Source organism: Streptomyces sp. TRM70350 (assembly GCF_019219825.1).
Classification (GTDB): Bacteria; Actinomycetota; Actinomycetes; order Streptomycetales; family Streptomycetaceae; genus Streptomyces.
This window is the reverse complement of record NZ_JAHUXH010000037.1, coordinates 1-57,671: the sequence shown is the minus strand read 5'-3', so window position 1 is coordinate 57,671 and position 57,671 is coordinate 1. Positions and strand designations below refer to the sequence as shown.

Sequence of the window (57,671 nt, the reverse complement as noted above, 5' to 3'; positions counted from 1 at the left end):
CCTTGAGGCGTTCCTTGGGGATGCCGCGCCCGCGCGTCACGTTCTCCAGGAACGGGACGACATCGTCCGGCCCCTCCGGGCCGCCGAACGAGAGCAGGAGCAGGGCGTCGTAGGGGGTGGCATCGAGCGCGTCTGGCATGACTCCGATCCTGCCACCCGGCACTGACAGTGCGGTAACGGTGGGGTGCCGCACGTGTTCCCGGCCATCTCGCGAGTGCATGAGGGCCCCCCAACTCGTAAGCTGTATAAGCCATCTTCGCGCCTTACTGATCCGTACCGAGCCGTGCCGCGCCTTACGGCAGCGGTATCGGCCCCCCTCCATCCTTCCGAGATCCTTCCGAGCCGCCCGGAGACCCAGTGCCCAGCCCCTACCGCGCCCTGTTCGCCGCCCCCGGCTCCAAGGGCTTCTCCGCCGCGGGATTCCTCGGCCGGATGCCGCTGTCGATGATGGGCATCGGTGTGGTCACGATGGTCTCCCAGCTCACCGGGCGGTACGGGCTGGCGGGAGCGCTGTCGGCCACCATCGCGCTGGCGGCGGCGGTGGCGGGCCCGCAGGTCTCGCGGCTGGTCGACCAGTACGGGCAGCGGCGGGTGCTGCGCCCGGCGACCCTGCTGGCGCTGACCGGGGCGGCCGTTCTGCTGGTCGCCGCGCACTACGGGTGGCCGGACTGGGTGCTGTTCGTGGCCTGTGCGGGCATCGGGTGCGTGCCGAGCGTCGGCGCGATGATCCGGGCCCGCTGGGCGGCCCTGTACCGGGGCACCCCGCAGCTGCACACCGCGTACTCCTTCGAGTCCGTGGTGGACGAGATCTGCTTCATCTTCGGGCCGATCATCTCCATCGGCCTGTCCACCGCCTGGTTCCCGGAGGCCGGTCCGCTGCTGGCCGCCTGCTTCCTCGCGGCCGGCGTCTTCTGGCTGACCGCGCAGCGGTCCACCGAGCCCGCCCCGCACCCGCGCGAGCGGCACGGCGGCGGCTCCGCCATGCGCTCCGCCGGTCTGCAGGTCCTGGTGGCCACCTTCGTGGCCACCGGCGCGATCTTCGGGGCGGTGGACGTGGTCACCGTGGCCTTCGCCGACGAGCAGGGCCACAAGGGGGCGGCCAGCGTCGTCCTCGCGGTGTACGCGCTGGGCTCCTGCGTGGCAGGCGCCGTCTTCGGGCTGCTGCACTTCAAGGGGGCGCCCGAACCTCGGTGGTTGCTGGGCGTGTGCGCGATGGCCGTGAGTATGATCCCCCTCCTACTGGTCGGAAACTTGCCGTTTCTGGCCGTGGCGCTCTTCGTCGCGGGCCTGTCCATCGCTCCCACGATGATCACGACGATGTCCCTGGTCGAAGAGCACGTACCACGCGCGCAACTGACCGAGGGCATGACCTGGGTGAGCACCGGGCTCGCGGTGGGGGTCGCCCTCGGCTCCTCCGTGGCCGGCTGGGTGATCGACGCCGCCGGTGCGCGCGCCGGGTACGGGGTTCCGGCGGTGTCCGGGGCCGTCGCGGTCGCGGTCGGTTTCCTCGGGTACCGCCGGCTCAAGCGGCCGGCTGCGGGTCGGGGAGGCACCGTTGAGCAGCACAGCGAGCGGGAAGAACGGCACATGGCGTAACTGGGGCGGCAATGTCGCCGCCCGCCCGGCACGGGAGGTCACGCCCGCCTCCGTGGAGGAGCTGGCCGAGGCGGTACGGCAGGCGGCGGAGGACGGCCTGAAGGTGAAGGCCGTCGGCACCGGGCACTCCTTCACGTCCATAGCGGCGACCGACGGCGTGTTGATCCGCCCTCAACTCTTGACGGGCATCCGCAACATTGACCGGGAGGCCGGCACCGTCACCGTCGAGGCGGGCACCCCCCTCAAGAGACTCAATGTGGCCCTCGCGCGTGAGGGGCTGTCGCTGACCAACATGGGCGACATCATGGAACAGACCGTCTCCGGGGCCACCAGCACCGGCACGCACGGTACGGGCCGCGACTCCGCTTCGATCGCCGCCCAGATCCGGGGCCTGGAGCTGGTCACCGCCGACGGGTTGGTGCTCACCTGCTCCGAGAAGGAGAACCCGGATGTCTTCGCGGCCGCCCGGATCGGCCTCGGCGCCCTTGGCATCGTCACCGCGATCACCTTCGCCGTCGAGCCGATCTTCCTGCTCACCGCGCGCGAAGAGCCGATGACCTTCGACCGGGTCACCAGCTCCTTCGACGAACTCTGGGCCGAGAACGAGCACTTCGAGTTCTACTGGTTTCCGCACACCGGCAACACCAACACCAAGCGCAACAACCGCACCGCCGGCCCGGAGCGTCCGGTGGGGCAGCTCAAGGGCTGGTTCGAGGACGAGTTCCTCTCCAACGGCGTCTTCCAGGTGGCCAACTGGGTCGGCCGCGCGGTGCCCGCCACCATCCCCACGATCGCCCAGATCTCCAGCAAGGCCCTCTCCGCGCGCACTTACACGGACATCCCGTACAAGGTCTTCACGTCTCCGCGCCGGGTGCGTTTCGTGGAAATGGAGTACGCCGTCCCGCGCGAGGCGGTCGTGGAGGCGCTGCACGAACTGAAGGCGACGGTCGACCGGTCGCGGCTGCGGATCAGCTTCCCCGTCGAGGTGCGCACCGCCCCTGCCGACGACATCACGCTGTCCACGGCATCGGGCCGGGACACCGCGTACATCGCCGTCCACATGTTCCAGGGCACCCCCTATCAGGCGTACTTCACCGCCGCCGAGCGGATCTTCACCGCGCACGAGGGGCGGCCGCACTGGGGCAAGGTGCACACGCGGGACGCGGAGTACTTCGCCGGGGTCTATCCCCGTTTCGGGGAGTTCACGGCGCTGCGGGATCGGCTGGATCCGGAACGGATGTTCCAGAACGACTACTTGCGGAGGGTCCTGGGGTCGTAGCGGACGCGGTGGGCGTGGAAGTCGGGGCCTGCTCCTCGCCGGTGTCCTGCTCGTCCCCGGAGCTCGCGCTCGGAGTAGGCGTCGAACTGCCCGTCGTACCGCCGTCGTCGCCACCGGAGGAGGCGTCGCCGGTGGTGTCCGGTGCCCCGGAGGGAGTGGGCGTCGAACCGTCCCCGCCGGAAACGGAGTCGGAGCCGGAGTCCCTGGAGCCCCTGGAGCCCCCGGAGTTGCCGGAGTCCGAGGTGGACGACTTGCCGTGACCGGAGAGGGCGTCCCCGACCGTCGTACTGCCCCCGCCGCTGACGCTGCCGCCGGAGGCCAGTCCCGTACACCCCGAAGCAGGAGGCGAGTGTGGCGCCACCACGGCGGCCACGGCGCTGCCCGCCCCCTGGGGCAGGCTCAGGTCGATCCGCTTCTGCTTCGCCTCTTCCCCGGCCCTCGACTCCTCGACGACATCGGGCCTTTCGCGCATTCCGGGGCCTTGCCCGCCTTTTCCGTACTTGATCGACTGGTGGCAGGAGAGGGGGACCTACGGTCGAAACCGGTAGTTCCGTTTCTGGTGGTTCCGTGAAGTACGCCACGCGCGTGATCGGGAAGACCCGTCAGCGACGGCCAAGTGCCGCCCTCCGGGAGAAGTTGAGCGGCGCGCCAATCCACGCACGTGGTCCAAATGGAGTACTGTTGCGAGCCCTGGGTCCAGTCTCCCGCCAGGGCGTCCGGGACCGTGAAGGACCGCCGGGAGGGAGCTTGTTGCACAGGGTGACGGAGTTGGTCACTTAGCGTTGCGAATAGGTAACCGTGCCATAACGGCGATCCAGGGCCCGTGCCCGACACGCCGGGCAACTCGGCAAGGTTGTGGCAGGCTGCACCCGGGCAGGCCACACTCGACTAGCGGAAGCAGCGACGCACGTGACGTCGGCAGGCACCACCCGGGAGGTCCCCATGCCCGAACTGCGTGTCGTGGCCGTCTCCAATGACGGCACACGGCTGGTGCTGAAGGCTGCGGACAGCACGGAGTACACGCTTCCGATCGACGAACGGCTCCGCGCCGCCGTGCGCGGCGACCGTCCTCGCCTCGGCCAGATCGAGATCGAGGTGGAGAGCCATCTCCGCCCCCGAGACATCCAGGCGCGGATACGTGCGGGCGCGACCGCGGAAGAGGTCGCCCAAATGGCGGGCATCCCCGTCGATCGCGTACGCCGCTTCGAGGGTCCCGTGCTCGCTGAGCGCGCCTTCATGGCCGAGCGGGCCCGCAAGACCCCGGTCCGCCGCCCCGGCGAGAACTCCGGACCGCTGCTCGGCGAGGCCGTGCAGGAGCGGCTGGTGCTGCGCGGCGCCGAGAAGGACACCGTGCAGTGGGACTCCTGGCGCCGCGACGACGGCACCTGGGAAGTGCTGCTGGTCTACCGGGTCGCGGGCGAGCCGCACTCGGCGAGCTGGACGTACGACCCGCCCCGGCGGCTCGTCCAGGCCGTCGACGACGAGGCCCGCTCGCTGATCGGCGAGGCCGACGACCTCGGCGCTCCGGAGCCCAGCTTTCCCTTCGTCCCACGCATCGCCCGGCTGCCGCGCGAGCGCACGCTGGACCGTTCCACCGACCGGGAGCGGCCGAGCCTGCCGGCACCCCCGGCCGAGCCCGCCGAGGAGAGCGCGGGTGAGCGGGACTCGCTGACCAGCCTGCTGGAGGCGGTACCGAGCTTCCGGGGCGACCTGGTGGTCCCGGAGCGTCCGGCGCCCGAGCCGGTGGAGGAACCCGCCGCCGAGCCCGAGGCGGAGGAGCCTCCGGCGCCCGCCGCCTCGGCCGGTTCCGCCTACGCGGACGTCCTCATGCCGCGCTCCGTCGGCAGCCACCGCGACCGCCTCATCGGCGCCACCGACCGCCAGGCCGAGGCCGACGGCGTCCGCCCCGGCCGCAGAGCGGCGGTCCCGAGCTGGGACGAAATCGTGTTCGGGACACGGAGGAAGAAGCAGGAGTAGATCCCGACCGACGGTACGAGAACGAGGGCCCACACCCGACCAGGTGCGGGCCCTCGGCGCATGGCGGCGCTGGGGCTGCTACTGCGGATCCGGCCCCACCGCAACCGGCCGTGCCGGATCCGACGACCACTCCGACCACGAGCCCACGTACAGCGCCGCCGGGATCCCCGCGACCGCCAGCGCCAGCACCTCGTGCGCCGCGGAGACCCCGGAACCGCAGTACACGCCCACCTTCGCCCCGTCGTACGCCCCCAGCGCGTTGAAGCGCGCCCGGAGCTCCTCGGCGGGCAGAAAGCGACCGTCCGCCCCCACGTTCTCGTTCGTCGGCGCCGACACCGCCCCGGGGATGTGCCCACCCACCCGGTCGATCGGCTCCACGTCGCCCCGGTACCGCTCCGCCGCCCGCGCGTCGAGCAGCACCCCCGAACGGGCCAGCGCCGCGGCCGCGGCCGCGTCCAGGAGCCCCTCGGCGCCGGCCTCCGGCCGGAAGTCGCCTTCCTCGGGCGTCGGCTCCTCCACCGACAGGGCGCCTTCCCACGCGGGCAACCCCCCGTCGAGCACCCGCACGTCCGGATGCCCCGTCCAGCGCAACAGCCACCAGGCGCGCGCCGCGGCCCAGCCCTGGCCGCCGTCGTACACGACGACCCGCCGCCCGGACGACACACCCGCCCGGCGCATCACGGCGCCGAACTCCGCCAGGTCCGGCAGCGGATGACGCCCGTGCGCGCCCGGCGCGGAGGCCAGTTCGCGGTCCAGGTCGACGAAGACCGCGCCGGGGATGTGCCCGGCCGCGTACTCGGCCCGGCCGTCGAAGGGCGGCTCACCGGCCGCCTTGGCCACAGTCAGCTGCCAGCGGACGTCGAGCAGCACGGGCGGATGGGGCCCCGCCAGGTCGCTCACGAGTTCGGATGCGGTGATGAGGGCGTTCATACCCACCATCCTTGCGCACGGGGTGGCCGCATCGTCCATGTCCGGCTACTCTGCTCGGCCGGACAGGCCCGATCACCACGCGTACGGGATCGGGCACATGCTGTAGAGCCGATCGAACCTCAGAGCAATCGCCGCGAAACGGGCGAGAAACCGCAGATCGGGCAGCTTCCGGGCGCGGGGCGGAATGCGGCGGCGTGCCCGGAGGGCCGGACCCTGAGGGTGGTGCGAGCATCGGCACGGGGTCCGAGAGCGGAAGCGACGCGGCCACCGCGAGGGGCCGAGGAGAGGGTGACGATGACCGAGGCACGGGGGTCGGCCGACCGCAACGGGGGAGCGCACGCCCGGTACGCGCCCGGCACGCCCTGCTGGGTGAGCCTGATGGTGCACGGCCTGGCCGCGACCCAGGAGTTCTACGGGACTCTGTTCGGCTGGGAGTTCCGCCCCGGCCCGCAGCAACTCGGCCCCTACGTGCGGGCCCTGCTCGACGGCCGCGAGGTGGCGGGCATCGGCCGGCTGTCCCCGGACCGGCATCTCCCCATCGCCTGGACGCCATACCTGGCTTCCGACGACGTCGACCAGACCGCTGAGACGATCCGCCTGTGCGGCGGCACGGTCGGCGTGGGCCCTCTCGACGCGGAGGACGCCGGGCGCCTCGCCATCTGCTCGGACCCCTCGGGCGCCGTCTTCGGCGTCTGGCAGGCCGCGGCCCACCGCGGCACCGGCATCGCCGGGGTGCCCGGGACACCGGCCTGGCACGAACTGATGACCTTCGAGTCGGAGAGCGTCGCCAAGTTCTACAGGACCGTCTTCGGCTACCAGGAGGAACCGGTCGCCTCCACCGACATCGACTACCTCACCCTGCACCTCCACGGCCGCCCGGTCGCCGGTCTGCACGGCGTGGGCACGTCGCTGCCCCGCGACCGGGGCCCGCACTGGTTGACGTACTTCGAAGTCGCCGACACGGACGAGGCGCTGGACCATGTCGTCGGGCTCGGCGGACATGTGCTCAAACCGGCGCACGACAGCGCGCACGGGCGCGTGGCCACGGTGGCCGACCCCGAGGGCGCACGCTTCTCCCTGATTCAGGCAGACCGGCGTTGATTCAGGCAGACCGGTACTGATTCAGAAGGACCGGTACTGCGATGCAGACAGACCGGCGCTGACCGTTCAGCCCGGTGACACCGGCAGCACGTCGGGCGACAGTGCCGCCGCGTGCGCCGAAGCGGCCGTCATTCGGCGTCGGTGATGCCGACGGCACAGCACCTCGTAGCCGACGGTGTCCGCCTGGTTGACGTCGCCGACGACCACCTGGGCGCCCTCGACGACCATCTCGCCGCCGACCGTACGGGCGTTGTGCGTGGCCCGGGCGCCGCACCAGCACAGGGCCTCCACCTGGAGCACCTCGACCCGGTCGGCCAGCTCCACCAGTCGCTGGGAACCGGGGAAGAGCTTGGTGCGGAAGTCGGTCGTGATGCCGAAGGCGTAGACGTCCAGGCCCAGATCATCGACGACGCGCGCGAGTTGGTCGATCTGCTCCGGCGCCAGGAACTGCGCCTCGTCCGCGATCACGTAGTCCGCGCGCCCGCCCTGCGAGAGGTGGTCGACGAGGTACGCGTACAGGTCCATGCCGTCGGTGACCTCGACCGCGTCCGTCACCAGGCCGAGCCGGGAGGACAGCTTGCCCTCGCCGGCGCGGTCGTCGCGGGTGAAGATCATGCCCTGCAGCCCGCGCGCGGAGCGGTTGTGCTCGATCTGGAGAGCCAGCGTCGACTTCCCGCAGTCCATCGTTCCGGAGAAGAACACCAGCTCGGGCATGGGAAGTTGAGCACCTTTCGGCGGAGTATTCGAAAGAGGGCGGGTGTCAGGAGCGTACTTCGAGCAGCGGGACCAGCTGCTCGGCAGGGGTCATCGAGCCGTGGTTGCCGACCATCGACGACTCCTTGGGCTCCCGCTCGGACGCGATGAGCAGGACGTCGTCGCGGGCGGCCGCGACCACATCGCCGATGCGCGCGTACACCCGCTCGTCGATGTGCGGGCCGAACCAGCCCGCCGCGATCGCCTCGTCCCGCGAGGCCACCCAGAACTGCTCGCCGAGCACCTCGCGCCAGACGGTGAGTACGTCGTTCTCGGCGCCCGGCACCGCGTACACGTGCCGCGCGCGGCCCTCGCCGCCCAGCAGGGCGACACCCGCGCGCAGCTCCCAGTCCTCGTCGAAGTCGATGCGGTGCTCCTCGTCGAAGGGCACGTCGACCATGCCGTGGTCGGCGGTGACGTAGAGCGCGCTGCGCGGCGGCAGCTGTTCGGCCAGACGCTGGACCAGGCGGTCGACGTACATGAGCTGGCCGACCCAGGTGTCGGAGGCGAGGCCGAAACGGTGTCCGGCGCCGTCGAGTTCGGCGTAGTAGGTGTAGATGAGGCTGCGGTCCCCGGCGGCGAGCTGCTCGGCGGCGAGGTCCATGCGCTCCTCCCCGGTCAGCCGCCCGTGGAACGTTCCGCCGCTGAGCGCGACCTTCGTCAGCGGGGTGTGCTGGAAGCCGGGCGACGAGACCTGGGCGGCGTGCACCCCGGCGCGGTCGGCCAGCTCGAAGACCGTGGGGTACGGCTGCCAGGCGCGCGGCTCGGTCCACGGCTGCCAGCGCAGCTGGTTCATCAGCTCGCCGGTGGCCGGGTTGCGCACGGTGTAGCCGGGCAGGCCGTGCGCGCCCGGCGGGGTTCCGGTGCCGACGGAGGCCAGGGAGGTCGCGGTGGTCGCCGGATACCCGGCGGTGAGGGGGCGGCCCGTGCCGCCGCGTGAGGTGGCGAGGAGCGAGGTCATGAAGGGCGCTTCCGCGGGGTGCGCCGTCAGCTGCTCCCAGCCGAGCCCGTCGATCAGGAACACGCAGACCCGGTCGGCGGGGGTCAGCTCGGTGATCGCGGCGGTCATGCCGGGTACACCCATGCCCGCGGCCAGCGTGGGCAGCAGGTCGGCGAGCGAGCCCGTGCCGTACTCGGGGCAGGGGGCGGAGTCGACGGCGAGGGGCTCGGGGTGGTCGTCCCAGGCGTGTGCGGGCTGGGCCATCAGCGTGCGGGGTCCGCGGTCGCCTCTGAGATGGCCTGCGCGAACGCCAGCGCCTGGCGGACCGTGTCCGGGCCGTCCCCGGCCTCGCTGACGCGCAGGCTGAGGTCGTCCGCCGTCGAGTTGCCCGTGTAGCCGTGGTCGGCCTCGCAGTTGGGGTCGCCGCAGGCGGCGGGCTCCAGGTCGATACGCGAGACGGCACCCCAGCCGATGGTCAGCACGACCTCGCGCGGGAGGGTGCCCGGCGTGTACGACTCCGGATTGGCGACCACCCGGCTGACCACGACCGAGGAGATCCGGTCGAGCCTCACCGACTCCGTCGACGTCGTGGCGTACGGCGTCGGGGAGGTGCTGTCGGCGGCCTGCTCGTCGGTGTGGCTGACGATGAAGCGGTTGTCGGTGAGGACGAGCACGGTCACATGCCGTCGCACCTCGTTCTGGTCGAACGTCGTTTCCTGATGGACCAGGTACGACCGGACGGGCTCACCGCCCACAGCGGCCTCCACCGCCTCGGCCACGAGGGCCGGGTAGTAGCCACTGCGCTCGATCGCCGCACGCAGCCCCTGGGTCGTCGTACTGGTCTTGGCCATGCCGTCCATCCTACGGGGGCCCACTGACTGCGAGGCACCGCTCGGGCGGTCCAGGCCCGGGGCTCAGTACGTCGGCAGGGTCCGTGGGCCCAGGTCGTCGCGGGCGGGCGGCGGGGCCAGGCGGACGGAGGCGCCGAGGACGCTCAGGCCGTGCGGGGCGACGACGACCGGCTCCAGGGTGACCGCGACCACCTCCGGGTGGTCGTCGACCAGGCGGGACACCCGCAGGAGCAGCTGTTCAAGGGCGGGGGTGTCGACGGGGGTGGAGCCGCGCCAGCCGAAGAGGAGGGGCGCGGTCCGGATCGACCGGATCAGTGAGGTCGCCTCGCGGTCGGTGACCGGGATCAGCCGGTGCGCGGTGTCGCCGAGCAGCTGGGAGGCGGCTCCCGCGAGCCCGAAGGAGAGCACCGCTCCGGCGGCCGGGTCGATCACGGCCCGTACGACGGTGTCGACCCCCCGCGGGGCCATCCGCTGCACGACCGGCCGCAGCTCCTCGGGCTTGCCGAACAGCTCCGTCAACTCGGCGTACGCCCGCCGCAGTTGCTCCTCGTCCGCGAGATCGAGCCGTACGCCGCCGAGGTCGGCGCGGTGGCGCAGGTGCGGTGCGGTGGCCTTCAGGGCGACCGGGTAGCCGAGGGTGCGGGCGGCTTGCGCGGCGTCGTCGGGGGTGGGGGCGGGCAGGGCGCGGTGCACGTGGATGCCGTACCGGCCCAGCAGCTCGCAGGTTTCCTCCGTGCCGAGCGTGAGCCCCTGCCCGCGCGCGAGCAGCCCGCCGATCAGCTGCGCGGCGCCCTTCTCGTCGATGTCGTCGTACTCGGGCACCTTCCCGGGGTCGGCGGCCTCGCGCCGCCACTGCGCGTACCTGACGGCCTCGGCGAGGGCGCGGACGGCGCGTTCGGCGGCGGGGTAGGCGGGGATGAGGTGGGAGCCGGCGGGGGGCGGTGCGGGCGCGGTGCGCGCTTCCGGTTCAGGGGCCGGTCTCACTCTCGGACCGGCCTGTGGTGCGGTGCTCGCAGCGGCGGACAGCGCGTCCGCGAGCCCGCCCAGCTCCACATGCACCACCAGCACCGGCTTGGAGGGGACCATCGCCGCGGCCGACCTCAGGGCCTCCGCCAGCGCCGCGTCCCCCGCCGACCCCTCCCCCACCGCCGGTATCGCGGTCACCACGACGGCGTCACAGGTGTCGTCGGCCAGCGCCCGCGCCAGCGCCTCCCGGAAGTCCTCCGGTGAGGCCCCCGTCGTGAGGTCCAGCGGAGGCTGCGGCCGCAAACCCTCGGCCAGACAGGCGTCGTACGTCAGCAGTCCCAGCGACTCGGAGTTCCCGAGGATCGCCACGCGCGGCCCGTCCGGCAGCGACTGGCGCGCGAGCAGCAGCCCGGCGTCCACCAGCTCGGTGATCGTGTCCACCCGGATCACCCCGGCCTGCCTCAGCAGCGCGGACACCGTGGCGTGCGGCAGCCGCGTCGCCCGTACGGCGTGTCCTTGCGGTGCCGCGCCTCCGTGGCGTGCGCCCTGCACCACGACCAGCGGCTTCGCCGCCGCCGTCCGCCGGGCGAGGCGGGTGAACTTACGAGGGTTGCCGATGGACTCCAGGTACATGAGGACCACGTCGGTGTCCGGATCGTCGTACCAGTACTGGAGTACGTCGTTGCCGGAGACGTCCGCGCGGTTGCCGGACGAGACGAACGTCGACACGCCCGTGACGCCGGTGACCCCGCCCCCGCGCCGGTGCAGCCGGGACAGCAGGGCGATGCCGATGGCCCCGGACTGCGCGAACAGCCCGATCCGCCCGGGACGCGGCATCTCGGGGGCCAGTGAGGCGTTGAGCCGCACGTCCGGGGAGGTGTTGATGATCCCGAAGGCGTTCGGCCCGATGATCCGCATGCCGTACGCGCGCGCGTGCCGCACGAGTTCACGCTGGCGCTCGCGTCCCTCGGGCCCGCTCTCGGCGTACCCGGCGGAGAGCACGACGAGGCCCTGCACCCCGTGTTCCCCGCACTCGGTGACGACCTCGGGCACGTGCTCCGCGGGCACCGCCACGACCGCGAGATCGACGGGCCCGTCGATGTCCCGCACCGACCGGTACGCCGGCACCCCGTCGAGCTCCCGCTGTCCCTCGGGAAGCGCCCTGTTCACGGCGTGGAGACGGCCGGTGAAGCCGGCCTCCCGGATGTTGCCGAGCACGCTGCGGCCCACGCCCCCGGGCGCGCGCCCCGCGCCGACGACGGCGATCGAGCCGGGGACCAGCAGCCGCCGTACCGACCGCGCCTCGGCGCGCTGCTCACGCGCGCGTTGCACCGCGAGCGAGCGGTCGGTGGGTTCGAGGTCGAACTCCAGGCGTACGACACCGTCCTCGAAGCTGCGCTTCTGCGTGTATCCGGCGTCCGTGAACACCTTGATCATCTTGGTGTTGGCGGGCAGCACCTCGGCGGCGAAGCGGCGGATGCCGCGCTCGCGGGCCACGGCGGCGATGTGCTCAAGGAGGGTGGAGGCGACACCGCGCCCCTGGTGGGCGTCCTGCACCAGGAAGGCGACCTCGGCCTCGTCGGCCGGCGCGGACGCGGGCAGCCCGTCGGCGCCGATGCGGTCATAGCGTACGGTGGCGATGAACTCGCCGCCGATCGTGGCCGCGAGTCCCACCCGGTCCACAAAGTCGTGGTGCGTGAAGCGGTGGACGTCCTTGGCGGACAGGCGCGGGTAGGGCGCGAAGAAGCGGTAGTACTTCGACTCGTCCGAGACCTGCTCGTAGAAGCTGACCAGGCGCTCGGCGTCATCAACGGTGATGGGGCGGATGCGCGCGGTGCCGCCGTCGCGCAGCACCACGTCGGCTTCCCAGTGGGCGGGGTACTCGTGCCGGTCCGACGAGCTCTGCATGGGGCCCAGAGTACGGCTCGCGTCCGACAACGGCGCGAGGCAGTCTGTGGAAGGACGAACGCCGGACCGAGGCCGCGGTCCGGTGCCGCGTCCGGACGGGGCGAACACCCGTCCGGGCATGCTTCACGATATGGGAAACTGGTCTAGACAACCCTGAACACCTGAAGGGCAGCATCACATGGCTGAGCGCCGCGTCAACGTCGGCTGGGCCGAGGGCCTCCACGCCCGCCCCGCCTCCATCTTCGTCCGAGCCGCCACGGCCGCAGGCGTCCCGGTGACGATCGCCAAGGCGGGCGGCAACCCCGTCAACGCGGCCTCCATGCTGGCCGTCCTGGGTCTGGGCGCCCAGGGTGGCGAGGAGATCGTCCTGGCCTCCGACGCCGAGGGCGCCGACGCCGCGCTCGACCGTCTGGCCAAGCTGGTCTCCGAGGGGCTCGAGGAGCTTCCCGAGACCGTCTGAGCCCGCGCACGGCATTCCCGAGGCCGCGTCGCCCTTCCGGGCGGCGCGGCTTCGCCGTTTCCCGGCACCCTTGACCGCGTTTTCACAGCCGACGTCACGGGAATTCATGACACGTCGAAAAAGGGCAGCGGAAATACACCGCCGCCAAATATCTCTTCTTTGTATACGGCGCCCGTGTTAATGCCGCAGGCCTGACATGTTTACGCCGTGTTGCGAAGTTCTCACACGGTCCGCGCGGTCGCCGTTGCCGGAAAAACGGAGCCGGTGCGCGCCGGTCGCACGCTCGGTGTGCAGGGCCGTGATCGCCCGCGCGCGGTCGCTGTCGCCGCGCGCCACGGCGTCCACGATCGCGCCGTGCTCCGTCCAGGACTCCACGGGGCTGACGGGCGCCTCCACGGCGTACATCCAGGCGATCTTGTGCCGCAACTGGGTCAGCATCGCGATCAGCGCGGGGCTGCCGGAGGCCTGGGCGAGCGTCTCGTGGAACCAGCCGCCCAGGGAACGCAGGTCCTCACTGTTGCCCCGCCTGGCCCGCTCCTGGCCCAGCCGGACCAGGCCGCGCAACACCTTGAGGTGGGCCTCGGTGCGCCGCTGGGCGGCCCGGGAGGCACCGAGCGGCTCCAGCAGCATGCGCATCTCCAGCAGGTCGGCGGCCTCCTGCTCGGTCGGTTCCGCCACGCACGCGCCCGCGTGCCGCCGGGTCACCACGAAGCCCTCGGCCTCCAGCGTGCGCAGGGCCTCACGGACGGGGACGCGCGAGACGCCGTAGCGGCGCGCGAGGAGTTCCTCGGTGAGCCGGCCGCCACGCTCGTAGACACCCGCGACGATGTCGTCCCGGATCGCCGTGCACACCGAGTGCGCCGGAATACGCATGCCCGACCTCCGCCTTAATCCCCGTGAACGTCGACGATTGACGTGTGTTCCGTGACTCTATTGCAATGAGCCGGAATTTCCGATGGCGGGTCGGAATCCATGGATATTTTTTGGACATACAGGCGTACGACACGCCGAAAGCCCCGGCTCGGGAGCCGGGGCCACGGGAAGCGGGGTGATCCGCCCTCAGATGCTGACGCCGTGCGAGCGGAGGTAGGCGACCGGGTCGATGTCCGTGCCGTACTCCGCGGTCGTCCGGGCCTCGAAGTGCAGATGCGCTCCGGTGACGTTGCCGGTGGCGCCGGACAGGGCGATCTGCTGCCCCGGGGTGACCGTCTGCCCCACCGAGACGCCGATGGACGACAGGTGACCGTACTGGGTGTACGTACCATCGTTCATCTTGATCACGACTTGATTGCCGTACGCCCCACCCCAGCCGGCCTCGACCACGGTGCCGGAGCCGACCGCGTGCACGGGCGTGCCGCTCGCGGCGTGGAAGTCGACACCGGTGTGGCTGCCGGAGGACCACAGGGAGCCGCCGGCCCGGTAGCCGGTGGAGACGTAGGAGCCACTGATCGGCGCCACGTAGGTGTTGAGGCGCTTGCGCTCGGCCTCGCGGGCGGCGCGCTCCTTGGCCTCGCGCGCCTCCTTGGCCCGTTCCTCGGCGCGCTTCTTGGCGGCGGCCTCGGCCTTCTTCTGGGCGGCGGCCTCCGCGGCGGCCTGCTTCTGGGCGGCGGCCTGGGCGTCGATCTGCTCGGCGACCGCGTCGCCGATGGTGATGACCGGGAGGAGGCCTGTCTGCTCGGCCGCAGGCTCGGCGGCGACTGCGGGAGCGGCCAGGCTGCCGACGACTCCGGTGGTGGTGAGCGCCGCGAAGCCCGTCGCGTGGGCGGCGGTGCGCCTCATCCGGCTGGGACGGCGATGCTTCCCGGTGGCGCGCGTGAACGCCATGTAGTGGCTGGTCCTTTCCTTCCCTCTCGCCTACCGGGTTAGCTGACGGGTTCGGAGCAGGAAGGTCTCCTACGGACTCCCTCGCGTGCGCGCGGGCGTCCGATTCACCCCAGGGACTGCGTGGTTGGGTCCCCGGCTCCCCTGGCTCGCGCCGTACGGGGACTCGGCGATGACTGTCCGGTGCCGCGGGTGCGGCGCACTGCCTGACGAACAGCCTGGATGACGCTAAGCGGGACATCTTTCAAACCCCAAACGCATCAGGGAGTTTGTAGCGCATCCCACAGGGCAGACAGGCAACCTCTCCCCCAATTGGGACATAAAGGGGCCCTGGTGACGGATCCGTCACCAGGGCCCCTACGCGCGCGTGCCGTCCGGCGGCCTCTACTCGGCCGTCACGACGGTGACTCCGCCGATGCCGAGGGCCTCGACGGGCGCCTTGATCTGCGCCGCGTCACCGACGAGCACCGTCACCAGCCGGTCCACCGGGAAGGCGCTCACGACCGCCGCGGTGGCCTCCACCGTCCCGGTCGCCGCGAGCTGCTGATACAGCGTCGCCTGGTAGTCGTCGGGCAGGTGCTGCTCGACCTGGTCGGCCAGGGTGCCCGCCACCGCCGCCGCGGTCTCGTACTTCAGCGGCGCCACACCGACCAGATTCTGCACGGCGACGTCCCGCTCGGCATCCGTGAGGCCCTCCGCGGCGAGCGTGCGCAGGACCGTCCAGAGGTCCTCCAGCGCAGGGCCGGTGTTCGGCGTGTCGACGGAACCGCTGATGGCGAGCAGCGCGGCGCCGCTGCCGTCGGGGGCGGAGCGCAGCACCTGGCCGAACGCGCGCACCCCGTAGGTGTAGCCCTTCTCCTCGCGCAGCACGCGGTCCAGGCGGGAGGTGAGGGTGCCGCCCAGGCAGTACGTGCCGAGCACCTGGGCCGGCCACACACGGTCGTGCCGGTCGGGGCCGACGCGGCCGATCAGCAGCTGCGTCTGGACGGCGCCGGGGCGGTCCACGATGACCACGCGGCCGCTGTCGTCGGCGGTCACCGGCGGCACCGGCCGCGGCTGCGCCGGGGCGCCGGTCCAGCCGCCCAGGGTGTCGCCGAGCAGCGCGTCGAGGTCGACGCCGGTGAGGTCGCCGACGACCACGGCGGTGGCGGTGGCGGGGCGGACGTGCCGCTCGTAGAAGGCGCGTACGGCGGCGGAGTCGATCTTCGCGACCGTCTCCTCGGTGCCCTGGCGCGGGCGCGACATGCGCGAGGAGGCCGGGAACAGCTCCTTGGAGAGCTCCTTGGCGGCCCGCCGGGCCGGGTTGGCCAGCTCGTGCGGGATCTCGTCGAGACGGTTGCGGACCAGCCGCTCGACCTCGCTGTCGGCGAACGCGGGCGCCCTGAGGGCGTCGGCGAGCAGTCCGAGGGCCTTGGGCAGCCGGGAGACCGGGACCTCCAGGCTCAGCCGGACGCCGGGGTGGTCGGCGTGCGAGTCGAGGGTGGCGCCGCAGCGCTCCAGCTCGGCGGCGAACTCCTCGGCGGAGTGCTTGTCGGTGCCCTCGGAGAAGGCCCGCGCCATGATCGTGGCGACGCCGTCGAGGCCGGCCGGCTCGGCGTCCAGGGGCGCGCCCAGGAGCACCTCGACGGCGACGACCTGCTGGCCGGGGCGGTGGCAGCGCAGCACCGTCAGGCCGTTGTCGAGCGTCCCGCGCGTGGGGGCCGGGAACGCCCAGGGGCGGGCCTCGCCCGCCTGCGGCTGTGGGTGGAATTCCATCGTGGCGAGCTCGGTCACTGGGCCGCCTCCTCGGTGTCGTCGGTGGCGGCGGCTTCCGCGCCGTCGCTGTCGTCGGTGGCTTCGGGGGCGGTCGGCTCGTAGACGAGCACCGCGCGGTTGTCGGGCCGCAGGCGGGCCTTGGCGACCTCCTGGACCTCCTCGGCCGTCACTTCGAGGACCCGCTGGACGGCGGTCAGGGCGAGCTTCGGGTCGCCGAACAGCACGGCGTACCGGCACAGTTCGTCGGCGCGGCCGGCGACCGTGCCGAGCCGGTCCAGCCACTCACGCTCCAACTGGGCCTGTGCGCGTTCCATCTCCTCGGCCGTCGGGCCCTCCTCGGCGAACCGGGCGAGCTCCTCGTCGATGGCGGACTCGATGACCGGCACCTCGACGTCCCCGGACGTCTTCACGTCCAGCCACCCCAGGGAGGGCGCTCCGGCCAGCCGCAGCAGGCCGAACCCGGCCGCCACCGCCGTACGGTCCCGTCGGACGAGCCGGTTGTACAGGCGGGACGACTCGCCGCCGCCGAGGATGGTCAGCGCGAGGTCGGCCGCGTCGCACGCGCGCGTGCCGTCGTGCGGGAGCCGGTAGGCGGCCATCAGGGCGCGCGCCGGGACCTCCTCCTCGACGACCTCGCGCAGCTGCCCGCCGATGATCTCGGGCAGCGAGCCGTCGCGCGGGGCAGGCTTGCCGTCGTGCGAGGCGATGGAGCCGAAGTACTTCTCGATCCAGGCGAGCGTCTGCTCCGGGTCGATGTCGCCGACGACCGACAGCACCGCGTTGTTGGGCGCGTAGTAGGTGCGGAAGAACGCGCGCGCGTCCTCCAGGGTCGCCGCGTCCAGGTCGGCCATCGAGCCGATCGGCGTGTGGTGGTAGGGGTGGCCCTCGGGGTAGACGAGGGCGGTCAGCTTCTCGAAAGCGGTCCCGTAGGGGACGTTGTCGTAGCGCTGCCTGCGCTCGTTCTTGACGACGTCCCGCTGGTTCTCCATGGACTCGTCGTCGAGGGCCGCGAGCAGGGAGCCCATGCGGTCGGCCTCCAGCCAGAGGGCGAGTTCCAGCTGGTGGGCGGGCATGGTCTCGAAGTAGTTGGTGCGCTCGAAGCTGGTGGTGCCGTTGAGCGAGCCGCCGGCGCCCTGCACCAGCTCGAAGTGCCCGTTGCCCTTGACCTGGGCGGAGCCCTGGAACATCAAGTGCTCGAAAAGGTGAGCCAGGCCGGTACGTCCCTTGACCTCGTGGCGCGAGCCGACGTCGTACCAGAGGCACACCGCCGCGACCGGGGTCAGGTGGTCCTCGGAGAGCACCACGCGCAGGCCGTTTTCCAGGCGGTGCTCTGTCGCTGTCAGGCCGCCGGAGCCTGCCTCGGCTGTGGCCGTGTGACCCATGGGCATGTACGTCCCTTCGATCGCGGTGCGGTCGGGAAACCGCGGATTTCCTGCCAGTCCTGCCACTGTATGCAAGCGCGCGGACCTGGTGTGAAGTTCCCGGAACGCATCCGCTCTGAGCAAGATCCGGGTCGCCCGCCGCGAGGGCGTAGCCTGCGGGGCAGCGCGGGGCCGGCGGCCGACGTCGGGTCCAGGGTCCGCGTTGTCAGTGGCGCGGTCCACAATGGTCCGCGTCAGATGCCGTTCACGCTTCAGCAAGAGTGAGCCGCAGGGACCTGAGCGCCCCGTGGGCGAACGATCAGAAAACAGGAGGAGCCGGCAGCGATGGCCCGCCGCAGCACGAAGACCCCGCCGCCCGACGACTCGTACGAGGAGCGGATCCTCGACATCGACGTCGTGGACGAGATGCAGGGCTCCTTCCTCGAGTACGCGTACTCGGTCATCTACTCCCGAGCCCTGCCGGACGCCCGTGACGGTCTCAAGCCGGTGCACCGCCGCATCGTCTACCAGATGAACGAGATGGGCGTCCGCCCCGACCGCGGCTACGTGAAGTGCGCCCGCGTGGTCGGCGAGGTCATGGGTAAGTTGCACCCGCACGGCGACGCGTCGATCTACGACGCCCTGGTCCGCATGGCCCAGCCGTTCTCCATGCGCGTGCCTCTGGTCGACGGCCACGGCAACTTCGGCTCGCTGGGCAACGACGACCCGCCCGCCGCCATGCGGTACACCGAGTGCCGGATGGCCGAGGCCACGAGCCTGATGACGGAGTCGATCGACGAGGACACGGTCGACTTCGCGCCCAACTACGACGGCCAGGAGCAGGAGCCGGTGGCCCTGCCCGCCGCCTTCCCGAACCTGCTGGTCAACGGCTCGTCCGGGATCGCGGTCGGCATGGCCACGAACATGCCGCCGCACAACCTGCGCGAGGTGATCGCGGCCGCCCGCCACCTGATCAAGCACCCGAACGCCGATCTCGACGCCCTGATGCGGCACGTCCCGGGCCCCGACCTGCCCACCGGCGGCCGGATCGTCGGCCTCTCCGGGATCCGCGACGCGTACGAGACGGGCCGCGGCACGTTCAAGATCCGGGCGACGGTGTCCGTGGAGGACGTGACGGCGCGCCGCAAGGGCCTGATCGTCACCGAGCTGCCCTTCGCGGTCGGCCCGGAGAAGGTGATCGCCAAGATCAAGGACCTGGTCGGTTCGAAGAAGCTGCAGGGCATCGCCGACGTCAAGGACCTCACCGACCGTGAGCACGGGCTGCGCCTGGTCATCGAGATCAAGAACGGCTTCGTGCCGGAGGCGGTCCTGGAGCAGCTCTACAAGCTGACGCCGATGGAGGAGTCCTTCGGCATCAACAACGTCGCCCTGGTCGACGGCCAGCCCCTCACCCTGGGCCTGAAGGAACTCCTGGAGGTCTACCTCGACCACCGCTTCGAGGTCGTGCGCCGCCGCTCGGAATACCGCCGCGGCAAGAAGCGCGACCGGCTGCACCTGGTCGAGGGCCTGCTCACGGCCCTGGTGGACATCGACGAGGTGATCCGCCTGATCCGCTCCAGCGAGAACTCCGCGCAGGCCAAGGAGCGCCTGATGGAGCGCTTCGGGCTGAGCGAGGTCCAGACGCAGTACATCCTGGACACGCCGCTGCGCCGCCTGACCAAGTACGACCGCATCGAGCTGGAGGCCGAGAAGGACCGGCTCACCGCGGAGATCGAGGAGCTGACCCGGATCCTGGAGTCGGACACCGAGCTGCGCAAGCTGGTCTCCTCCGAACTGGCGGCGGTGGCCAAGAAGTTCGGCACCGAGCGGCGTACGGTCCTGCTGGAGTCGGCAGCCGCCCAGGTGGCCACCGTTCCGCTCCAGGTGGCCGACGACCCGTGCCGGGTGCTGCTGTCGTCGACGGGGCTGCTGGCCCGTACGATGAACGCCGAGCCGTTCCCCGAGGGCGCCGCCGCCAAACGCACCAAGCACGACGTGATCGTCTCGGCGGTGCCGGCCACGGCCCGCGGCGAGGTGGGCGCGGTGACCTCGACGGGCCGACTGCTGCGGATCAACGTCATCGACCTCCCGCAGCTCCCGGAGACCACGTCGGCGCCCAACCTCTCGGGGGGCGCGCCGCTCGCCGAGTTCGTCTCCCTGGAGGACGACGAGACGGTGGTCTGCCTGACCACGCTCGACGAGTCCTCCCCGGGACTCGCGCTGGGCACGGAACAGGGCATCGTCAAGCGCGTGGTGCCCGACTACCCGGCCAGCAAGGACGAGCTGGAGGTCATCACCCTCAAGGAGGGCGACCGGATCGTCGGCGCGGTCGAGCTGCGCACGGGTGAGGAGGACCTGGTCTTCATCACGGACGACGCGCAGCTGCTGCGCTTCCAGGCCTCGCAGGTCCGCCCCCAGGGCCGTCCGGCGGGCGGTGTGGCGGGCATCAAGCTGGCCGAGGGTGCCAAGGTCATCTCCTTCACGGCGGTGGATCCGGCGGCGGACGCGGTCGTCTTCACGGTCGCGGGCTCGCGCGGCACGCTGGACGACTCCGTGCAGACGACCGCCAAGCTGACGCCGTTCGACCAGTTCCCGCGCAAGGGCCGGGCGACCGGCGGAGTGCGCTGCCAGCGGTTCCTGAAGGGCGAGGACTGTCTGTCCTTCGCCTGGGCGGGCGCCGCTCCGGCGCGGGCCGCGCAGAAGAACGGCTCGCCGACCGGCCTCCCCGAGATGGACCCGCGCCGCGACGGCTCGGGCGTGTCCCTGGCGAAGCCGGTGGCGGCGGTGGCGGGGCCGGTCTAGACCGGAGGCTCCTCGGGGTCCGGGCCGTCCGGATCCCGCGCATCCGGTACGTAGCGCAGGACGCCCCACATGCCGTGCTCATCGGCGTGTGGGGTGTCGCTCTTGCACGCCGCGAGCTCCTTGTCGAGGGCGGGGACGTCGATGCCGGCGCCGATGAGGACGAGCTGGGTGAGGCGTTCGCCGTCCGGACCCCAGGGCTCCGGGTAGAAGCGGAGGAACCGCCCGACGGCGTGCACGGCGTAGCGGTTGCGCGGGTCGTGCGGGCCGAAGTCGACGTAGCCCTTGATCCGGTAGAGGCCTTCGGGTCGACTGTCGAGGAAGGTCATCAAGCGGCGCGGGTCGAGGGGCACTTCGGAGACGAAGGAGAGGCTGTCGTAGGCGGTGTGCAGATGACCGCCGTGCTCGTGCTCGTGCTGGTCGTGATCATCGTGCAGGTCGTCGAAGGACAACTGCCCGATGCGCTCCCGGGAGGGTCGGCAGTCGAAGAGGAACTCGGGGTCGACACGGCCGTATGTCGCCGGAACGACGGCGGCGTGGTCGGTGAGGGATCGGACGAGGGCGAGGACGTGCTCGGCGTCCGGCGCCCGGTCGGTCTTGTTGACCACGACGAGGTCGGCGAGGGCGAGGTGCCGGTCGATCTCGGGATGCTTCGCGCGCGTGTCGCCGAACTCGGCGGCGTCGACGACCTCGACGAGCCCGCCGTACACGATGCCCGGATGCTCGCTGGCCAGCACCATCCGCACCAGTTCCCGGGGCTCGGCGAGTCCGCTGGCCTCGATGACGATGACGTCGATCCCGGCATCGGGGCGGGCCAGCCGTTCGAGGTAGACGTCCAGCTCACCGGCGTCGACGGCACAGCAGAGGCAGCCGTTGCCGAGGGAGACGGTGGAATCCCCCAGCGCCCCGGCCACGGCCATGGCGTCGATCTCAATGGCCCCGAAGTCGTTCACGATGGCGCCGATACGGCTGCCTCCGCTGCGGTGCAGGAGGTGGTTGAGCAACGTCGTCTTGCCGGAGCCCAGGAATCCGGCGAGTACGACGACCGGGATCTGCTGGGGACTCGGGCTCTGGCCCACCGTGCGACCTCTCTCACGCCTACGCGCACACCGGTTCACGGCCCGGCGCGCCTACGGAACTTGTATGCCGGGCCAGGATACGAGCACGCAGAATCTCCGCGAAGTGAACGATTGTTAGCAGCACGAGCGGGGCAGACGTTGGGCATGGCGCCGGTTCGTGCGACCCTCGCTTCCTTCCGTGCGCGTCCTCGCCGCCTCCCAGCCGACCAGAGCCGCTCGGCACCCTGGGAGACGGCAAGACCCTGGGAGACGGCAAGCGCCGCCCATCGCTCGCCGGTCCCCTCCACTCGACCCGCACCCCGACGACCGGCGGACGGCCGCCTGAATCGGGGGTTGACCGCCGCGGACGCGGTCATGGCGTCGGCTGCGCTTCTTCTCGCTGTCCTGTTCGTGCGACGCCACACGATCGACTCGCTCGAGGCCATGGACAGCGCGGAGCTGGACGAAGTGCTCGACTGTTTCGACGGGCACGGGGCGGCGACGCGGGGCCGGCGCGACGCTCTGCCCCCTGGATCGGACGAGGCAGAGTTGGGGCGCCTGGTCGATGACGTCCTTCGCCACCTCGGGGAGAGGGACAGGGACGAGTGGTGGCTCGTCGGCGAACCACCCGACGCACAAGAACAGGTCAAGTCCACAACTGCGCACGACGCCACCGCGGTTACCTTCCGCATGACGTACAACGGTTCTCACGGCTGGGTGAAGACAGAGTTCCACAAGCACGCACCATCAGCCGGAGCAGTAGTGTGCCCGCCCCTCAGTCGCGGACCAAAGGAAATCCAATTGAAGATCCTCCGTCGGATCGGCGCATCTCCACGTGAGCGAGGCAGCGTTGGGGCCCCCATTGCCCTGACCTCTTCGAACTGTCCGACGGGAACTTCGCCGTAATCGGTACGGACGCCACCGAGGCGCTGGAAGCGCAACTCCCTGACGACGCACCCCCGGGCGGATCACGAACGGATCGTCATCGTCACCAGGGAGACCCTGGTGAGGGCCAAGAAGGACATTCCTGAGGCCTGATCCCAGGTAACCGACTCCGGCGCCGTGCTCGTCCTCCCCACCCGGTTTCCCGCCCCAGGCGTCGGGCAGTATCCCGCCGACCTGGGGAGGGATTCATGGCGCATCGACGTTTGAGTCAATCGCTGATCTGGTTCTGCGCATGGGGAGCGGCGGCGATCGCCGGAACGATCCTCGTGGGTGTCGCCTCCATCGCGGTCAGCGGCTGGCTCGTCAGTGGAGTCGAGGAAGCCAACGGCGGACGACAGACAGCGATGGAACGCAGCGCCCTCGGAAACTACTTCGGAGGGATGAGCGCCGTCTTCTCGGGCCTGGCGCTCCTTCTCCTCGTAGTCACCTTGCTGTTCCAGCAACGAGAGCTGCGTATGCAGCGCCAGGAACTCGCGTTGCAGCGCCAGGAACTCATCGCCTCGCGGGACGAATTGCGCCGCAGTGCCGAGGCGGACCTGCGCGCACTGCACGTGCAGCTGACTCAGATGGTGATGGACGACCCCCACCTGGCGCACGTCTGGAACGACTATCCGGACGAGGAACCCGAGGTGGTTCGCCAGTACCTTTTCGCCAACCTGACTTTCGGCCATTACCTACTCGTGTACAAGTGGGGAGGAATCACCGAGACGGCATTACTCGAGTACGCCCGTTCGTTGATACGGAGCCCCGCGTTCCAGCGCTATTGGGCGGCGTCGCGCGCAGCGAAGGAGGGCCTGCCGCCCGACAGCGACGAAGGAAAACTCTTCCGGATCATCGAGCAGGCTATCCAGGAAGCGCGGAACGGCGGCCCTGCAGGCGCCTCCTGACGTCAGCCCCCTCCGGCACCGTCCTGTGCGGCTCCGGCCCCACATACCGCGCCGCCGGGCGAATGATCTTCGAGTCTCGGGACTGTTCCAGGATGTTGGCGCTCCAGCCGACCACCCGTGCCGCGGCGAAGGTGGGGGTGAACATCTCCCGGGGCAGGCCGCAGAGTTCCATGACCACGCCGGCGTAGAACTCGACGTTGGTGTGCAGTTCGCGGCCGGGCTTGAGCTCGGCGAGGATCGCCTCCACCCGGCGCTCGACCTCCATCGCGAAGTCGACGAGCGGCCCGCCGAACTGCTGGGCGATGCCACGCAGCATGCGGGAGCGGGGATCTTCGGTGCGGTAGACGGGGTGGCCGAAGCCCATGATGCGGTCGCCGGCGAGGACGCGTTCCCGGATCCAGGGGTCGATGCGGTCCACCGTGCCGATCGCGTCCAGGGTGTCCAGCGCCCGGCTCGGGGCGCCTCCGTGCAACGGCCCCGAGAGCGCTCCGACCGCGCCCACGAGGCATGCGGCCACGTCGGCGCCTGTGGATGCGATGACCCGCGCAGTGAAGGTTGATGCATTGAATCCGTGATCAATGGTTGAGATCAGGTATTGCTCGACCGCACGAGCACGCTGCGGATCCGGCTCCTCGCCCGTCAACATGTACAGGTAGTTCGCCGCGTACGACAGGTCCTCGCGCGGGGGCACCGGAGCGAGCCCCCTCCCCAGCCGGTGCAGCGCGGTGAGCACGGTCGGTACGGCCGCGGTCGCCTCGAGCGTGTCCTCGCGCCGCCGGTCCGCGTCGGTGTCGTACAGCGGGCGGAAGCCCTGCGCGGCACCCAGCAGGGAGAGCGCCGTGCGCAGCCCGGCGAGCGGACCGGAGCCGCCGCCGGCCGCCGCGATGGCGGGCAGCGCCGCCGACACCTCGCCGGGCAGCCGCCGCAGCGCCGCGGTCTCGGCGGCGAAGGCGGCCGCGCGCACGGCGTCCGGCAGTTCGCCCTCGACCAGGAGATGCCAGACGTCCTCGAAGGGGCGGGTTTGCGCGAGCTCGACGGCCGAGTACTGGCGATAGTGGTAGAAGCCCTCAAGACCCCGTACGTCACCGATCTCGGTGTCGGTCACGACGACGCCCGCGAGTCCTCGCGGTACGTCGACAGGAGTGGATGCGGACCTGTTGACGGACATGATTTCCTCCCTGGACTTGATGCGACTGTCCATGATTGACTAGACGTCTGTCAATGTTGATTGCATCAACATTCCGGCCAGGCCGCTACGGTGACCCCCATGCGCGATCAAGAACCCGGCCCCGTCGGGCGGCGGCTGAGCACCAAGGAGGCCGCCGAGCTGCTCGGCGTGAAGGCGGAGACCGTGTACGCCTACGTGAGCCGCGGCCAGCTCAGCAGCCATCGCACGCCCGGCGGCCGGGGCAGCACTTTCGACGCCGAGGAAGTGGAGGCGCTCGCCCGGCGCAACAGGCGGGACAGCGGCGGGAGGCCGGCCCACGCCGCCGACATGGCCGTCCGCACCCGCATCACGCTGATCGACAAGGACCGGTACTACTTCCGGGGCGTCGACGCGACCGAGCTGGCCGCGCGCCACAGCTACGAGGAGATCGCCGAGTGGCTGTGGACGGGTCGGCTGCGCCCCGGGATCACCTTCACCGCGCCCGAGGACTCCGTCGCCGTCGCCCGGCGCGCGGTCGGCGCCCTGCCCGAGCACAGCGGCCCCACCGACCGGTTGCGCGTCGCCGCGGTCGCCGCCGCCAGCGCGGACCCGCTGCGCTTCGACCTCTCCGAGGAGGCCGTCCTGGGCACCGCGCGCGTGCTCATTCCCACGCTCGTCGCCGCGCTGCCTCCGGTGCGCTACACGTACCGCGACGAGGGCCCCCTGGCCCAGCGCCTCTGGGGTCGGCTCAGCCAGCGCGACCCCGATGACGCCTCGCTGCGCGCCCTGGACACGGCGCTCGGTCTGCTCGTCGACCACGACCTGGCCGCCTCGACGCTCGCGGTGCGCGTCGCGGCGTCGGCCCGGGCGCACGCCTACGCGGCCGTCTCGGCCGGGCTCGGCGTGATCGAGGGCCCGCTGCACGGCGCGGCCGGCGGACTCGCGCACCGGCTGCTCATGGAGGTGTTGGAGCAGGGCGACGCGGCGCCCGTGATCGCGGCGGAGCTGCGGGCCGGCCGCCGTATCCCGGGCCTCGGCCACCGGCTGTACTCCGGTGAGGACCCGCGCGCGCGTGCCCTGTTCGCCCTGCTGGAGGACATGCCCGACGCCGAGCCCGCCCTGGCCGGCGCCCGGGACGTCGTGGCCACCGCCGCCCGGCACGCCCCGCTGCACGCCAACGTCGACCTGGCGCTCGCCGTGCTCACCGCGTCCTGCGGGATGCCCGCCACCGCCGGCGAGACGATCTTCGCGGTGGCCCGTACGGCCGGCTGGATCGCCCACGCCCTGGAGGAGTACGGCGAGCGGCCCCTGCGGATGCGCCCCAGCGGCCAGTACGTGGGTCCGCGGCCGCCGCAGCCCCTGCCGGAGTAGGACACAGGGACGTCCGGAAGCCACCCTGGACGAAGTCAGGTTAGGCTCACCTCTGTGAGTAGGTGTGCAACCGTCTCGCGGGACCTTGACGAGCCCGTTTCCGGAACCGCTGCGACCGCCAGGACCTGGCTCCTGGTGGAACAGCCGGGTCCGTGGGGCGCCAGGGCGCTCACGTCGAGCCACCTGGACCCCGCGCTGGGCCGAGCCCTGGAGGCGGCCGCGAAGGGCACGGGCGTACGCATCGCGCTCATCCGCCGCCCCGGGCGCCACGCCGACTGTGGCACGCCCGCTGCCCGCCAGGTGTACGCGGCCCACACCATGCCGGGCAGCGCATGGCTGCGCGCCGCCACGACCGACGACCCGTCGCAGTTGCTCGGCCTCGACTTCACCGCCCTCGGCATGGGTGACCACCACACCTTCGACGCCACGCTGCAGGGCCGCCCCCACACAGGTGCCCCGCTCGCCCTCGTCTGCACGAACGGCAAGCGCGACCGCTGCTGCGCCCTCCTGGGCCGCCCGTTGGCGACCGAGCTCGCCGCGTCCGGGATGGGAGGCATCTGGGAGGTCACCCATTTGGGGGGTCATCGCTTCTCGCCGACGGTGCTCGTCCTGCCGTACGGCTACGCGTACGGCCGCGCCGAGGCCCACACCGTCAAGGACGTCCTGCACGGCGTCCAGGAGGGCCGGATCGTCCTGGAGGGCTGCCGTGGCCGCTCGGCCTGGGAGAGGCCCGGTCAGGCGGCCGAGCTGGCCGTGCGCACGGCGGTCGGCGAGTACGCGGCGGACGCGCTGAGCGTCGTACGGACCGAGAACGCCGTACGCACGGACGGCGCCGCACCGCGCTGGGAGGTGACCGTCGCCCATGCGGACGGACGCCGCTGGCGCGTGATCGTCGCCCAGGGTGTGTCGCTGCCCCCGCGCGCGGAGAGCTGCGGCACGTCGATCCTGGGCGCACCGGCGCGGATGGACGTGGTGGCGCTGCGCGAACTCAGGCCTTCGGCGCTCGCGAGCTGACACCGCCCGGCGCAGAGCACCGGACCCTGCAGGAGATCCGCCCCACCCCTCTACGGTGCACCGCGCTCCCCCACGTACCTTCGTGGGTATGAGCCCCACTCCCCCCGCGCGCCGCCTGCGCCTCGGTCTGCCCCGCCGGGTGTTCTCGCAGGTGCTGATGATGCAGGTGGCGATCGCCGCGGGAGTCGCGGTGCTCGCGACCGGGCTGTTCCTCGCGCCGCTGAGCGACCAGCTGGACGACCAGGCGATGCGGCGCGCGCTCGCCATCGCGCAGACCACCGCGGCGCAGCCGCAGCTCGCCGAGGAACTCCGGACCACGCCCGCGACGGCCGACGGGCCCGTCCAGCGGGAGGCGGAGCGGATCCGGCGGGCCACGCAGGCCGAGTACGTCGTGGTGATGGACCGGCGGGGCGTGCGCTGGTCGCACACCGAACCGTCGCAGATCGGCAAGCATGTCTCGACGGACCCCAGCGACGCGCTCGCCGGCCAGGAGGTCATGGAGATCGACGAGGGCACCCTGGGCCGCTCCGCGCGCGGGAAGGTGCCCCTGCGGGACGGTGACGGGGAGATCGTCGGGGCGGTCTCGGTCGGAATCGCGTACGACAGCGTCCGCGCGCTGCTGATCCACGCGATCCCGGAGCTGCTGGCATACGCCGGTGGCGCCCTGGCCGTCGGTGCGCTGGCCGCCTGGCTGATCTCCCGGCGGGTGCAGCGGCAGACCCGGGACCTGGCGTTCTCCGACATCGCGGGGCTGCTCGCGGAGCGCGAGGCGATGCTGCACGGCATCCGGGAGGGCGTCGTCGCGCTGGACCGCACGGGCCGGGTCCGGCTGCTCAACGACGAGGCGCAGCGCCTGCTGGGCATCGGGGACGAGGCCGTGGGCCGCTCCCCCGACGAGGCGCTCGGCGAGGGACGGACGGCCGACGTCCTGGCCGGCCGGGTGACCGGCACCGACCTGCTCACGGTGCGCGGCCAGCGTGTCCTGGTCGCCAACCGGATGCCCACCGACGACGGGGGCGCCGTCGCCACCCTGCGCGACCGCACCGAGCTGGAGCAGCTCGGCCGGGAGCTGGACTCGACGCGTGGCCTGATCGACGCCCTGCGCGCGCAGGACCATGAGCACGCCAACCGGATGCACACGCTTCTGGGGCTGCTGGAGCTGGAGATGTACGACGACGCGGTGGAGTTCGTGGGCGAGGTGGTCGGCGACCACCGGGCCACCGCGGAACAGGTCACCGAGAAGATCGAGGACCCGCTGCTCGCCGCGCTGCTGGTCGGCAAGGCGACCGTCGCGGCCGAGCGGGGCGTCGCCCTGCGCCTCTCGGGCCGCACGAGCCTGCCGGACCGCCTGGTCGACGCCCGGGGGCTGGTCACCATCGTCGGCAACCTGGTGGACAACGCGCTGGACGCGGCCGCGGGCACGCCGCACGCGCGCGTGGAGGTCGAGCTGTACGCCAAGGGTCGTACCGCCGTCCTCGCTGTACGGGACACCGGGCCCGGAATCCCGGCGGAGCAACGTGAGTTGGTCTTCACCGAGGGGTGGTCCACCAAGAAGCCGCCCGCGCACCGGGAGCGCGGGATAGGGCTCGCCATGGTGCGCAGGCTGGCGGAACGGCAGGGCGGTACCGCGACGGTGGGCGAAGCCGCCGGTGGCGGCGCGGAGTTCACCGTCGTCCTGCCCGAGGCCCTGGCGGAACCGGGCGGGGAACCGGCCCTCACCGTGCCGTCGGCCCAGCGGGCCACCGAGGAGGAGTCACGATGATCGAGGTCCTGGTCGTGGACGACGACACCAGGGTCGCGCGTGTGAACGCCGCGTACGTCGAGAAGGTGCGGGGCTTCCATGTCGCCGGGGAGGCGCACAGCGCGGCCGAGGCGCTGCGGCAGCTGGAGGCGCTGCCGCAGGTGGACCTGGTGCTCATGGACCACTACCTGCCCGACGAGACGGGCCTCGCGGTGGTGCAGGAGATGCGCCGGCGTGGCCACCAGACCGACGTGATCATGGTGACGGCGGCGCGCGACATTACGACGGTGCAGGCGGCGATGCGGCAGGGCGCGCTGCAGTACCTGGTCAAGCCGTTCGCCTTCGCGGGGCTGCGCGCCAAGCTGGAGGCGTACGCCGAGCTGCGCCGCACCCTCGACGGCGGCGGCGAGGCGGAACAGGCGGAGGTGGACCGCATCTTCGGCGCGCTGTCCGCGACATCGGAGCCGGACCTGCCCAAAGGGCACTCGCCCACCACCGCCGAGCTCGTACGGCAGTCCCTGATGAACGCGCAAGGCCCCCTGTCGGCCCAGGAGATCGCCGAACGGACCGGGGTGAGCCGCCAGACCGCCCAGCGCTATCTGAAGCTCCTGGAGCGCACGGGGCGGGCCACGCTGACCCTCAAGTACGGCGACGCGGGCCGCCCGGAACACCGCTACGTGTGGGCGACCCGCACCTGAGCCTCGGCGCCGCTATGCCGCTCCCGCTCCCGTCAGCGCCCGCACCTGCGTCTCCGCGTACTTGTCGGCGTCCGGTGTCTCGGCGGAGGTGACCGTGCCGAGCCAGCCCGCCAGGAAGCCCAGGGGGATCGAGACGAGGCCCGGGTTCTGCAGCGGGAAGTACTGGAAGTCGACGCCGGGGAAGAGCGATTCGGGGCTGCCCGACACGACGGGCGACAGGGCGACGAGCGCCACGGCCGGGATCAGTCCGCCGTAGACGGCCCACACCGCGCCCCGGGTGGTGAAGCCGCGCCAGAACAGCGAGTAGAGCAGCACGGGCAGATTCGCCGACGCGGCGACGGCGAAGGCGAGGCCCACCAGGAAGGCGACGTTGAGGTCGCGCGCGAGCAGGCCGAGGGCGATGGCGACGACGCCGATGCCGACCGCGGCGGCGCGTGCCACGGTCACCTCGCTGCGCGGCTCGGCCGTCCCGCGCCGCAGGGAGGCATACAGGTCGTGGGCCACGGACGCCGAGGAGGCCAGGGTGATGCCGGCGACCACCGCGAGGATGGTGGCGAAGGCGATGGCGGCGACGATCGCGAAGAGAACCGTTCCTCCCGTGGAGCCCGTCCCGCCGCCCAGGTCGAGCGCCAGCAGCGGAACCGCCGTGTTCCCGGCCGCGTTCGACGCGCGTACGGCACCCGGTCCGACGATGGCGGCCGCACCGAACCCGAGGACGATCGTCATCAGGTAGAAGCCGCCGATCAGCCCGATCGCCCACACCACCGAACGCCGTGCCGCCCGCGCGGTCGGCACGGTGTAGAACCGGGACAGGATGTGCGGCAGCCCGGCCGTCCCCAGCACCAGGGCGAGCCCGAGGCTGATGAAGTCGAAGCGGGCGGCCCAGTCCCCGCCGTACTTCAGTCCCGGTGCGAGGAACGCCTCACCCTGGCCGCTGCGCGCGGCCGCGGTGCGCAGCAGCTGGTCGAAGTCGCCGTGGAACCGCGCCAGGACGAGCGCGGTCAGGGCGATCGCCCCGCCCATCAGCAGGACCGCCTTCACGATCTGAATCCACGTGGTGGCCCGCATCCCTCCCCACGACACACAGATCACCATCAGCGCCCCGACGCCGATGACCGTCCAGGACCGCGCCGCCTCGCTCGTCCCGCCCAGCAGCAGCGCGACCAGGCTGCCCGCACCCACCATCTGCGCCACCAGATACAGAACGGACACGGTGACCGAGGAGGTTCCCGCCGCGATCCGCACCGGCCGCTCCCGCACCCGCGCGGCCACCACGTCGGCGAGCGTGAACCTGCCGCAGTTGCGGACCAGTTCGGCCACCAGCAGCAGGACGACGAGCCAGGCCACCAGGAAGCCCACCGAGTACAGCATCCCGTCGTAGCCGAACAGCGCGATGAGCCCGGAGATGCCCAGGAAGGAGGCGGCCGACATGTAGTCGCCCGCGATGGCGAAACCATTCTCCATGGGCGAGAAGAGCCGTCCGCCAGCGTAGAACTCCTCCGCCGAACCCTGCCGGTTGCGGCTCACCCATGTCGTGATCCCGAGGGTGACGGCGACGAGCGCGCTGAACAGCAGCAGGGTCAGCGTCTCATGGTCGCCCGTCACGAGGCACCGCCGCGGACGCCCCGCGTCAGTTCCTGGGTGTCCCAGCGCAGTTCGAGCGCCGCCCGGTCGCGGCGCAGCCGTGCGTGCCGGGCGTAGGCCCAGGTGAGCAGGAAGGTGGTGAGGAACTGTCCGAGCCCGGCCAGCATCGCCACGTTCACCGCGCCGAGCACGGGCCGCGCCATCAGCCCGGGCGCGGTCGTGGCGGCGACGACGTACGCCACGTACCAGACGAAGAAGCCGGTCACCGCCGGGACCACGAACCTCAGGTACCGCCCGCGCACCTCCTGGAAGGCGGCGCTGCGCTGCACTTCGAGGTAGACGTCGCGGGCCCCGTTGCGAGCGGGGTTCACGGGCGCCTTCGGACCGGCCGACTCGCCCCATCCGGAGGCCAGGACGTCGTACCACGGGTCGTCGTACTGCACGGGGCGACCGTTGCTTGAGTGCATGCCCAAGCATGGACAGAGCGGGAAGATCCGTGACACTTCTTCTTCCCGCTCTTCACCCCATCAGGTGACTCGAACCCCTGGTGGCCGCGATCTGACCCGGGCCCTGCGCTTATGCATCGATGCGCGAACGGTCCAGGGTCGCCGCCGAGTTGGAGATGAACTCCTTGCGCGGGGCGACGTCGTTGCCCATCAGCAGGTCGAAGACCTGCTCCGCGGCGTCCAGGTCGGAGAGGTTGATGCGGCGCAGGGTGCGGTGGCGCGGGTCCATGGTGGTCTCGGCCAGCTGGTCGGCGTCCATCTCACCGAGACCCTTGTAGCGCTGGATCGAGTCCTTGTAGCGGATGCCCTTGGTCTCGAACTCCATGAGCTTGTCGCGCAGTTCCCGGTCGGAGTACGTGTAGACGTACTTGTCCTGGCCCTTCTTCGGCTGGACGATCTCGATCCGGTGCAGCGGCGGCACCGCGGCGAACACCCGGCCGGCCTCGACCATGGGGCGCATATAGCGCTGGAAGAGCGTCAGGAGCAGGCAGCGGATGTGGGAGCCGTCCACATCGGCGTCGGTCATCATGATGATCTTGCCATAGCGGGCCGCGTCGAGGTCGAAGGTCCGGCCCGAGCCCGCCCCTATGACCTGGATGATCGCGCCGCACTCGGCGTTCTTGAGCATGTCCGTCACGGACGACTTCTGGACGTTGAGGATCTTGCCACGGATCGGCAGCAGGGCCTGGAACTCGGAGTTCCGGGCGAGCTTGGCGGTGCCGAGCGCGGAGTCTCCCTCGACGATGAACAGCTCGCTGCGGTCCACGTCGTCGCTGCGGCAGTCGGCGAGCTTGGCCGGCAGCGACGAGGACTCCAGCGCGGTCTTCCGCCGCTGCGCGTCCTTGTGCTGGCGGGCGGCGATGCGCGTACGGGCCGCGGCGACGGCCTTCTCCAGGACGACCCGTGCCTGCTGGGCGGCGTCCCGCTTGGCCGAGGTCAGGAACGCCTTCAGTTCCTTGGACACGACGGTGCTCACGATGCGGCGGGCCGCCGAGGTGCCGAGGACCTCCTTGGTCTGGCCCTCGAACTGCGGCTCGGCGAGGCGCACGGTGACGACCGCCGTGAGGCCTTCCATCGCGTCGTCCTTGACGATGTCGTCCTCGGCGACGCGCAACAGCTTCTTGGCGCGCAGTACCTCGTTGAGTGTGCTGGTCACGGCCTGCTCGAAGCCCGCGACGTGGGTACCGCCCTTGGGCGTGGCGATGATGTTCACGAACGACCTCAGGGTCGTGTCGTATCCCGTGCCCCATCGCAGCGCGACATCGACGTCGAGTTCACGGGTGACCTGGGTGGGGGTCATCTGCCCGTGCTCGTCCAGGACCGGGACGGTCTCCTTGAAGGTGCCCTGGCCGGAGAAGCGGAGGATGTCGCACACCGGCTTGTCGGTGGCCAGGAACTCGCAGAACTCGCTGATGCCGCCGTCGAAGCGGAAGGACTCCTCGCCCTTGCTGCCGCCCTCGCCGAGGCCGTACTCGTCGCGGACGACGATGGTCAGGCCGGGGACGAGGAACGCGGTCTGGCGGGCGCGCTGGTGCAGGTTCTCCAGGGAGAGCTTGGCGTCCTTGAGGAAGATCTGGCGGTCGGCCCAGTACCGCACTCGCGTGCCGGTGCGGGTCTTGGGGATCTTCTTGGCCTTGCGCAGGCCGCTCTTGGCCTCGAACTTCGCGTCGGGTCCCAGTGCGGCGAAGGCTCCGGGGACGCCCCGCCGGAAGCTGATGGCGTGGGTGTGGCCGCCGCGGTCGACTTCGACGTCAAGCCGGGCGGACAGGGCGTTCACCACGGAGGCGCCCACGCCGTGCAGGCCGCCGGAGGCGGCGTACGAGCCGCCTCCGAACTTGCCGCCGGCGTGCAGCTTGGTCATGACGACCTCGACGCCGGACAGGCCGGTCTTGGGCTCGACGTCGACCGGGATGCCCCGGCCGTTGTCGCGCACCTCCACCGAGCCGTCGTCGTGCAGGATCACCTCGATGTGGTCGCAGTACCCGCCGAGGGCCTCGTCCACGGAGTTGTCGATGATCTCCCACAGGCAGTGCATCAGGCCACGGCTGTCGGTCGAGCCGATGTACATGCCAGGGCGCTTGCGGACGGCCTCCAGTCCCTCCAGGACGAGCAGGTGCCGCGCGGTGTAGTTGGAACCGTCCCGGTCTGCTCCTGCCAGCAGCGCTGTGGACGGCACGGACGTCTCGGCGGTCACGCGGTTCGCTCCTCGCTGAATTTCATATGGGGCCCATCTGGGTAAGGGCGCGGCTCCGGTAGCCGCTCAGAGGGTACCGAGGCCTGGTAGAGCCGTTGTAACGCCACCCTCGTCCGGAACTCAGACTAGTCCAGCGTCGCATACCTGTTCGATCCCTCGTTGGAGTGAAGCACATATCACGTTCCCTTCGGGGCATGAACCATTTAGGCTCCGGGCACGTCCTCATGCACAACCGGCAACCCGGCCGGGGAGGACCGACACCGACAGACTGCGCGAACCCGTAAGACACACAGACACGTAATACGGCACATTCGCCGCCAACCGGCAGCAGACAGCCGCCCCGGAAGATTTTTTTCGAGGAAAAGCCACGAGCGGGAACGTTTTCGGGCTGGTTGGATGTTGACCCTGGTACGACAGCTCGTCGAGCTAGAGAAGAGGCGACGTGACTACTGTTCTGACCCCCGCGAGCCCGCTGACGGCCGCTGATCGCTGCGACCGCTGCGGCGCCCAGGCATACCTGCGCGTCGTCCTGCTCAGCGGCGGAGAGCTGCTCTTCTGCGCGCACCATGGCCGCAAGTTCGAGCCGGAACTCAAGAAGATCGCCGCTGAGATACAGGACGAGACGGAGCGGCTGACGGCCGTTCCCAGCAACGCTTCCGAAGACGAACGCTGACGCCTCGCGCCCACGACGAGCCCGGTACAGACCGGTTCTACGGGCGGTCGGCCCTGCTCTCAGGGCCGACCGCCCGTCCTCGTCGGCTACTGCCGGTGGGGCGTTTGGGGGGCGCTCATGTGGCGCGGTCCCAGCCCAGCTTCTGGATGACGTCGGACACACGCGTGTAGACGCCTGGGCTGCCCGGGCGCCCGCAGCCGCTCCCCCATGACACCAGGCCGATCAGCCGCCCCTGGGCGACCAGCGGGCCGCCACTGTCCCCCTGGCAGGCGTCCCGGCCGCCCACCCGCTCCCCCGCGCACAGCATGGCGTCCGCGCGATACGTGCCGTCGTCACCGCCCGGATACGCCTCCTCGCACAGCGCGTCCGGCAGCACGCGCACGCGTGCCGCTCGCAGGCCGTAGGCGTAGTCGCCGGCCCCGGTGGCATCGCCCCAGCCGTAGACCGTGGCAGCCGTGTCCGCCGTGTACGCGGGATCGCCCGCCTCGGCCATGGTGATCACGGCGTTCTCCGGAAGGTTCTCGGCGAGGGTGAGCACCGCGAAGTCCCCGGCGTTGCTGATCCCGTCGTACCCGGGATTCACCCAGGTCTCACGGACGGGTATCTCCTGGCCGTCGGCCGTGCGCAGGTCCGTACGGCCCGCGATGACTTTGAGGTCGCTCACCTGACCCGGCGGCGCCCCCAGGACGTCCTCGCCCACGCAGTGCGCCGCGGTCAGGACGGTGGTCCGGCCCACCGCGACCGCACCGCAGAACTGCCCCGACCGCATACCCCCGAACCGGTCACGGCTGGACAGCGCCACCGTCCAGGGACTGTCGGCGGCATCGATCGGGAAGCCGCCGACGACGATGCCGTCTGCGGCGGCGGGGGCGGCGTTGACCAGCGGTATCGCGGCCGCTGCGGCCGCCAGGACCAGCGGCCGGGTCAGGGCCTGTACAAAGGGACGACGCATGCCTGCTCCTCACTCTGGGGTGTTGGTGAGAGACCCAGGGTGATTCAGGCTGCTCGGGCGCGCACGTGCTCAGGTCAGCAGGCCTGCGCGCTCGGCTCAGCTCAGCACGAAGGCCCGGCACCCCTTCGGGTGACCGGGCCTTCGCTGTCGTACGGCGTACGGGCGACCTAGTCGAGGTAGTCGCGCAGCACCTGCGAACGAGACGGGTGGCGCAGCTTCGACATGGTCTTGGACTCGATCTGGCGGATGCGCTCGCGCGTGACGCCGTACACCTTGCCGATCTCGTCGAGGGTCTTCGGCTGACCGTCGGTGAGACCGAAGCGCATGGAGACGACGCCCGCCTCGCGCTCGGACAGGGTGTCGAGCACCGAGTGCAGCTGCTCCTGCAGGAGCGTGAAGCTGACCGCGTCGGCCGGGACGACGGCCTCGGAGTCCTCGATGAGGTCACCGAACTCGCTGTCGCCGTCCTCGCCCAGCGGGGTGTGCAGGGAGATGGGCTCGCGGCCGTACTTCTGGACCTCGATGACCTTCTCCGGGGTCATGTCGAGCTCCTTGGCCAGCTCCTCCGGGGTGGGCTCGCGGCCCAGGTCCTGGAGCATCTGGCGCTGCACGCGCGCGAGCTTGTTGATGACCTCGACCATGTGCACCGGGATGCGGATGGTGCGGGCCTGGTCGGCCATCGCGCGGGTGATCGCCTGACGGATCCACCAGGTGGCGTACGTGGAGAACTTGTAGCCCTTGGTGTAGTCGAACTTCTCGACCGCGCGGATCAGACCGAGGTTGCCCTCCTGGATCAGGTCCAGGAAGAGCATGCCGCGGCCGGTGTAGCGCTTGGCCAGGGAGACCACCAGACGGAGGTTGGCCTCCAGCAGGTGGTTCTTGGCACGGCGGCCGTCCTCGGCGATGATCTCCAGCTCACGCTTGAGCTTGGGCGCCAGCTTGTCGGAGTTGGCCAGCTTGTCCTCGGCGAACAGACCCGCCTCGATGCGCTTGGCCAGCTCCACCTCCTGCTCGGCGTTGAGCAGGGGGACCTTGCCGATCTGCTTCAGGTAGTCCTTGACCGGGTCCGCGGTGGCGCCGGCCGCGGCGACCTGCTGGGCGGGCGCGTCGTCCTCGTCCTCGTCGGACAGCACGAAGCCGGCGCTCTCGGCACCCTCGGGCTCCTCCGTGGCGCCCTTGGGCTCCTCCAGCACCTCCTCGTCGAGCAGCTCGACCTCGTCCTTCTTGGCGGCGGCGGTCTTCTTGGGCGCGGCCGTCTTCTTGGCCGCGACGGTCTTCTTCGCGGTCGCCTTCTTGGCGGCCGTCTTCTTGGCAGCGGCCTTCTTCGCGGGAGCGGCTTCCTCGGCCGGATCGTCGACGGCGGGCGCCGCCGGGGCGGCCGTGGTGGCGGAGGCCTTGCGAGTGGCCACCGTCTTCTCCGCGACCGTCTTGGTGGCGGTGCGCTTGGCCGGACTCTTCGCTGCGACGCTCTTGCGGGTGCGCTTGGGTTCTGCGGCACTGACCATCAGCGTCACACCCTCTTCCTCGAGGATCTGGTTGAGGCTGCGCAGTACGTTCTTCCACTGAGTGGCCGGAATCTGGTCAGCTTCGAAGGCCCGACGCACGTCATCGCCGGCGATCTGCCCCTCAGCCTTTCCCCGCTCAATGAGCGCCATGACAGAGACGGACTCGGCGATCTCCGGCGGGAGCGTACGGGATGTGCTGGCCGACACGAACAACCTCTCGGAACGTTGGAAAACGACTTCCGGCCCCGTCCACGACGGACAGGAGCCGACCGCCGGCTTGGGGATGGGCCGACGGCGCGGGCGGGGGCCGGGAAGAAGCACAACGCCTTGCATGGCGTCCGTGTTCCCTTCTCGGCTGTCACCTCTTAGGTCATCGCGCTGTTTCCACAAGTGTTACGCCGAATCTGCGTGGCCCGAGTCACACCCCGTAAGCATTCAAAAACGGTCAGACACGGGCAGAGGGGGTCACTCGTGGCTCCGAGCCGCCACCGTTCCGAACGTCCCAGCGGTCCGTCGCACCGCCGAACCCCGCAGATGGAGAAGAAACTGCGGGACCCGACGGAGGACGAACGGCCGGCCGAGCGGTGCCGGGGAAGGAGGCACCTCGGACACCTCCCGGCCGCGACACAACCGCCGTGAGCGGTCAGTGCTCCCGCGGCGCCGGTACCACGCGCTCCACCTCGGGGTGGACGGTGAGCAGTTGACGCATGGCCGCCTCGGCGGCCCCGCCGTCCCCGGTCGCCAGGGCGTCGACGATCCTGACGTGGTGCGCCAGGCTCGTCTCATTGGGCCGGTCACAGCCGGTGACCGGCCCGCCGGAGACCTGGAGCGCGGCGGAGACGATGCCGGAGAGGTGCTCCAGCATGCGGTTGCCCGCGATCTGGATGAGCATCGAGTGGAACTCGGCGTCGGCGCGGGAGAAGGTCATCGCGTCCCCCTGACCCATGGCGTGGCCCATGATCTCGACCATGTCGGACAGTCGCTGCTGGACGTCCTCGCGCCCGTGCCCGGCGGCCAGGCGGGCCGCGAGCGGTTCGATGGTCCAGCGCAGCTCGCTCAGTTCGCGGCGCTGGTCGTCGCGCTGCGGACCGAAGGCCCGCCATTCGATGATGTCGGGGTCGAGCAGGTTCCAGTCACTGACCGGACGCACCCGCGTGCCGACGTTCGGGCGGGCGCTGACCAGGCCCTTGGCCTCCAGGACGCGGAGCGACTCGCGGACGACGGTGCGGGAGACCTCGAAGCGCTGGCCGATCTCCTCGGGCACCAGGGGGCGGTCGGCCCCCAGGTCGCCGGAGACGATCATCTGTCCCAGCTGCTGTACGAGTTGGCCGTGCAGTCCGCGGCCGCGGCTGCCCGCGGCGCGTCGGCCCACACGGCCCAGCTCGGGGTCCGCGCCCTCCCAGGCGGGGGCGCCCACACGGTCGGGGCCGGGGGCCTCGGCGTAGGGGTAGCGGTCGAGTTCGCCCGGGCCGACGAGACCGGAGTCGGTGGAGCGGGCGGAGGTCATCATGGTGTGCGCAAGGGTACTCACGGATCCTTTGTCGGCGCTGTCTCCAACTCCCTTGAGGTCTTTGGTGAAAAGCACACGAAAGGGTGATCGCTCACCCCGTCGCAATTGACGCCTTATCGGAAAGAAATGGGCTTTCCCGAGGGAGTTGTGCGCAGCACCAGAACCGAAGGGCGCGCAGGGTCGTCAGAAGCTTGTCATCGGACCCTGCTCCGCAGGGTCGTGAACAGATACGCGCAGAGCAGCGCGGTCAGCGACAACGTCAGCGCGCTTCCGACGGGTTGGGCGACGACCCGCGCCGCGGCCTCCAGATAGCGCTCTCCGCCGAAGGGCCACTGCAGCAGGAATACCTGCCTCATCCGCATCGGCAGCCCCGCCGCGGTTCGCACAGACGACCCCTCCACGACCTTCTGTACGAGGGGTACGACGAGAATCGGTACGGCGAGAACCGCGGCGAGCCCGGCCGTGGTGGACCGGAAGACACCGGCGGCCAGCACCCCGGCCCAGGCGCACCCGACCATGAGGCCCAGCCAACTGGCGCTCAGCGAAAGCCAGTCGCCGGGAACCTGCGCGAGCTCCCGGCCGTAGATGAGGTAGAGCACTTCGGCGTCGCAGCCCACGGTGAGGACAGCCAGGGCGATCGCGGTGGCCGCGGCGAGAAGAAGCTTGGCCGTGAGCAGCCCCAGCCTGCGGGGGACGGTGCCGCGGTCCGCCGCCAGGGCGGGGTGGCGGAACTCGTCCCCGAACGCCAGCGCCCCCAGCAGCCCCGCACCGAGCGCCGCAGGCGGCAGCGGCAGCTGCTGCGGCCACGCGGCGAACAGGCGCGCCTGCGGGGTGTGCCCGATCCGCGCGAGGACGACGGCGGTGAGCGCGGACACGACGAGCACGGCGGCGCAGGTGACGAATCCGGTGCTGATGCCGGTGGCACGGCGGAGCTCATAGCGGAGGGGGCGCAGAGGGCTGGGGGCGGGGCGGACGGAGATGGGGGGCGGGAGGGGAGGGAGGGATTCCAGGGGGCGGACGGGAGGTCGGGGGTGATTCGCGGCCGATTCTGGGGGGCTTTTGTGGTCAGTCGGGGCCTTGTGGTTTTTGGAGGGCTTGGGGTCTGCCGGGGTTTTGGGGTCTGTGGGGGTTTCGGCGTGTGTGGGGGGCTTGGGGCCTGTGGGGGATTGGTGGCTTGCGTGTGGCGGGGGATCTGCGGGGGGATGGGGGTCTCCCAAGGGCTTGTGGTCTGCGTGGGGCTGGCGGTCTGTGGTGGCGTCTGAGTCCGCCGCGGGCGGCGTGGTGTCGGACGGTGCCGGAATCGGTGAGGTGGTGGATTCCCCGGCGGTGTCTTTGTCGGTGGTCGCCGCACCGGTGGTCGCCTTGTCGACTGCCTCCGAGGCGGTGGCGGTGGCGGCGTGCGGCCCGCTGGTGGCGCGCGCGGGCTGCGGCTCCCGCGGCGGCGCCGCCCCCGCTCCCGGCCCCATGTCACCGACCTCGTCGGCGAGTTTGAGTACGAGGACGCCGTGGCGGAACGCCGTCTCGCCGACGTCGGCACAGGTACTGCCGTACACGGAGAGGCGGTTGCCGCTCTCCACCACGACCTCGACGGAGCGGTGCGCGGTGCGGGCCTCCTTGGTGAGCGCGGCGGCGAGGCGGGCGGCGTGCGGGCTGTGGACGGCGACACGTGGCCGCAGCCGGGTGCGGGCGAAGTCCGCGGCCTCCTGGTCGGCGACGACCCTGCCCCGTTCCAGGGTGACGACACGGTCGGCGGTGCGCGCGGCCTCCTTGGGGTCCGACGTGGTGACCAGGACCGTGCCGCCCTGGGCCGCGTGGGCGCGCAGCATGCCGTACAGCCAGTTGCTCTCACGGGCCGAGAGCCCGTTGACCGGTTCGTCGAGGACGAGCGTGTGGGGGTCGGGCAGCAGGGCGCAGGCGAGGCCGAGGCGGCGGTCCATGCCGCGAGAGAGCGTGCCGAGGTGTTCGTCGCGGAGGCTGACGAGGCCGACCACCTCCAGGACCTCGTCGGCTCGACGGGCGGAGACCCCGGCGGCGGCACAGAGCATGCGGAGGTGGCCGCGGACCGTCCGGCCGGGGTGCCCCGGGACGTCGCCCAGCAGGACGCCGACTTCGCGGGAGGGCTGGGCGATGCGGTGCAGTGGGTGGCCTCTGAAATAGGTGATGCCGCGGCCCGGTTGGAGTTCGAGCATCAGCCTGAGGGCCGTCGTCTTGCCGGCACCCGGATCTCCGAGCAGCGCGGTGACGCGGCCCGCGGGTGCTTCGAAGGAGACATCGTCGACGGCAGGCGGAAGGTCCTTGCGGGAGTTGCTGGTCAGTCCGAAGGCCTGGATCACCTGCAGCAAGATAGCGCGCTATGTCCGTTTTTTCCGGTACTTAGCGCCTTGCTTCGCAGGGTGTGATCACTTGCCGCGTTGCCGGACCAGGCTTTCCTTTCGGTTTTCTGTTCGCCCTTCGGACCTCAGCTCGCATCGGAGGAGGGTGACGCGGCCCGGCGTTACACCTCCGGCCGCAGCATCGGCGGGTTCAGGAGTGTGGCCCCGCCCGCGCGGAAGAGCTGTGCCGGGCGGCCGCCCTGCCGTGTGGTCGTACCGCCCGTGGGCACGAGGAAACCCGGTGTGCCCGTCACCTTGCGGTGGAAGTTGCGCGGGTCGAGCGCCACTCCCCAGACCGCCTCATAGACGCGGCGCAGCTCGCCGACGGTGAACTCGGGCGGGCAGAAAGCCGTCGCCAACGACGAGTACTCGATCTTGGAGCGGGCGCGCTCCACCCCGTCCGCGAGGATCTGAGCGTGGTCGAAGGCGAGCGGGGCCAGGGGCTCGCCGTCACGGCCGTAGCCGCCCTGTTGCAGCAGTTCCTCGACCGGCGCCCAGCGGGCGTTGCTGGCGTCGCCGCCCGCTCGCGGTGCGGGCAGGTCGGGGGCGAGGGCGAGGTGCGCGACGCTGACGACGCGCATCCGGGGGTCCCGCTTGGGGTCGCCGTAGGTCGCGAGCTGCTCCAGGTGGGCGCCGTTGTCCTGGGCGGGGACCGAGGGGTCGTGGACGCGCAGTCCGGTTTCCTCGGCCAGCTCGCGTGCGGCGGCCTGTGCCAGATCCTCGTCGGCCCGCACGAAGCCTCCGGGGAGCGCCCAGCGCCCCTGGAACGGCGGCTCGCCCCTGCGTACCGCCAGCGCGCACAGGGCATGGCGACGCACGGTCAGCACGACCAGGTCCACGGTCACGGCGAAGGGCGGAAAGGCTGACGGGTCGTAGGGCATGTCGCGATCATAGTCGTCTGCCTGACGATAAACACTCCCTTCGTCGGCCGCTTCGGTGGCCGGTCGGCGTCCGAGCGGTAGGGGTCTCACCTGCGGCTCCCGGTCCCTGCGGCTCGTCCCGTCATCCGGGGTCACTGTCCTGGTTGCCGCATGCGATCGGCCCCTCCCGTTCTCTCCCTCGTCATTCGGTCTGCCGGATCGGTCCCGGGCTGCCGTCCACGTCACGCTCCGAGCTGCAGTCCCTCGGCCGCCTCCTCGACCACGTCACGCTCCGAGCTGCAGTCCCTCGGCCGCCTCCTCGACCACGTCACGCTCCGAGCTGCAGTCCCTCGGCCGCCTCCTCGACCATGGCGAGGCCGAGGCGGCTGACCCGTACGGAGAAGGGGGCTCCCGCGACCCGTAATCCGTTCAGGGTGATTTCGCCCAGGGGCGCGCTGCGGACGGGACGCAGTGTGACCGTGCCTGCGGGGGCGTCGGGGCGGATGCCGGCGAGGGTGGTCAGCAGCAGGATTCCGGCGGCGGCCGCGGTGGCTGCGGGGCGGCAGGCGGCCGGGTGGGGAAGGGGGGCGCTTCCGTCGGTGCGCTGCTGCCCCGCGTACATCTCGGGCAGCCGGTGGCCGAACGCCCCGGCCGCTGCCAGGACGCCCCGCAGCAGCGCACTCGCCTCCTTCTCGTACCCGGCGGCGGCCAGTCCCGCGACCGCGATCGCGGTCTCCTGGACCCGTACGGCGCCGCTGCGGTGACCGAACGGGTTGTATCCGGCCTCTTTGACACCCAGCCCGCGCAGACCCCACCCCGAATCCATCGCCGGGCTGCCGAGGAGCCGGGCGAGTTGCTCGGTCTGCACCCGGTCGAGCAGTCCCGGCGCCGGCTCGCCCCCGCCCAGCAGGCCGGTGTCGAGGAGATGGACGGTGGTCGCCCCGAGGCGCGGTATGGGCCGACCGTCGGGGGCACGGGCCGCCGCCGGCCGACCGCCTCCGAGGTCGTCGACCCAGAAGTCGGTCCGGAACGCCGACCGCAGCGACTCGGCCCACTCCCGCAGCCCCGCGCCTCCCGGCCTGCCGCAGGCGTCGAGCAGATCGGCGCCGAGCAACGCCGCGCGGTGGGCGTGTGCCTGTGTCTCACAGCGGACGGGGCCGCCTGGCTGCGGGTCGCACAGGTACGTGCCGTCGCCCACGGTGGTCCGCAGCCAGGCCAGACAACGCTCGGCGGCCGGCAGCAGTTCCTCCGTCTCGTGCTCCGGCATCCCCCAACGGCGGGCCTCCGCGAGGAGCGCGGGGAAGAGCAGCGTGGCCTCGGTGCCGGTGCAGCCGGGCGGCAGGTGACCGCCCGCGTCCCGGCGCGGCCCGGGGATCACGCCGGACTGCCCTCTGGACCCTGCGAGTTGGGCTCGGGCGAGGGCACGCAGCGTGCCCGTGGCAAGCCGGGTGCCCAGCGGCAGCGCCATCCGGGCGGCCGCGAGTGCGTCGGCCGGGGCGAGGCCGCACCGCCACGGTGCCCCGGCGGCGAGATACATGTCGGCCGGATGTGCGGGATCGCGCAGCAGCAGCGCCTGGAGGTCGTCGACGCTGGTCCGCATGAGCACCTGCACGCCTGGGTCGTCGCCCAACGCGCCGGCCTGGGCGAACGGACTCGTTGCCGCGCGGCCGACCGCTCGGACGGGCCCCGCGCCGTCCGGGCGCACCCTCAGCTCCACGCTCGCGCTGCCGCCCGGGGGCAGGTCGAACTCCCAACGCAGCAGGCCCGCTGAGGCCAGCGCGTCGGCGGGCGGCGGGTCTGCCGTGACCGACGAGGCCTCAGTGCCGTGGGACCACCGCAGTCCGGCGTCATGGACGCTGGCGGGCACCTCCGGCCCCGCGGTGCCGGACGCGATCGCGCCCAGCGCCGCCAGGTCCGTGCCGAGGGCGACCTCGACGGGGATGCGCAGTGGGCGAGTCACCGCGCTGTGCAGCGTGATCCGCTCCGTGCCGTCCGCAGACCGGGTGCGCTCGACGACGACGTCCGGGTCCGGTCCGGCGTGCGGCGAGACGCGCAGGGTGCCCACGAAACGGGCGCGATCGGCACCGGTCATCCGGGCCTGCACCGCGAGCGGTTCCCGGCCGGCCACGCGCACCTGGCATCGGGAGAGCAGGCGCCGACCCGCGCGGTAGAAGCCCTCCAGTCCCTGGCCGGTCAACTGTCCCTGTTCCGTGGAAACGGCGAGGCCGGGCAGGGCGACGCAGATCATGGCGGTGTGGGTGGGGGGCAGTTCGCCGGGGCGGCGCGGGGGCGGGGACAAGGGTGGGGCTGCGGGTGGTGAGGGCTGGGCTGGTGGTAGCGCTGCGGGGGGTGGTCCGGGAGGAGGGGTGCGCGTCGTGGGCGGGGGGTGTTGGCGGCCTCGGCGTGCAAAGGGGGTCGGTGCCGGGTTGTGCGCCCTGGGCACGGCTGCCGAGTCCTGGTCGATTGGGGTGCGCGGAGGTGCGGTCGGGAGGGGCTGCGGTGCCGAGGTACGGCCAGTTGGTGCAGGCGGAGCTGCCGGGCCCTGTGATGCTGGCCGAGGCGGCAGTCCCGCGCCGGATGCGGGTGGCTCGCCGTACCCGAGTCCGTCGGTCCGCTGCGGAGGGACGGTACCCGGGCCGGGGCGGGGGGTGTGCCGTCCGCGGGCAGCGCGGTCGTCGGCGGAGGGTGGAGTCGGCCGGCGCACGCGGTCGTCGGCGGCGGGAGTCGGCTGGTGCATCGGGCTGCTTCCTCTGCGCTCAGTGCGCCTCGGGCTGGTTCGGGACGGGCCGGGAGGCTCCATGGGGACATGGCGTTGTGGCGGCGCCATCCGTCCAGGCGTTCCGCCACTCAGGTGAACGGAACGGGCTTCCTCCGGGTCACGCCCCTGCCCGGCCAACCCGACCGGATGTCGGGCATGGCACGGGCCGCAGCGGTCGCAGCTTGCGCGGCCGTCGCTCATGCCTCCCTCTCGGCCGCCCCTCATGCGTCCCCCTTCGTTTCGCTGCCACCAGGGGCAACGCCTCGCCGGGATGCGCCACGACGTACGCCACCCTTCGCCGCTGCGGGCGGATGTGTACCGCCACTCCGTCCGTTGCCCGGGCCAGTGCCGGCTGTCGGCACCCTGCGCCGGGGCAGCGCGCTCTTCCGCGCCTCTTGAGCCTTCAGGGAGCGGGACTTGTCACCGTTACCGGCGGGCAACTCACTGCGGCGGGGCCGCGGACCCGCCACGGCCGGTGATCCGTCGACATCGTCGGCGCCTTCAGTGCCCTGTGGCGTGTCGAGGCCCTCGGCCCCCCGCGCCTCACTGAGCCGCTCGGCAGCAGTCCGGGCACGGCCGTCCCGTTCCGCGCGCAGGCAGCGGCGGATCGACTCCGGATCCAGGCCTTCGTTGACGGCCTGGTGCAGCAGGCGGGCGAAGAGGTAGGTGGGGTCGGCGCCCAGTGCCATGGCCAGCGCCTCCCGGGCTTCGAGGTCGTCGCCGGTCGACCAGGCGACCCAGCCTGCGAGGGTGAGAGGTGCGGCGGCATGCTCGCCGTACGAGCCGACGCAGCGGCGGGCCAGCGCGCGCCAGAGCCGTAGGGCGGGAGCTGCCTCGTCGCCCTCCATCCACTCGGCCGCCCGGTCGCGGGTGGTGCGGTCCTGCAGGCCGAGAATCAAGGTTGCGGCTTCGTCATGGCTGAGCAGGCCGTCGTCGCGGAGGTCCGCCATGAATGCGCCGGACGCGGGCGGCGCGTCGGCCAGCCGGCTCATGACGTGCCGGGCCAGCTCGACCGTCTCATCGGCCACGCCCACGCGACTGGTGTCGTCGAGCATCCTGGGGACGAGGGCCATGCTGCTCGCGTCCAGCGCGGCCTCCTGCTCCAGGGCCGCGGCGGTTTCCCACGGTCGAAGCCTCGCCCTCAGCTCGCGCAGGGTCCCGCGCACCTGAATCCCGGCGTAGGTGGCCGCGGCGGCCAGGACCGAGGTGCCCGGCAGCCCCATGGGCAGGCCCTCGGCGGGGCAACACGCCGGGTTGTCGCAGCAGTACGACCAGAAGCGGCCGTCCGAGATGCACAGCGCCTCGATCACCGGCACGTCGAGCAGACCGCACTGGAGGCGCAGATGGTGGGCCAACGGGCGGAGTCGCTGCATGACCTGCTGGCCGGTTTCCCCCTCGCGCGGCTCCTGGCAGACGTACGCCACGATCTGTTCCGGCCGAGCTCCTCTGCGCTCGCTTCCCCGCACCAGCCCGTGCGCCAACTGCCCTGCCACGGACTCCCAGTCGTCCGGATTCGCCGGAATACCGAGCCGCGCCCGGCCACCGAAGCGCCCGCGCCCAGCCCTGTCATGGAGGGCGGCGAGGACGATGCTGTCCTCGGGGCGGTGGCCGAGCAGATACGGAAGGGCGTCGGCCAGTTCGGCCGGGGTGCGCAGGGTGACCCGGTGGGTGGTGGCTGGCACGTCGCATCCGGTCACATCGTCGTTGTCGAAGGATCCAGTCGTTTCGCCGTGATTCGTCATGCGTCGACGATCTCGCGGAACTCAAAGCTCCGCTTGTGCCTGTGGATAACTCCGATCAGGGACACGACACATCTGTCAACTTCCGGCCTGACCTCGACGTCGAGTCGGATGCGGCACCGTCCGGGGGAATCGGCCTGGCCGGAACCGCCGGTGATGTGCTGCTCTGCGGTTTTCCTCGTGGGCGGCCCGGCCCGGGGGCTACGCCGCCGGTCGGCGGACGCTGGGCGGCGCGCTGCTGCTGTGCCTTCCGCTGATCGACGTCGTACTGCTGACGGCCACCGGCATCAGGCGTCCGGGACGGCCACGAACCGACGAGCTGGCATGCCTGTCCGCGGCCTGTCTGGGCCTGACCGCGGTGTACGGCCACCGCACCGTGCGCTGACCGACGCGAAGTTCACCCGAGGGGCGCCCCGTTGCTCGTCAGGCTCAACCGCTCACCAAGGTCCTCATCTACAGCCTGATCCGGCCGGAAATTGCCACCACCTGGCCCGTCAAGGAACCAGAGTCGGTGACGGACAGCGGCTCATAACCGCCCAGCCCGCGCCACGCGTGAACTCCCTGCAACCCCCTGCAATCCCCTGTCCTCTTAACCTGTCGCGGCGAGAACCAACGGGAGAACCTGTGCGCTGCCTGCCAAGCGGAGCATGCGGGCAGCGACTGCGAGGGTCCAGCCCGTATCTGTGTAGTCGTCGATGAGCAGCACGGGGCCGGGAGTGCTGGCGAGGGCACTGGCCAGGTCCTCAGGGATGGTGAACGTGCCGGACAGGGCCCTGAGGCGTTGGGCGGAGTTACTGCGGCGTGCCGCGTGCGCGCCGTTCGGACCGGTGTACGTCAGGGTGCCCAGGAAGGGGAGGCGGCCGACGGTCGCGATGTCCTGGGCGAGTGAACCGACCAGTTGGGGGCGGGTGAGGGACGGCACGGCGACGACTCCCACCGGCCGGGCCGCAGCGTCGGGGGTATTCGACGCCCAGCCTCCCGGCGAGCGAGCCCAGTCGGCGAGGACGGCCACCGCGGCCCGCAGGACGTCGTCGGGGACCGGACCGTCGGGCGCGTTCTCGGCCAGCAGGGGGCGCAGCCGGTTGCCCCAGCCGATGTCCGAGAGCCGTCCCAGTGCGCGCCCGGTGGAGCACTGCTCCTTGGCCGGGATACGTCCCTTGAGGTCGATGCCCAGTGCGGGCATGCCCGTCGGCCACATCCGGCGCGGCTCGACCTCCACCCCCGGGCGGTCCAGTTCCTTCGCCGCTCCCGCCAGCGCCTCCGCCGAGACGGAGGAGTCGGCCCAGGCTCCCGCGCAGTTGTCGCAGCGGCCGCACGGGGCCGCCCCCTCGTCGTCCAGTTGCTTGCGCAGGAACTCCATCCGGCACTGGGACGTACTCACGTAATCTCGCATGGCCTGCTGCTCAGCGGCCCGCTGCCGAGCGACCCAGGCGTACCGCTCGGCGTCGTAGACCCACTGCTCGCCGGTGGAGATCCAGCCGCCCTTCACCCGCTTGACCGCCCCGTCGACGTCGAGCACCTTCAGCATGGTCTCCAGACGGGTGCGCCGGAGGTCGACCAGGGCCTCCAGAGCCGGTACGGACAGCGGCCGTCCAGCGTCGGCGAGAGCCGAGAGGGTCTGGCGGACCTGCGCCTCGGGCGGGAAGGCGGTGTCGGAGAAGTAGCGCCAGATGGCCTCGTCCTCCTTGCCCGGCAGCAGCAGGACGTCCGCGTGCTCCACCCCTCGGCCCGCACGCCCGACCTGCTGGTAGTAGGCGATCGGCGAGGACGGCGAACCGAGGTGGACCACGAAGCCCAGGTCCGGCTTGTCGAAGCCCATGCCCAGCGCCGAGGTCGCGACCAGTGCCTTCACCCGGTTCTCCAGGAGGTCGGCTTCGGCCTGCAGCCGATCGGCGTTCTCCGTGCGCCCCGTGTAGGGGGCCACCTGGAAGCCACGCTGCCGCAGAAAGGCGGTGGCCTCCTCCGCTGCGGCCACCGTCAGCGTGTAGATGATCCCCGAGCCCGGCAGCTCGTCCAGATGCTCGGCGAGCCAGGCCAGGCGATGCGCGGCATCCGGCAGCCGCACCACACCCAGCCGCAGGCTCTCCCTGTCGAGCGCGCCACGCAACACCAGGGCGTCACCGACACCGGTACCCAACTGCTCGGCCACATCCGCCGTCACCCGCGCATTCGCGGTCGCGGTGGTGGCCAGCACCGGCACCCCGGGGGCAAGGCCGGCGAGCATCGCCCGCAACCGGCGGTAGTCAGGCCGGAAGTCATGCCCCCAGTCGGAGATGCAGTGCGCCTCGTCGACCACCAGCAGACCGGTCGTAGCCGCAAGTCTGGGCAGCATCTGCTCGCGGAAATCCACAGAATTGAGGCGCTCGGGACTGACCAGCAGTACGTCGGTCTCGCCGCGCTCGACCTCCTCGTGGATGGCGTCCCATTCCTCCGGGTTGGCCGAGTTGATGGTGCGCGCCCGGATACCGGCGCGTGCCGCCGACTCGACCTGGTTGCGCATCAGCGCCAGCAACGGCGAGACGATCACCGTCGGCCCCGAGCCACGTCGGCGCAGCAGAGCGGTGGCGACGAAGTACACCGCCGACTTGCCCCAGCCGGTGCGCTGCACCACCAGCGCGCGGCGACGCTCCTCCACCAGAGCGGCCACGGCCTGCCACTGATCCTCGCGCAACCGCGCCGACCCCGCCGGGACACCGACAAGCTCGGCAAGAACGGCATCGGCTTCAGCGCGGAGCTCCAGATCGTCCATGCTCCCATGCAACCCGATCGCGGGGACAGTCAGCCACCTCACTGAACGTGACGGACCGCTCGCGACCAGTACTCCTGCCTGCGCTGCATCGCCCGGCATCATGCAACGATCCACCGGGTACGGATATAAGCCACAGACCAGTCAATAAGGTTCGGTCGCCCCAATTGCTCGTTGCCGCATCCAAGTTCGACAGGAAGAATTGAAGTCCGCTCCCCGCACGGCTCGTCCCGCGACCAGGTAGGGCTCCGCTGCGGTGTGTGCTCCCCCGATCCAGACCCCGCCCGCAGTGTGGGCGCGTAGCCGAAGGGAGGAACGTGACCTTCGGATTCGCTCCGTCCTCCGCGGCAGCCACGTCGACCTCCGCCGCGTCAGCCAACGCCGTGGCCCGTGTGCTGGAACCCGCGGAATGGGCCGCCGCGGGAATCCCGTTGCTGCGGAGTCCTCGGGAAGTCGTCAGCGGACTGCACGCGCGACACCGCCCCAAGCCGTCGACGGCGATCGTGGCCGTACTCGACGCGGATGAACGGCTGTGCGCGAGTGCCTCGTTCACCAGGCGCCCGGTACCCGCCGACGGCTGGATGCTCCGCAAGGCGCTGCTCGATCAGCTGCGCCGGGTCATCCCGCACGACCTGCGCCGCCGCACGCCGGTGCGCACGGCCGTGCTGCTCTACTGCCGCGAGGGCGACGCGCGGTGGACCGAGGAGGACGGCGCGTGGATGTGGGGCCTGCGTGACGCCTGCACGCTGCACGGACTGCGCTGCGGGGCGTACATCACGCTGACCCGCGACGGCTGGCAGGTGCTCGGCGAGGGTCGAGGCGGCCGCCGCCCCAACTCCTCGTCGGCGCCCGAGCCGTTCGCGAGATCCGAGGCCCCGCCGCCACCACCGCGCACCGGGGGTGCCGCCTCCGATGTGCTGAACCGCGTGGCGGCCCGCTGAGGGCCACGGACCACGAGCACCGGCCCCACGCGCGGCAGACCAACGGCGTACGAACGCACGGCTGGCACGGCCGCTTTCCCCAGAGCGGCCGGAGGGCACGCGCACGCAGGTTGTCCGCGCATGCCAAGGGCCACGCCGTGCAGTCGCCGCCGGGACGGCGAATTCGCGGGCCCAACGCCCCCCAACTGCTGGAACTGGCTCAGACGCCCGCGCCCAGCACCGAGTTGATCTGCTGCGGGTCGCCGCAGACGATCAGCAGGGCGCCGGCCCGGGTAAGAGCCAGGGGCAGTGCGGTGGCAGCAGTGGCGTCCGAACCGCCGTTGACGGCGACCACGACCACGGGCCGGGACGCGGCACGGTCGGCCACGGCGGCGTCGGCGTAGAAGACGTCGTCGCGGGCATCGTGCTGCGCCCAGTAGGACGCCTCACCGAAGGACAGCTCGTGAGCGGCCCAGGGGTGCGGCTCGCCGGTGGTGATCACCAGCACGTCACCGGGGGCGCGGCCGGACTCCAGCAGCAGGTCCACGGCTTCCTCGGCCGCGTCGAGCGCGCCGTCGGCCGGGGCCGGGATCAGCTGGATCTGCGGAGTCGCCGGAGTCGAAGCCGGAGCGGACGCGGCAGAGGCGGCAGTTGGGTCCGGGCCCGCGGGCCCGGGCTTGGGCCCGGCCACGCCCGTACGCTGCGCCGGCGGCGCCGGCCGGAGAGGGCCGGGACGACCAGGACGCGGCGGGGCCGCGGGGCGGGGGCCGGGTACGGGACGGGGGGTCGGCGCGGTACGGCCACTGGCCGGAGTAGCGCGGGGACCCTGGGCACTCTCGTGAATCTGAGGCTCCTCGGGGATGAGAGGCATGAGTTGATGTCTATCAAACGTTGGTACGGCTCGCGCGGGTGGGTGGCACATACGTGCGACCGGAACCGTCAGAAATCGAAGCCGAGCTGGCCCTCGACCTCCGGAACGCTTCCGTCCGCCCAGCTGCGGGCCTTCTTGAGGTGCCGCCACTGGGGCAGCGCATCAAGATACGCCCACGACAACCGGTGGTGGGGCGTGGGGCCCCGCTCCGCCAGTGCGGCCTTGTGCACGGGTGAGGGATACCCGGCGTTGTCCGCAAAACCGAAGTCTGCATGTTCGATACCCAGTTCGGCCATCATTTTGTCGCGCTGAACCTTGGCGATCACCGAGGCCGCCGCCACGGCCACGCACGACTGATCGCCCTTGATCACCGTACGGACCCGCCACGGCGCTCCGAGATAGTCGTGCTTGCCGTCGAGGATCACCGCGTCGGGGCAGACAGGCAGGCCCTGCAGGGCACGCACCGCCGCGATCCGCAGTGCCGCCGTCATCCCGAGGTCGTCGATCTCCTCCGGGGACGCATGCCCCAGGGAGTACGACGTCACCCAGGTCCGCAACTCCTCGGCGAGCTCGGTCCGCCGTTTCACGGTGAGCAGCTTGGAGTCGGTGAGGCCCACGGGCGGCCGGCGCAGTCCGGTGATCGCCGCACAGACGGTGACGGGCCCGGCCCAGGCGCCGCGCCCTACCTCGTCGACACCGGCAATGATCTTTGCTCCGGTCGTTGCGCGAAGGGAGCGCTCGACGGTGTGAGTAGGCGGTTCGTACGGCATGGCGCCCTTAGACTACGCCGCCCGCAACCCCCGGCGACACCCTGGTTCGCGCAAGCCGCCACCGGGACGGCGACACCCGGAATCGCACCCCGGTCGGGCGCAGCAGCGGAACCGTCTCCTGGTCGCCATCTCCTCGATGCCCTGGTCCGAGCATTCGCTCTCGCACATATTCGACCGGTACATCGTCATCGTCGGAATGGCCTCGTAGACGTATCCGTTCGCCGCGTCGGACCTTACCTCCCCCCGCTCGATTCCGCGGTCGGTCACCTCGTGCAGCATCCTGACCATGGGCTCACCACGCCTTGCACGATGACTGTCATGAAACGCTCCGCCTGGACGCTGTCGCATTCGTGAATCACGGAGCGGGGGGCCGAGCCGGGGAGGCGCGAGTACATCGCGTCGCGTGCCACGCGGCACAGGGCCGCGACGGCCAACGACGGTAAATCGCAGCCCTTCCGGTCTGCGCACGCGTAGCCACGCCCTCCGTCTCTCGGTCGCTCCGACCGACCGTACCGAGTTGCTGCGCGGCTTCCACGATCGCGCGTTCGAGCACGGCACCGCGCCGACGGAAGGAGGCCGCCCGAGCGGGGGCGGCCTCCCGAGCGGGGGCAGCAGCCCAGCGCGATGTAACCATCCGAGTGTGCCCAACGAACCAGAAACCGAGGGTTTGAGGGAAAGGGGGACATGCCCGGCCACCCGCGCCGCCCGGGACGCCCACCGCATCCCACCGGTGTGCTTCAGCCGACGGACGCGCCGCGCCACGGCGGCGACCGCCAGCACAAGGACCACGACCTGCAGCGCCTCCATGACTCCCCCTACGGCGCTCGTGCCTTCCGCATGTGCGCACCTCGCACAACAGTTTCCAGGACAACGCGCAGGCAGTTACGGAGAGTTCCCAGAACACACAGAGAGTTATGGATCGTCGATCGCCGCAGGTCACGCGGTCACGTAGCCACGGCTGACCAAGCCACGGGCCGGGAAGCGACAGCTCCAGGAAGCCAGGGCGGCGCGGGCTTGCGAAGCCGCAGATCCACAGAGCCATGGCGGAGCGGGGGTCGCGAAGTCACGCTCCACGGAGCCACAGCGACACCACGCCGACGAAGCCACAGCGGCAAGGATCCCGGGAAGCCACGGCCTCCTGTCCCACCACAGCCGCCGCATGACAGGAACGCGCTAAGCCGACACCCCCACCCAGTCCGGCAGCGCCTCCGTCCGCCCCACCCACTGCGCGGGCGGCGTCCCCGCCTTCCCCGCGGCAATCACTCCGCCCACGATGGCGCAGGTGGTGTCCACGTCGCCGCCCGCCTGCGCGGTCGTCCAGAACCCCTCCCGTAGTCGCCGAGGGAGCGTGCGGCCGACCAGAGGGCGAAGGGCACGGTGTCATGGGCGGTCGTACGCCGCCCGCAGCCCAGTACTGCCGCGACCGTGGCCGGGTCGCCGTAGTCCAGCATGTCCCGGGCGCGGCGCAGCCCGGCACCGACGGCGCTCTTCGGGACGAGTGCGACGACTCCGTCGAGCAGCGACTCGGGGCTGGGCGGTCCGCCGGGGGCCGCGACCAGCGCGGCGGCCGCGGCGACGGCCATGGCGCCAACCACGGCCTCGCGATGCTGATGCGTGGGGTAGGCGGAGATCTCCGCCTGGTGCGTGGCCTGCTCCGGGTCGTCCGCGTACCAGGCGCCCAGTGGGGCGATGCGCATCGCGGCGCCGTTGCCCCAGGAGCCCTGGCCGTTGAAGAGCGCGGCGGCCAACTCGCGCCAGTCGCCGCCTTCCCGGATCAGCCGGAGCAGCCGGTTGACCGCGGGGCCGTAGCCACGGTCGAAGTCGTGGTGCTCGGCGAAGGAGCGGGCGAGGGCGTCCTGGTCGATGCGGTGGTGGGCGACGAGGACGGCGACCACGGAGCAGGCCATTTCCGTGTCGTCGGTCCACTGCCAGGGCCCGGGCGGCAGCTCGCGGCCTTTGAGCAGCGGGTAGTTCACCGGCACGAAGAACTGGGAGCCCAGCGCGTCCCCCACCGCGAGTCCGCGCAGGCTGGCCAGGGCGCGGTCCAGGCGCCCACCGGGAGAGGAGTCAGTCATTGCCCTGCCACTCTATCCAGTGATCCCGTACGGTTCTGGATCTCGCCAGCGTTCGAACGGCCGGTCCAGTGTGTACTTGCCGTTCTCTCCCAGAACGAGCATTCGTATCTCGCCGTTCCCTGGGTTTGACAGCGACTCGAACTCGGCGACCGTCCAGTGGAACCAGCGCATGCAGAACAGCCGCATGGCCAGGCCGTGCGTCACCAGCAGCACGTTCGGTGGGTGATCCGGCGCCTCGAAGCTGCGGTACAGGCTCTCCAGGAAGCCGCCGACCCGGTCGTACACGTCGGCGCCGCTCTCGCCCTGCGCGAAGCGGTAGAAGAAGTGCCCGTACGCGTCGCGGTAGGCCTTCTGCAGCTGTACGTCGTCACGGTCCTGCCAGTTGCCCCAGTCCTGCTCCCGCAGCCGGGGCTCCTCCCGGACGCGTATGAGGTCGGGGTCGAGGTGAAAGGCGCGGAGCGTCTCGTGCGTACGGCGATATGGGGAGACGTACACGCTGACGCGTTCCCGGCCGAAGATCTCGCGGAGCTGTTTTCCGGCCTCCTCCGCCTGTCGCCAGCCGCGTTCGGTCAGTGCCAGTGCGTGGTCGGGCTCGCGCTCGTACACCGAGTCATCAACATTGCCCGTTGACTCGCCGTGCCGGACAAGGACGATGCGCCGTGGTCGTGCCATGCCGAAACCCTAGATCGGGCGACGACGTGTCGAGCACTCGTGCGGGCTTCTTACAGCGTAGGTCACAGAGTTCTCGCACCATGAGCCACATATGGCGCATTCTTACCGGTCCAGATTTCAAACTGAGAGGCGTCGGATGTCAGACGTCGGCGGGTCCGGTTTTCAAACGATCCAGGTGGGCTCCAGCTCCACGATGTCGCCCGTGAGTGCCGCGATGTCCGCCTCCGTCTGGGCCCGGAGGGCCAGCCTCTCGACCCGCTCGGTGCGGTACTTGCCGTGCTCGGCGGCCGACCGCCACATCGACAGGACCATGAACTCGTGCCCCGGGGCCTCGGCGAACAGCCCGCGGATCATCCCGGGCGAGCCTGCCATCGCGGGATTCCAGACCTTCTCCTGCATCAGCGTGAAGTTCTCGACGCGCTCCTCGTGAACGCGGCAGAGGGCCACCCGGACCAGGTCGGCGTCCGTGAAGCGCGGTTCGAAGCCCGTCTTCACGTCGAAGCGGTAGTCGAACAGCCTGACCTGGGCGTCCTTGAAAGTGCCGGACTGGGCCGACGCCAGCCGGTCGTGGGAGCGGGCCATGAAGGAGTCGTAGAAGGCACGGCTTTCCCAGAAGGCGAAGATGTGCGCCACCGAGGGCCGTCCCCGGCTCCAGCCTCCGCCCTGTCCCCGAAATCCCGGCTCTCCGAGAAGCCCCGCCCACTTTCGCTGCCCCCGCTCGAAGCCGCGGCGGTCCACCACGGTGCAGCGAATCCACTTGACCAGCACCGCGCCATCGTAAGGCCATGGGCGTGGCGCCGGTCACGCCCGGACGCGGCGCACTCGCGCACGCCCACCCGCGCGCGTGGCAGGATGGACAACCGGCTTGGGCCGCCCGGCAGTTCGGGCTGCGGTCACACGGGAAGGGGCACGTCCGATGAGCGGCATCACCAAGGGGATCCGCAAGGTCGAGATCGCGGTGAAGTGGGACCCGAGTACGGCGGGGCAGCCGCGCACCGATCTGGACATAGTCGCCGCGACCTACCTGAGGAGCGATCCGTACGGTGAGCCCGCCTATGTGGTCCACTTCGACAGCCGCTCCCCGGACGGGACCATCACGCTCAACCGGGACAGCAAGGACGGCAAGGGCTTCGGTTGGGACGAGGTCCTGACGGTGGAACTCGACCGGCTCGACCCACGCTACGCGCGCGTGGTGGTCGGCGTCATCATCCAGCAGCGCCCCGCCCGCCGCACCTTCGTCAGCGTGATCAAGCCGTCCCTGCGGATCCGTGAGGGCTACACCGATCTCGCCACGGACGACTTCGGCGGCATCCTCGGCTCCACGGCGGCGAAGGTCGCGGAGTTCGTGCGCGGTGACTCCGGGGTGTGGGACTTCCACGCCGGTATCCAGGGCTTCGAGGACGACCCCGCCACTTTCACCAGGACAATGGGCCTCCCGCCGACGCCGTGACCGCTCGTCAATCTCGTTTCCACTAGCACCTACGGCGATTTTCGAGGGCGTACGAGCGTACGACGACGGGTGGCTCCGGCGCAGGGCCAGCGCCGGAGCCCCTCGTCCTCGGCCACCGGCTCGGAGCCACCGCCGGAGAAGCACACGGCGATCAGTCGTCCGGCTGGTCCTCTTACGGCGGACGCTTCTTCCCCTGGTGTACGTGGGTGAACACGGCGGAGTCCTCAGCCTGCTTCGAGACGGACCCGCCGGTCGTCCGGGTATGGTCCCCGGCACGCCGATCATTCAGGGTCGGCGTACGACCTCGGGGGATCCGTGGAAGTTCTGTTCACCGTCGTACCTCTCCTCATGATCGCCATTGCGCTGTGCGGTGCCGTCGTCGTGCTCCGCCGCTCCCGCCAGGTCAGCAGTGCGTGGTCCAGTGGGATCACGGCCGAGGCTCGATGCGTGCGGTCGTACACGACGACCAGCGGCGGCGGAGACAGCATGGTGCGTACGACGCTGCACCACGTCTACGAGTTCACGACCCGTGACGGGCGCGTCATCCGGTTCGACGAGGAGGGCGGGCCGCCGACCACGGTCGAGGGCGACATCGTCACCGTGCACTATCTGCCGGACCGTCCCGAACGCGCCACCGCCAGGGTTCCGGCCCAGGGGAAACTCGCCGCGAGCACGGGCTGCGCCCTGGTCTTCCTCACCGCCTTCATCGCCTTCGCCGTCTTTCTCATGGTCGTCGCGAACTCGGACGGCTCGATGCCCTGACCCCTCTGCCTCCGGCGATTCGGCACACTCCGAGGCCCTCAACGGCCCGACCGTTCCGGCGGCTGACGGACTGCTCGGCCATTGATGCTCCTATCGTCGGTCAAGCGGCGGTGAGCCACTGGCGGTAGGCGTCGGCGAAGGTGTCGTCGCGGCGGAGGCCGCGTTCGATGTTGGAGATGACGGCGGGCCAGACTCCGAAGTGGTTCGCTGCGGCCGTGAGTGTGATGTTCTTGGCCTGGCGAGCGGTCCTGAGATCCGCGATCCCGGGGACCTCGACTGTGGTGGTCAAGAGCCGGAAGACCTCGCGGGCTATCGCGCGTTTGAGCAGCCGGATGATCTCCTTCTTCGTGCGTCCGGCGCGGGTCTGTCGGGCCACGAACTCGCGGGTGCGCCGGCATCGGGCCATCCTCACGAGCGCGATGCGGTAGAGAGCGGCGTTGGCCGCCCGGTCGCCGCCCCGCGAGAGCCGGTGCCGGTTCGTCTTCCCGCTCGACGCGGGGACGGGCGCCGCGCCGCACAGGGCAGCGAAGGAAGCCTCCGTGCGAAGGCGGGCCGGGTTCGCACCAGCGGTGATCAGCAGCTGGGCGGCGGTGTCCGGGCCCACCCCGTAGGCGGCGCGCAGGCCCGGGTTGACGATGGTGACCAGCTGGTCAAGCTCCCCGGTCAGGGTCGTGTGCTCCTCGGTCAGGCTCTGGACCCGCTTGGCCAGCGTGCGCAGGGCTGTCAGGAGCGGGGCGTGCGCGGGGTCGCTGGCCGGCCGGAGTCGGGCGAGGGTGGTGACGCGCTTGTCGCCGGACAGGGCGGTGTACTTGGCGCGGATGGCGTCGGGGGCGGTGATCAGAAGGTGCGTGATCTGGTTGAGCGTCGCGGTGCGGGCCTTGACCGCCGAGCGGGCGGCGGTCTGCAGGGCGCGTATCCCGACGATGGCCCCGTCTTTCGGAGCGCTGGTCGCGCGACCGGATGCGACGGCGCGGGCCGCGGCGTATGCGTCGATCGGGTCGGACTTGCCGATCCTGCGGCGTTCGGCCTTGTCAGGCCGGTTGACCTCGACGACGGCCAAGCCGGCCTGCCGGGCGGCGTGTGTGAAGCCGGAGCCGTAGGAGGACGTGCCCTCCACGCCGACGGCGGCGACGGTGCCGTGGGCCTGCAGGAAGGCGATCGCGGCGGCGTATCCGGCAGCGCTGGTGGGGAATTGGGCGTCGGCGAGGTGCCCGCCCCGGTCGGTCACCACGGCAAGGTGGATGGTGTCGGCGTGCGAGTCCACCCCGCCGACCACGACTTGGTCCCTCGTGTCCGCCGCCTCTGTGCCTGTCATGCTGGAGATGCCTTCCTTGCCGAAGGTAGCTCCGGCCGGAAAGGGCAGACAGGACAGTCAGGGGGCCTCTGGCCAGGCT

At 71.2% G+C, this 57,671-nt stretch carries 44 protein-coding genes, 3 pseudogenes and 1 riboswitch (1 of these 48 running past the window's edge); of the genes and pseudogenes, 17 read left to right on the top strand and 30 right to left on the bottom strand.

Annotated features, from left to right (window positions below; all coding sequences use genetic code 11):
* A protein-coding gene (locus KWI83_RS33510) for a ferrochelatase (protein WP_218518156.1) crosses the window boundary here: on the bottom strand, positions 1 to 139 show its beginning. Its footprint begins 989 nt before the window's first position; 139 of the gene's 1,128 nt are visible here — the first part of the coding sequence; its start codon is at positions 137 to 139; its stop codon lies beyond the left edge, outside the window.
* Between the two features lie 218 nt (positions 140 to 357).
* Between KWI83_RS33510 and KWI83_RS33505 the strand changes: the two genes are divergently transcribed.
* From KWI83_RS33505 to sepH, 4 genes are all read left to right on the top strand, one after another.
* Complete coding sequence (locus KWI83_RS33505) at positions 358 to 1,596, top strand: MFS transporter (protein ID WP_218518155.1); 1,239 nt, start codon at positions 358 to 360, stop codon at positions 1,594 to 1,596.
* Positions 1,556 to 2,875 carry a D-arabinono-1,4-lactone oxidase gene (locus tag KWI83_RS33500; protein ID WP_218518154.1) on the top strand — a complete coding sequence of 440 codons (1,320 nt, stop codon included), beginning with the start codon at positions 1,556 to 1,558 and terminating at the stop codon, positions 2,873 to 2,875. The genes KWI83_RS33505 and KWI83_RS33500 overlap by 41 nt, the downstream gene beginning before the upstream one ends.
* 14 nt (positions 2,876 to 2,889) lie before the next feature.
* Complete coding sequence (locus tag KWI83_RS33495) at positions 2,890 to 3,135, top strand: hypothetical protein (RefSeq protein ID WP_218518153.1); 246 nt, start codon at positions 2,890 to 2,892, stop codon at positions 3,133 to 3,135.
* Between the two features lie 682 nt (positions 3,136 to 3,817).
* Positions 3,818 to 4,852, top strand: coding sequence for a septation protein SepH (gene sepH, locus KWI83_RS33490; protein ID WP_218518152.1), 1,035 nt, complete (start codon positions 3,818 to 3,820; stop codon positions 4,850 to 4,852).
* A 78-nt stretch (positions 4,853 to 4,930) separates the two neighbouring features.
* On the opposite strand, the gene KWI83_RS33485 is transcribed toward sepH, so the two are convergent.
* Positions 4,931 to 5,782 (bottom strand): sulfurtransferase, encoded by an 852-nt coding sequence (locus KWI83_RS33485; protein ID WP_218518151.1) that lies wholly within the window; start codon positions 5,780 to 5,782, stop codon positions 4,931 to 4,933.
* Positions 5,783 to 6,076: 294 nt separating this feature from the next.
* Between KWI83_RS33485 and KWI83_RS33480 the strand changes: the two genes are divergently transcribed.
* Positions 6,077 to 6,883, top strand: coding sequence for a VOC family protein (locus KWI83_RS33480; protein ID WP_218518150.1), 807 nt, complete (start codon positions 6,077 to 6,079; stop codon positions 6,881 to 6,883).
* Positions 6,884 to 6,949: 66 nt separating this feature from the next.
* On the opposite strand, the gene KWI83_RS33475 is transcribed toward KWI83_RS33480, so the two are convergent.
* Genes KWI83_RS33475 through KWI83_RS33460 form a run of 4 tightly spaced genes read right to left on the bottom strand, consistent with a single transcriptional unit; the run spans position 6,950 to position 12,301 of the window.
* Positions 6,950 to 7,597: a thymidine kinase gene (locus KWI83_RS33475; RefSeq protein WP_218518149.1), complete on the bottom strand. Its 648-nt coding sequence runs from the start codon at positions 7,595 to 7,597 to the stop codon at positions 6,950 to 6,952.
* Positions 7,598 to 7,643: 46 nt separating this feature from the next.
* The gene (locus KWI83_RS33470; protein ID WP_218518148.1) at positions 7,644 to 8,840 is read right to left on the bottom strand and encodes an alkaline phosphatase family protein; all 1,197 of its coding nucleotides are present in this window, start codon (positions 8,838 to 8,840) and stop codon (positions 7,644 to 7,646) included.
* Positions 8,840 to 9,436, bottom strand: coding sequence for a DUF5998 family protein (locus KWI83_RS33465; protein WP_218518166.1), 597 nt, complete (start codon positions 9,434 to 9,436; stop codon positions 8,840 to 8,842). Before KWI83_RS33465 ends, KWI83_RS33470 begins: the two co-directional genes overlap by 1 nt.
* A 54-nt stretch (positions 9,437 to 9,490) precedes the next feature.
* Positions 9,491 to 12,301, bottom strand: a complete 2,811-nt coding sequence (locus KWI83_RS33460) for a bifunctional GNAT family N-acetyltransferase/acetate--CoA ligase family protein (RefSeq protein WP_218518147.1) — start codon at positions 12,299 to 12,301, stop codon at positions 9,491 to 9,493.
* 178 nt (positions 12,302 to 12,479) lie between these two features.
* On the opposite strand from KWI83_RS33460, the gene KWI83_RS33455 reads away from it, so the two are divergent.
* The gene (locus KWI83_RS33455; RefSeq protein WP_014675499.1) at positions 12,480 to 12,761 is read left to right on the top strand and encodes an HPr family phosphocarrier protein; all 282 of its coding nucleotides are present in this window, start codon (positions 12,480 to 12,482) and stop codon (positions 12,759 to 12,761) included.
* Positions 12,762 to 12,938: 177 nt separating this feature from the next.
* On the opposite strand, the gene KWI83_RS33450 is transcribed toward KWI83_RS33455, so the two are convergent.
* The 4 genes from KWI83_RS33450 to KWI83_RS33435 all read right to left on the bottom strand — a co-directional run bounded on the left by KWI83_RS33450 (position 12,939) and on the right by KWI83_RS33435 (position 17,725).
* A complete protein-coding gene (locus tag KWI83_RS33450) occupies positions 12,939 to 13,634 on the bottom strand; it encodes a GntR family transcriptional regulator (protein WP_218518146.1) in 696 nt (231 codons plus the stop codon).
* A 186-nt stretch (positions 13,635 to 13,820) separates the two neighbouring features.
* On the bottom strand, positions 13,821 to 14,585 hold the full coding sequence (locus KWI83_RS33445; protein WP_218518145.1) for a M23 family metallopeptidase: 765 nt from the start codon (positions 14,583 to 14,585) through the stop codon (positions 13,821 to 13,823).
* A gap of 12 nt (positions 14,586 to 14,597) precedes the next feature.
* Positions 14,598 to 14,764: riboswitch (cyclic di-AMP (ydaO/yuaA leader) on the bottom strand.
* A gap of 202 nt (positions 14,765 to 14,966) precedes the next feature.
* The gene (locus KWI83_RS33440; RefSeq protein WP_218518144.1) at positions 14,967 to 16,355 is read right to left on the bottom strand and encodes a pitrilysin family protein; all 1,389 of its coding nucleotides are present in this window, start codon (positions 16,353 to 16,355) and stop codon (positions 14,967 to 14,969) included.
* Positions 16,352 to 17,725 carry a pitrilysin family protein gene (locus KWI83_RS33435; protein WP_218518143.1) on the bottom strand — a complete coding sequence of 458 codons (1,374 nt, stop codon included), beginning with the start codon at positions 17,723 to 17,725 and terminating at the stop codon, positions 16,352 to 16,354. Before KWI83_RS33435 ends, KWI83_RS33440 begins: the two co-directional genes overlap by 4 nt.
* A gap of 318 nt (positions 17,726 to 18,043) precedes the next feature.
* Here KWI83_RS33435 and KWI83_RS33430 point away from each other — a divergent pair, with 318 nt between their 5' ends.
* Positions 18,044 to 20,500, top strand: coding sequence for a DNA topoisomerase (ATP-hydrolyzing) subunit A (locus KWI83_RS33430; RefSeq protein WP_218518142.1), 2,457 nt, complete (start codon positions 18,044 to 18,046; stop codon positions 20,498 to 20,500).
* On the opposite strand, the gene KWI83_RS33425 is transcribed toward KWI83_RS33430, so the two are convergent.
* Positions 20,497 to 21,576, bottom strand: a complete 1,080-nt coding sequence (locus tag KWI83_RS33425) for a GTP-binding protein (protein WP_218518141.1) — start codon at positions 21,574 to 21,576, stop codon at positions 20,497 to 20,499. The genes KWI83_RS33430 and KWI83_RS33425 overlap by 4 nt on opposite strands.
* 780 nt (positions 21,577 to 22,356) lie before the next feature.
* Between KWI83_RS33425 and KWI83_RS39355 the strand changes: the two are divergent.
* Positions 22,357 to 22,593, top strand: a pseudogene (locus KWI83_RS39355) (hypothetical protein).
* A 95-nt stretch (positions 22,594 to 22,688) separates the two neighbouring features.
* Positions 22,689 to 23,387, top strand: coding sequence for a DUF6082 family protein (locus KWI83_RS33420; RefSeq protein WP_256363160.1), 699 nt, complete (start codon positions 22,689 to 22,691; stop codon positions 23,385 to 23,387).
* Here the strand turns inward: KWI83_RS33420 and KWI83_RS33415 are convergent.
* Positions 23,344 to 24,555: a citrate synthase/methylcitrate synthase gene (locus KWI83_RS33415; protein ID WP_218518140.1), complete on the bottom strand. Its 1,212-nt coding sequence runs from the start codon at positions 24,553 to 24,555 to the stop codon at positions 23,344 to 23,346. The two genes, KWI83_RS33420 and KWI83_RS33415, sit on opposite strands and share 44 nt — an antisense overlap.
* A gap of 99 nt (positions 24,556 to 24,654) precedes the next feature.
* On the opposite strand from KWI83_RS33415, the gene KWI83_RS33410 reads away from it, so the two are divergent.
* From KWI83_RS33410 to KWI83_RS33395, 4 genes are all read left to right on the top strand, one after another.
* Entirely contained in the window at positions 24,655 to 25,905 is a 1,251-nt protein-coding gene (locus KWI83_RS33410; RefSeq protein ID WP_218518139.1) for a citrate synthase, read from the top strand.
* A gap of 54 nt (positions 25,906 to 25,959) precedes the next feature.
* The gene (locus KWI83_RS33405; RefSeq protein ID WP_218518138.1) at positions 25,960 to 26,919 is read left to right on the top strand and encodes a sucrase ferredoxin; all 960 of its coding nucleotides are present in this window, start codon (positions 25,960 to 25,962) and stop codon (positions 26,917 to 26,919) included.
* Positions 26,920 to 27,007: 88 nt separating this feature from the next.
* Entirely contained in the window at positions 27,008 to 28,681 is a 1,674-nt protein-coding gene (locus KWI83_RS33400; protein WP_218518137.1) for a sensor histidine kinase, read from the top strand.
* Positions 28,678 to 29,358, top strand: coding sequence for a response regulator (locus KWI83_RS33395; protein WP_218518136.1), 681 nt, complete (start codon positions 28,678 to 28,680; stop codon positions 29,356 to 29,358). The genes KWI83_RS33400 and KWI83_RS33395 overlap by 4 nt, the downstream gene beginning before the upstream one ends.
* Positions 29,359 to 29,370: 12 nt before the next feature.
* On the opposite strand, the gene KWI83_RS33390 is transcribed toward KWI83_RS33395, so the two are convergent.
* The 3 genes from KWI83_RS33390 to KWI83_RS33380 form a co-directional block, all read right to left on the bottom strand.
* Positions 29,371 to 30,963: a cation acetate symporter gene (locus tag KWI83_RS33390; protein ID WP_218518135.1), complete on the bottom strand. Its 1,593-nt coding sequence runs from the start codon at positions 30,961 to 30,963 to the stop codon at positions 29,371 to 29,373.
* Positions 30,960 to 31,409 carry a DUF485 domain-containing protein gene (locus KWI83_RS33385; RefSeq protein WP_218518134.1) on the bottom strand — a complete coding sequence of 150 codons (450 nt, stop codon included), beginning with the start codon at positions 31,407 to 31,409 and terminating at the stop codon, positions 30,960 to 30,962. Before KWI83_RS33385 ends, KWI83_RS33390 begins: the two co-directional genes overlap by 4 nt.
* A gap of 109 nt (positions 31,410 to 31,518) precedes the next feature.
* Positions 31,519 to 33,642, bottom strand: a complete 2,124-nt coding sequence (locus KWI83_RS33380; protein ID WP_218518133.1) for a type IIA DNA topoisomerase subunit B — start codon at positions 33,640 to 33,642, stop codon at positions 31,519 to 31,521.
* 442 nt (positions 33,643 to 34,084) lie between these two features.
* Here KWI83_RS33380 and KWI83_RS33375 point away from each other — a divergent pair, with 442 nt between their 5' ends.
* The gene (locus KWI83_RS33375; RefSeq protein WP_218518132.1) at positions 34,085 to 34,315 is read left to right on the top strand and encodes a hypothetical protein; all 231 of its coding nucleotides are present in this window, start codon (positions 34,085 to 34,087) and stop codon (positions 34,313 to 34,315) included.
* A gap of 115 nt (positions 34,316 to 34,430) precedes the next feature.
* Here the strand turns inward: KWI83_RS33375 and KWI83_RS33370 are convergent, their stop codons facing one another.
* The 8 genes from KWI83_RS33370 to KWI83_RS33335 form a co-directional block, all read right to left on the bottom strand.
* Complete coding sequence (locus KWI83_RS33370) at positions 34,431 to 35,267, bottom strand: trypsin-like serine protease (protein WP_218518131.1); 837 nt, start codon at positions 35,265 to 35,267, stop codon at positions 34,431 to 34,433.
* A gap of 167 nt (positions 35,268 to 35,434) precedes the next feature.
* Complete coding sequence (locus KWI83_RS33365; protein ID WP_308122329.1) at positions 35,435 to 36,979, bottom strand: RNA polymerase sigma factor; 1,545 nt, start codon at positions 36,977 to 36,979, stop codon at positions 35,435 to 35,437.
* A gap of 436 nt (positions 36,980 to 37,415) precedes the next feature.
* Entirely contained in the window at positions 37,416 to 38,303 is an 888-nt protein-coding gene (locus KWI83_RS33360) for a FadR/GntR family transcriptional regulator (protein ID WP_218518129.1), read from the bottom strand.
* A 173-nt stretch (positions 38,304 to 38,476) separates the two neighbouring features.
* Positions 38,477 to 40,615 (bottom strand): ATP-binding cassette domain-containing protein, encoded by a 2,139-nt coding sequence (locus KWI83_RS33355; RefSeq protein ID WP_218518128.1) that lies wholly within the window; start codon positions 40,613 to 40,615, stop codon positions 38,477 to 38,479.
* 161 nt (positions 40,616 to 40,776) lie between these two features.
* Positions 40,777 to 41,535, bottom strand: coding sequence for an NUDIX domain-containing protein (locus tag KWI83_RS33350; protein WP_218518127.1), 759 nt, complete (start codon positions 41,533 to 41,535; stop codon positions 40,777 to 40,779).
* 307 nt (positions 41,536 to 41,842) lie between these two features.
* Entirely contained in the window at positions 41,843 to 43,762 is a 1,920-nt protein-coding gene (locus tag KWI83_RS33345) for a glycogen debranching N-terminal domain-containing protein (protein ID WP_218518126.1), read from the bottom strand.
* 731 nt (positions 43,763 to 44,493) lie between these two features.
* Positions 44,494 to 46,014: a DUF4192 domain-containing protein gene (locus KWI83_RS33340; RefSeq protein ID WP_218518125.1), complete on the bottom strand. Its 1,521-nt coding sequence runs from the start codon at positions 46,012 to 46,014 to the stop codon at positions 44,494 to 44,496.
* Positions 46,015 to 46,600: 586 nt separating this feature from the next.
* Entirely contained in the window at positions 46,601 to 48,760 is a 2,160-nt protein-coding gene (locus KWI83_RS33335) for a RecQ family ATP-dependent DNA helicase (protein WP_218518124.1), read from the bottom strand.
* Positions 48,761 to 49,074: 314 nt separating this feature from the next.
* Between KWI83_RS33335 and KWI83_RS33330 the strand changes: the two genes are divergently transcribed.
* The gene (locus KWI83_RS33330; RefSeq protein ID WP_218518123.1) at positions 49,075 to 49,698 is read left to right on the top strand and encodes a hypothetical protein; all 624 of its coding nucleotides are present in this window, start codon (positions 49,075 to 49,077) and stop codon (positions 49,696 to 49,698) included.
* A 199-nt stretch (positions 49,699 to 49,897) separates the two neighbouring features.
* On the opposite strand, the gene KWI83_RS33325 is transcribed toward KWI83_RS33330, so the two are convergent.
* The 6 genes and pseudogenes from KWI83_RS33325 to KWI83_RS33300 form a co-directional block, all read right to left on the bottom strand.
* Entirely contained in the window at positions 49,898 to 50,548 is a 651-nt protein-coding gene (locus KWI83_RS33325; RefSeq protein ID WP_218518122.1) for a hypothetical protein, read from the bottom strand.
* A gap of 68 nt (positions 50,549 to 50,616) precedes the next feature.
* A complete protein-coding gene (locus KWI83_RS33320) occupies positions 50,617 to 51,318 on the bottom strand; it encodes a ribonuclease HII (protein WP_218518121.1) in 702 nt (233 codons plus the stop codon).
* Positions 51,319 to 51,406: 88 nt separating this feature from the next.
* A pseudogene (locus KWI83_RS33315) lies at positions 51,407 to 51,952 on the bottom strand (TetR/AcrR family transcriptional regulator C-terminal ligand-binding domain-containing protein); the annotation flags it as partial.
* A 539-nt stretch (positions 51,953 to 52,491) separates the two neighbouring features.
* Positions 52,492 to 53,393: pseudogene (locus tag KWI83_RS33310) on the bottom strand (ADP-ribosylglycohydrolase family protein).
* Positions 53,394 to 53,405: 12 nt separating this feature from the next.
* Positions 53,406 to 54,065 carry a histidine phosphatase family protein gene (locus KWI83_RS33305; RefSeq protein ID WP_218518119.1) on the bottom strand — a complete coding sequence of 220 codons (660 nt, stop codon included), beginning with the start codon at positions 54,063 to 54,065 and terminating at the stop codon, positions 53,406 to 53,408.
* A 162-nt stretch (positions 54,066 to 54,227) separates the two neighbouring features.
* Entirely contained in the window at positions 54,228 to 54,833 is a 606-nt protein-coding gene (locus tag KWI83_RS33300; RefSeq protein WP_218518118.1) for a YdbC family protein, read from the bottom strand.
* Between the two features lie 148 nt (positions 54,834 to 54,981).
* On the opposite strand from KWI83_RS33300, the gene KWI83_RS33295 reads away from it, so the two are divergent.
* Together KWI83_RS33295 and KWI83_RS33290 are read left to right on the top strand one after the other, a co-directional pair.
* Complete coding sequence (locus KWI83_RS33295) at positions 54,982 to 55,515, top strand: TerD family protein (protein WP_218518117.1); 534 nt, start codon at positions 54,982 to 54,984, stop codon at positions 55,513 to 55,515.
* 315 nt (positions 55,516 to 55,830) lie between these two features.
* Positions 55,831 to 56,277, top strand: a complete 447-nt coding sequence (locus KWI83_RS33290) for a DUF3592 domain-containing protein (protein ID WP_218518116.1) — start codon at positions 55,831 to 55,833, stop codon at positions 56,275 to 56,277.
* A gap of 100 nt (positions 56,278 to 56,377) precedes the next feature.
* Here the strand turns inward: KWI83_RS33290 and KWI83_RS33280 are convergent, their stop codons facing one another.
* On the bottom strand, positions 56,378 to 57,592 hold the full coding sequence (locus tag KWI83_RS33280) for an IS110 family transposase (RefSeq protein ID WP_256363158.1): 1,215 nt from the start codon (positions 57,590 to 57,592) through the stop codon (positions 56,378 to 56,380).
* Between the last annotated feature and the right edge of the window lie 79 nt (positions 57,593 to 57,671).

Excerpts from the sequence above, each read along its gene's own strand:
- KWI83_RS33335 (WP_218518124.1), bottom strand. The coding sequence starts at position 48,760 with ATGGACGATCTGGAGCTCCGCGCTGAAGCCGATGCCGTTCTTGCCGAG.
- KWI83_RS33460 (WP_218518147.1), bottom strand. The coding sequence starts at position 12,301 with ATGCAGAGCTCGTCGGACCGGCACGAGTACCCCGCCCACTGGGAAGCC.
- KWI83_RS33435 (WP_218518143.1), bottom strand. The coding sequence starts at position 17,725 with ATGCCCATGGGTCACACGGCCACAGCCGAGGCAGGCTCCGGCGGCCTG.
- KWI83_RS33470 (WP_218518148.1), bottom strand. The coding sequence starts at position 8,840 with ATGGCCCAGCCCGCACACGCCTGGGACGACCACCCCGAGCCCCTCGCC.
- KWI83_RS33370 (WP_218518131.1), bottom strand. The coding sequence starts at position 35,267 with ATGCGTCGTCCCTTTGTACAGGCCCTGACCCGGCCGCTGGTCCTGGCG.
- KWI83_RS33325 (WP_218518122.1), bottom strand. The coding sequence starts at position 50,548 with ATGCCTCTCATCCCCGAGGAGCCTCAGATTCACGAGAGTGCCCAGGGT.
- KWI83_RS33485 (WP_218518151.1), bottom strand. The coding sequence starts at position 5,782 with ATGAACGCCCTCATCACCGCATCCGAACTCGTGAGCGACCTGGCGGGG.
- KWI83_RS33305 (WP_218518119.1), bottom strand. The coding sequence starts at position 54,065 with ATGGCACGACCACGGCGCATCGTCCTTGTCCGGCACGGCGAGTCAACG.
- KWI83_RS33410 (WP_218518139.1), top strand. The coding sequence starts at position 24,655 with ATGCGCGATCAAGAACCCGGCCCCGTCGGGCGGCGGCTGAGCACCAAG.
- KWI83_RS33430 (WP_218518142.1), top strand. The coding sequence starts at position 18,044 with ATGGCCCGCCGCAGCACGAAGACCCCGCCGCCCGACGACTCGTACGAG.
- KWI83_RS33280 (WP_256363158.1), bottom strand. The coding sequence starts at position 57,592 with ATGACAGGCACAGAGGCGGCGGACACGAGGGACCAAGTCGTGGTCGGC.
- KWI83_RS33480 (WP_218518150.1), top strand. The coding sequence starts at position 6,077 with ATGACCGAGGCACGGGGGTCGGCCGACCGCAACGGGGGAGCGCACGCC.
- KWI83_RS33340 (WP_218518125.1), bottom strand. The coding sequence starts at position 46,014 with ATGACGAATCACGGCGAAACGACTGGATCCTTCGACAACGACGATGTG.
- KWI83_RS33420 (WP_256363160.1), top strand. The coding sequence starts at position 22,689 with ATGGCGCATCGACGTTTGAGTCAATCGCTGATCTGGTTCTGCGCATGG.
- KWI83_RS33295 (WP_218518117.1), top strand. The coding sequence starts at position 54,982 with ATGAGCGGCATCACCAAGGGGATCCGCAAGGTCGAGATCGCGGTGAAG.
- KWI83_RS33350 (WP_218518127.1), bottom strand. The coding sequence starts at position 41,535 with ATGCCCTACGACCCGTCAGCCTTTCCGCCCTTCGCCGTGACCGTGGAC.
- KWI83_RS33385 (WP_218518134.1), bottom strand. The coding sequence starts at position 31,409 with ATGCACTCAAGCAACGGTCGCCCCGTGCAGTACGACGACCCGTGGTAC.
- KWI83_RS33415 (WP_218518140.1), bottom strand. The coding sequence starts at position 24,555 with ATGTCCGTCAACAGGTCCGCATCCACTCCTGTCGACGTACCGCGAGGA.
- KWI83_RS33445 (WP_218518145.1), bottom strand. The coding sequence starts at position 14,585 with ATGGCGTTCACGCGCGCCACCGGGAAGCATCGCCGTCCCAGCCGGATG.
- KWI83_RS33345 (WP_218518126.1), bottom strand. The coding sequence starts at position 43,762 with ATGATCTGCGTCGCCCTGCCCGGCCTCGCCGTTTCCACGGAACAGGGA.
- KWI83_RS33450 (WP_218518146.1), bottom strand. The coding sequence starts at position 13,634 with ATGCGTATTCCGGCGCACTCGGTGTGCACGGCGATCCGGGACGACATC.
- KWI83_RS33465 (WP_218518166.1), bottom strand. The coding sequence starts at position 9,436 with ATGGACGGCATGGCCAAGACCAGTACGACGACCCAGGGGCTGCGTGCG.
- KWI83_RS33455 (WP_014675499.1), top strand. The coding sequence starts at position 12,480 with ATGGCTGAGCGCCGCGTCAACGTCGGCTGGGCCGAGGGCCTCCACGCC.
- sepH (WP_218518152.1), top strand. The coding sequence starts at position 3,818 with ATGCCCGAACTGCGTGTCGTGGCCGTCTCCAATGACGGCACACGGCTG.
- KWI83_RS33400 (WP_218518137.1), top strand. The coding sequence starts at position 27,008 with ATGAGCCCCACTCCCCCCGCGCGCCGCCTGCGCCTCGGTCTGCCCCGC.
- KWI83_RS33320 (WP_218518121.1), bottom strand. The coding sequence starts at position 51,318 with ATGCCGTACGAACCGCCTACTCACACCGTCGAGCGCTCCCTTCGCGCA.
- KWI83_RS33475 (WP_218518149.1), bottom strand. The coding sequence starts at position 7,597 with ATGCCCGAGCTGGTGTTCTTCTCCGGAACGATGGACTGCGGGAAGTCG.
- KWI83_RS33395 (WP_218518136.1), top strand. The coding sequence starts at position 28,678 with ATGATCGAGGTCCTGGTCGTGGACGACGACACCAGGGTCGCGCGTGTG.